The 57,498-nt window shown below is 70.8% G+C and carries 46 protein-coding genes, 1 tRNA gene, 1 rRNA gene, 1 other RNA gene and 2 pseudogenes (2 of these 51 cut by a window edge); 27 read left to right on the top strand and 24 right to left on the bottom strand.

Annotation, left to right across the window (positions count from 1 at the left end; genetic code table 11):
- Positions 1-298: the 3' portion of a DUF3145 domain-containing protein gene (locus BQ9890_RS00265; protein ID WP_075888439.1), read on the top strand. 203 nt of this gene lie to the left of the window's left edge; 298 of the gene's 501 nt are visible here — the last part of the coding sequence; its start codon lies beyond the left edge, outside the window; it ends in the stop codon at positions 296-298.
- A gap of 34 nt (positions 299-332) precedes the next feature.
- Here the strand turns inward: BQ9890_RS00265 and BQ9890_RS00260 are convergent, their stop codons facing one another.
- Positions 333-854, bottom strand: coding sequence for a GNAT family N-acetyltransferase (locus BQ9890_RS00260; RefSeq protein WP_075888438.1), 522 nt, complete (start codon positions 852-854; stop codon positions 333-335).
- Between the two features lie 75 nt (positions 855-929).
- On the opposite strand from BQ9890_RS00260, the gene BQ9890_RS00255 reads away from it, so the two are divergent.
- From BQ9890_RS00255 to BQ9890_RS00240, 4 genes are all read left to right on the top strand, one after another.
- A complete protein-coding gene (locus BQ9890_RS00255) occupies positions 930-1,325 on the top strand; it encodes a hypothetical protein (RefSeq protein WP_075888437.1) in 396 nt (131 codons plus the stop codon).
- A gap of 196 nt (positions 1,326-1,521) precedes the next feature.
- Complete coding sequence (locus tag BQ9890_RS00250) at positions 1,522-2,229, top strand: succinate dehydrogenase/fumarate reductase transmembrane subunit (RefSeq protein ID WP_075888436.1); 708 nt, start codon at positions 1,522-1,524, stop codon at positions 2,227-2,229.
- Entirely contained in the window at positions 2,211-4,316 is a 2,106-nt protein-coding gene (locus tag BQ9890_RS00245) for a fumarate reductase/succinate dehydrogenase flavoprotein subunit (protein WP_268258634.1), read from the top strand. The genes BQ9890_RS00250 and BQ9890_RS00245 overlap by 19 nt, the downstream gene beginning before the upstream one ends.
- Positions 4,313-5,062, top strand: a complete 750-nt coding sequence (locus tag BQ9890_RS00240; RefSeq protein WP_075888435.1) for a succinate dehydrogenase/fumarate reductase iron-sulfur subunit — start codon at positions 4,313-4,315, stop codon at positions 5,060-5,062. The genes BQ9890_RS00245 and BQ9890_RS00240 overlap by 4 nt, the downstream gene beginning before the upstream one ends.
- A gap of 208 nt (positions 5,063-5,270) precedes the next feature.
- On the opposite strand, the gene aceE is transcribed toward BQ9890_RS00240, so the two are convergent.
- Positions 5,271-8,015, bottom strand: coding sequence for a pyruvate dehydrogenase (acetyl-transferring), homodimeric type (gene aceE / locus BQ9890_RS00235; RefSeq protein ID WP_075888434.1), 2,745 nt, complete (start codon positions 8,013-8,015; stop codon positions 5,271-5,273).
- Positions 8,016-8,304: 289 nt separating this feature from the next.
- On the opposite strand from aceE, the gene BQ9890_RS00230 reads away from it, so the two are divergent.
- Positions 8,305-8,703 carry a DUF3052 domain-containing protein gene (locus tag BQ9890_RS00230; protein ID WP_075892455.1) on the top strand — a complete coding sequence of 133 codons (399 nt, stop codon included), beginning with the start codon at positions 8,305-8,307 and terminating at the stop codon, positions 8,701-8,703.
- A gap of 161 nt (positions 8,704-8,864) precedes the next feature.
- Positions 8,865-8,941: transfer RNA gene (locus tag BQ9890_RS00225), tRNA-Val, on the top strand.
- Positions 8,942-8,956: 15 nt separating this feature from the next.
- On the opposite strand, the gene BQ9890_RS00220 is transcribed toward BQ9890_RS00225, so the two are convergent.
- The 5 genes and pseudogenes from BQ9890_RS00220 to BQ9890_RS00195 form a co-directional block, all read right to left on the bottom strand.
- Entirely contained in the window at positions 8,957-9,457 is a 501-nt protein-coding gene (locus BQ9890_RS00220) for a GyrI-like domain-containing protein (RefSeq protein WP_075888433.1), read from the bottom strand.
- Positions 9,432-10,085 (bottom strand): GyrI-like domain-containing protein, encoded by a 654-nt coding sequence (locus BQ9890_RS00215; protein ID WP_075888432.1) that lies wholly within the window; start codon positions 10,083-10,085, stop codon positions 9,432-9,434. Before BQ9890_RS00215 ends, BQ9890_RS00220 begins: the two co-directional genes overlap by 26 nt.
- A gap of 363 nt (positions 10,086-10,448) precedes the next feature.
- Positions 10,449-11,372, bottom strand: a complete 924-nt coding sequence (locus BQ9890_RS00205; protein ID WP_075888430.1) for a DMT family transporter — start codon at positions 11,370-11,372, stop codon at positions 10,449-10,451.
- A 100-nt stretch (positions 11,373-11,472) separates the two neighbouring features.
- A pseudogene (locus tag BQ9890_RS00200) lies at positions 11,473-12,402 on the bottom strand (aldo/keto reductase).
- Between the two features lie 122 nt (positions 12,403-12,524).
- Entirely contained in the window at positions 12,525-12,809 is a 285-nt protein-coding gene (locus BQ9890_RS00195) for a hypothetical protein (protein ID WP_075888429.1), read from the bottom strand.
- A gap of 328 nt (positions 12,810-13,137) precedes the next feature.
- On the opposite strand from BQ9890_RS00195, the gene BQ9890_RS00190 reads away from it, so the two are divergent.
- The 4 genes from BQ9890_RS00190 (at position 13,138) to BQ9890_RS00175 (ending at position 18,031) form a co-directional block, all read left to right on the top strand.
- Entirely contained in the window at positions 13,138-14,784 is a 1,647-nt protein-coding gene (locus tag BQ9890_RS00190) for a phosphatase PAP2 family protein (RefSeq protein ID WP_075888428.1), read from the top strand.
- A 262-nt stretch (positions 14,785-15,046) separates the two neighbouring features.
- On the top strand, positions 15,047-15,856 hold the full coding sequence (locus tag BQ9890_RS00185; RefSeq protein ID WP_078062112.1) for an NADPH-dependent oxidoreductase: 810 nt from the start codon (positions 15,047-15,049) through the stop codon (positions 15,854-15,856).
- A gap of 151 nt (positions 15,857-16,007) precedes the next feature.
- Positions 16,008-17,486 carry an AlkA N-terminal domain-containing protein gene (locus BQ9890_RS00180; RefSeq protein WP_075888427.1) on the top strand — a complete coding sequence of 493 codons (1,479 nt, stop codon included), beginning with the start codon at positions 16,008-16,010 and terminating at the stop codon, positions 17,484-17,486.
- Entirely contained in the window at positions 17,483-18,031 is a 549-nt protein-coding gene (locus tag BQ9890_RS00175) for a methylated-DNA--[protein]-cysteine S-methyltransferase (protein ID WP_075888426.1), read from the top strand. Before BQ9890_RS00180 ends, BQ9890_RS00175 begins: the two co-directional genes overlap by 4 nt.
- A gap of 95 nt (positions 18,032-18,126) precedes the next feature.
- Here BQ9890_RS00175 and BQ9890_RS00170 read toward each other — a convergent pair whose 3' ends face one another.
- The 6 genes from BQ9890_RS00170 to BQ9890_RS00145 form a co-directional block, all read right to left on the bottom strand.
- The gene (locus BQ9890_RS00170) at positions 18,127-18,978 is read right to left on the bottom strand and encodes a family 1 encapsulin nanocompartment shell protein (protein WP_075888425.1); all 852 of its coding nucleotides are present in this window, start codon (positions 18,976-18,978) and stop codon (positions 18,127-18,129) included.
- Positions 18,975-20,069, bottom strand: coding sequence for a Dyp-type peroxidase (locus BQ9890_RS00165; RefSeq protein WP_075888424.1), 1,095 nt, complete (start codon positions 20,067-20,069; stop codon positions 18,975-18,977). The genes BQ9890_RS00170 and BQ9890_RS00165 overlap by 4 nt, the downstream gene beginning before the upstream one ends.
- A gap of 41 nt (positions 20,070-20,110) precedes the next feature.
- Entirely contained in the window at positions 20,111-21,451 is a 1,341-nt protein-coding gene (locus tag BQ9890_RS00160) for an NAD(P)/FAD-dependent oxidoreductase (protein ID WP_075888423.1), read from the bottom strand.
- A gap of 408 nt (positions 21,452-21,859) precedes the next feature.
- The gene (locus tag BQ9890_RS00155) at positions 21,860-22,618 is read right to left on the bottom strand and encodes a hypothetical protein (RefSeq protein WP_075888422.1); all 759 of its coding nucleotides are present in this window, start codon (positions 22,616-22,618) and stop codon (positions 21,860-21,862) included.
- Complete coding sequence (locus BQ9890_RS00150) at positions 22,615-23,286, bottom strand: SatD family protein (protein WP_075888421.1); 672 nt, start codon at positions 23,284-23,286, stop codon at positions 22,615-22,617. The genes BQ9890_RS00155 and BQ9890_RS00150 overlap by 4 nt, the downstream gene beginning before the upstream one ends.
- Positions 23,287-23,343: 57 nt before the next feature.
- On the bottom strand, positions 23,344-24,462 hold the full coding sequence (locus BQ9890_RS00145; RefSeq protein WP_075888420.1) for a lactonase family protein: 1,119 nt from the start codon (positions 24,460-24,462) through the stop codon (positions 23,344-23,346).
- 34 nt (positions 24,463-24,496) lie between these two features.
- On the opposite strand from BQ9890_RS00145, the gene BQ9890_RS00140 reads away from it, so the two are divergent.
- Together BQ9890_RS00140 and BQ9890_RS00135 are read left to right on the top strand one after the other, a co-directional pair.
- Entirely contained in the window at positions 24,497-25,345 is an 849-nt protein-coding gene (locus BQ9890_RS00140; protein ID WP_075892451.1) for a Nif3-like dinuclear metal center hexameric protein, read from the top strand.
- Positions 25,342-26,076 (top strand): zinc ribbon domain-containing protein, encoded by a 735-nt coding sequence (locus BQ9890_RS00135; protein ID WP_075888419.1) that lies wholly within the window; start codon positions 25,342-25,344, stop codon positions 26,074-26,076. Before BQ9890_RS00140 ends, BQ9890_RS00135 begins: the two co-directional genes overlap by 4 nt.
- A 110-nt stretch (positions 26,077-26,186) precedes the next feature.
- Here the strand turns inward: BQ9890_RS00135 and yaaA are convergent, their stop codons facing one another.
- Positions 26,187-26,696 carry a peroxide stress protein YaaA gene (gene yaaA / locus BQ9890_RS14590; protein WP_268258633.1) on the bottom strand — a complete coding sequence of 170 codons (510 nt, stop codon included), beginning with the start codon at positions 26,694-26,696 and terminating at the stop codon, positions 26,187-26,189.
- A 461-nt stretch (positions 26,697-27,157) separates the two neighbouring features.
- Between yaaA and rnpB the strand changes: the two genes are divergently transcribed.
- Positions 27,158-27,533, top strand: an RNA gene (gene rnpB / locus BQ9890_RS00125) — RNase P RNA component class A.
- 73 nt (positions 27,534-27,606) lie between these two features.
- Here rnpB and BQ9890_RS00120 read toward each other — a convergent pair.
- From BQ9890_RS00120 to panB, 8 genes are all read right to left on the bottom strand, one after another.
- Positions 27,607-30,840, bottom strand: a complete 3,234-nt coding sequence (locus tag BQ9890_RS00120) for a glucodextranase DOMON-like domain-containing protein (RefSeq protein ID WP_075888418.1) — start codon at positions 30,838-30,840, stop codon at positions 27,607-27,609.
- Positions 30,841-31,030: 190 nt separating this feature from the next.
- Positions 31,031-31,999, bottom strand: a complete 969-nt coding sequence (locus tag BQ9890_RS00115; RefSeq protein WP_075888417.1) for a hypothetical protein — start codon at positions 31,997-31,999, stop codon at positions 31,031-31,033.
- On the bottom strand, positions 31,996-32,748 hold the full coding sequence (ppgK, locus tag BQ9890_RS00110) for a polyphosphate--glucose phosphotransferase (protein WP_075888416.1): 753 nt from the start codon (positions 32,746-32,748) through the stop codon (positions 31,996-31,998). The genes BQ9890_RS00115 and ppgK overlap by 4 nt, the downstream gene beginning before the upstream one ends.
- 110 nt (positions 32,749-32,858) lie before the next feature.
- A complete protein-coding gene (gene map, locus BQ9890_RS00105) occupies positions 32,859-33,746 on the bottom strand; it encodes a type I methionyl aminopeptidase (RefSeq protein WP_075888415.1) in 888 nt (295 codons plus the stop codon).
- A 70-nt stretch (positions 33,747-33,816) separates the two neighbouring features.
- The gene (locus BQ9890_RS00100) at positions 33,817-35,421 is read right to left on the bottom strand and encodes a class I adenylate-forming enzyme family protein (RefSeq protein ID WP_230297738.1); all 1,605 of its coding nucleotides are present in this window, start codon (positions 35,419-35,421) and stop codon (positions 33,817-33,819) included.
- Between the two features lie 14 nt (positions 35,422-35,435).
- A complete protein-coding gene (gene lipA, locus BQ9890_RS00095; RefSeq protein ID WP_075888413.1) occupies positions 35,436-36,476 on the bottom strand; it encodes a lipoyl synthase in 1,041 nt (346 codons plus the stop codon).
- An 11-nt stretch (positions 36,477-36,487) separates the two neighbouring features.
- Positions 36,488-37,150, bottom strand: a complete 663-nt coding sequence (lipB, locus tag BQ9890_RS00090; protein WP_075888412.1) for a lipoyl(octanoyl) transferase LipB — start codon at positions 37,148-37,150, stop codon at positions 36,488-36,490.
- Between the two features lie 22 nt (positions 37,151-37,172).
- Positions 37,173-38,054 carry a 3-methyl-2-oxobutanoate hydroxymethyltransferase gene (panB, locus tag BQ9890_RS00085; RefSeq protein ID WP_078062110.1) on the bottom strand — a complete coding sequence of 294 codons (882 nt, stop codon included), beginning with the start codon at positions 38,052-38,054 and terminating at the stop codon, positions 37,173-37,175.
- 254 nt (positions 38,055-38,308) lie between these two features.
- Between panB and BQ9890_RS16740 the strand changes: the two are divergent.
- The 11 genes and pseudogenes from BQ9890_RS16740 to BQ9890_RS00030 form a co-directional block, all read left to right on the top strand.
- Positions 38,309-38,593 (top strand): annotated as a pseudogene (locus BQ9890_RS16740) (phenylalanine--tRNA ligase subunit alpha); the annotation flags it as partial.
- A 49-nt stretch (positions 38,594-38,642) separates the two neighbouring features.
- A complete protein-coding gene (gene pheS / locus BQ9890_RS00075) occupies positions 38,643-39,716 on the top strand; it encodes a phenylalanine--tRNA ligase subunit alpha (RefSeq protein ID WP_075888410.1) in 1,074 nt (357 codons plus the stop codon).
- Position 39,717: 1 nt separating this feature from the next.
- Positions 39,718-42,372 carry a phenylalanine--tRNA ligase subunit beta gene (pheT, locus tag BQ9890_RS00070; protein ID WP_075888409.1) on the top strand — a complete coding sequence of 885 codons (2,655 nt, stop codon included), beginning with the start codon at positions 39,718-39,720 and terminating at the stop codon, positions 42,370-42,372.
- Between the two features lie 111 nt (positions 42,373-42,483).
- Entirely contained in the window at positions 42,484-42,981 is a 498-nt protein-coding gene (locus tag BQ9890_RS00065) for a flavodoxin domain-containing protein (protein WP_075892447.1), read from the top strand.
- A gap of 305 nt (positions 42,982-43,286) precedes the next feature.
- A complete protein-coding gene (argC, locus tag BQ9890_RS00060; protein WP_195907589.1) occupies positions 43,287-44,348 on the top strand; it encodes an N-acetyl-gamma-glutamyl-phosphate reductase in 1,062 nt (353 codons plus the stop codon).
- Positions 44,345-45,526, top strand: coding sequence for a bifunctional glutamate N-acetyltransferase/amino-acid acetyltransferase ArgJ (argJ, locus tag BQ9890_RS00055; RefSeq protein ID WP_075888407.1), 1,182 nt, complete (start codon positions 44,345-44,347; stop codon positions 45,524-45,526). Before argC ends, argJ begins: the two co-directional genes overlap by 4 nt.
- Positions 45,523-46,422 carry an acetylglutamate kinase gene (gene argB / locus BQ9890_RS00050; protein ID WP_075888406.1) on the top strand — a complete coding sequence of 300 codons (900 nt, stop codon included), beginning with the start codon at positions 45,523-45,525 and terminating at the stop codon, positions 46,420-46,422. Before argJ ends, argB begins: the two co-directional genes overlap by 4 nt.
- Complete coding sequence (locus BQ9890_RS00045; protein ID WP_075888405.1) at positions 46,419-47,663, top strand: acetylornithine transaminase; 1,245 nt, start codon at positions 46,419-46,421, stop codon at positions 47,661-47,663. The genes argB and BQ9890_RS00045 overlap by 4 nt, the downstream gene beginning before the upstream one ends.
- Positions 47,660-48,178: an arginine repressor gene (gene argR / locus BQ9890_RS00040; RefSeq protein ID WP_075888404.1), complete on the top strand. Its 519-nt coding sequence runs from the start codon at positions 47,660-47,662 to the stop codon at positions 48,176-48,178. The genes BQ9890_RS00045 and argR overlap by 4 nt, the downstream gene beginning before the upstream one ends.
- Before the next feature lie 77 nt (positions 48,179-48,255).
- Positions 48,256-49,494: an argininosuccinate synthase gene (locus BQ9890_RS00035; RefSeq protein WP_075888403.1), complete on the top strand. Its 1,239-nt coding sequence runs from the start codon at positions 48,256-48,258 to the stop codon at positions 49,492-49,494.
- A 460-nt stretch (positions 49,495-49,954) separates the two neighbouring features.
- Entirely contained in the window at positions 49,955-51,472 is a 1,518-nt protein-coding gene (locus BQ9890_RS00030; protein WP_078062109.1) for an O-antigen ligase family protein, read from the top strand.
- Positions 51,473-51,506: 34 nt separating this feature from the next.
- On the opposite strand, the gene BQ9890_RS00025 is transcribed toward BQ9890_RS00030, so the two are convergent.
- A complete protein-coding gene (locus tag BQ9890_RS00025; RefSeq protein WP_075888402.1) occupies positions 51,507-52,721 on the bottom strand; it encodes an arginine deiminase in 1,215 nt (404 codons plus the stop codon).
- Between the two features lie 178 nt (positions 52,722-52,899).
- On the opposite strand from BQ9890_RS00025, the gene argH reads away from it, so the two are divergent.
- Positions 52,900-54,336: an argininosuccinate lyase gene (gene argH / locus BQ9890_RS00020; RefSeq protein ID WP_075888401.1), complete on the top strand. Its 1,437-nt coding sequence runs from the start codon at positions 52,900-52,902 to the stop codon at positions 54,334-54,336.
- 148 nt (positions 54,337-54,484) lie between these two features.
- The gene (gene tyrS, locus BQ9890_RS00015; RefSeq protein ID WP_075888400.1) at positions 54,485-55,747 is read left to right on the top strand and encodes a tyrosine--tRNA ligase; all 1,263 of its coding nucleotides are present in this window, start codon (positions 54,485-54,487) and stop codon (positions 55,745-55,747) included.
- Positions 55,748-56,294: 547 nt separating this feature from the next.
- Here the strand turns inward: tyrS and BQ9890_RS00010 are convergent.
- Positions 56,295-57,498 (bottom strand): 23S ribosomal RNA (locus BQ9890_RS00010) (it continues 1,654 nt past the right edge of the window).

Raw genomic sequence — 57,498 nt, 5'->3', positions numbered from 1 at the left:
CCTGCGCGGGTGGGAGCACCTGCGCTACGAGGTGACCGAGGAGGCCACCGCACAGTCCGACGGTGGACGCTGGTCCCACACCCCAGCGCTCGGGATCTTCCACTCGCAGATGGACACCGCCGGGAACACCGTCGTCCCCGAGGACCGGGTGCGCGCTGCCCTGGAGAACGCCACGGACGAGACCTCCCTGCGTGAGATGCTCGACCTCGCGCTCGGTCAGGCCTGGGACGAGGAGCTGGAGCCCTTCCGCTACGCCGGTGCGGGCGCCCCCGTGCGCTGGCTGCACCGGGTCGGCTGAGCGGCGACGTCCCCCGGACGGGGGCGACGTCGTGTCATCGGGCCGTCCGTGTGGCGGGCGGAGCGGACACCCACAGCTCCATGTGGTCCTCGGTGACGCCCGGGACCTCCCCGTGGTTGACGAAGCCTGCGGCGGCGAACGCCCGCTGCGAGGCGATGTTGCGGACGTGGACCTCGGCGACCAACTCGCGGTGCCCCTCGTCGGAGGCCAGGTGCACGAGCAGTGCTCGCGCCAGGCCCTGTCGTCGGTGTCCGGGAGAGGTCTGGAGCGCTTCGATGAAGTCCTCCAGGGGGTGCCGCTCGTCCTGGTGGGCGAGGCGGGCCGCGCTGACCGGGACGCCCGCGACCGAAGCGACGACCACCTCTGCCGAGGCGTCCGTGAGGTAACCGTCGAGCCACCGGCCGTACCCGTCCAGGAAGGCCTGCTCGTCATCGGGATCCCCGATCGTCCCGCCGGTGATGTCTGGCATGTCCTGCAGGTACAGTGCCAGGACCTGCTGCCTGTCCCGGACGGGCAGGGCAGCCCACTCCGACGCCCCGAAGTGCTGGATCTCCACCGGACCAACCTACCGCCGATGTCCCGCCGCCGACTGCCCGGGTCCGCCCGGCACCGGGCCCGCTACCCTTGCCCCATGGGCACCATCGCGGAACTCCTCGGCTTCGACCTCTCCGATCCCACCCCTCCCGGGAACGGGGAGGGGAACGCTGCCCCCGTCGACGAGGGCGGGGCTGCCGCACTCCCGGAAGCGGGCGCGGAGGAGGGCGCGTCGGGACCGGACGCGTCCGCGACACCCACCTGCGACGAGGTCGTCCTGGAGGCCGTGCTCGCGGAGACCTCCCTGGAGCCCGCCGACGCCCGCGAGGACCTGACACTCACCGGTGACCTCGACCTGGACACCATCGGGCGTTACGCCGTCACCACCTCCGTCGAACGTGGACTGGGCGTCCAGTTCAAGGATGCGGACATCGACGCCCTGGAGACCCTCGGGGACCTGCTCGCCCTGTCCCGGAGCGCCGCCGCGTCCTGAGCACTCCCACCCGGGCACCGCTTCCCGGGTGCTGCCCCGGACGCCGCCCCCGCCCACTCTGGAGTCACCGTCCCGGGACGTTGATCCCACGATCACGCGGTGGGCCGGGGGAGAGCGAGGTGTCCGGGCTGGTGACAGCCTGTCCGGCGGGTCCACGCGGATCCCTCCCGCTACGGTGGGAGGGAAGGAGGCAACCATGGAGATCCACGGACGTCGTGAGGTCGCACGGCGCAGAGTCCTCGTGCCGACATGGGTCGCCAAGACCGTCATGTCGCTCACCGGTCTGGTCATGGCGGCCTTCGTCGTGGTCCACATGCTCGGCAACCTCAAGGTCCTCGTCGACCCCGAGGGGATGGACGCCTACGCGGCCTGGCTGCGTGAGGCCTTCGAGCCCGTCCTTCCCCGTGAGGGGCTGCTGTGGATCTTCCGCATCGCCCTCGCCGTCTGCCTCGTCCTGCACGTGGCCTTCGCACTGGTCCTGTGGCGGCGGGGACGGGCGACGCGCACCCGTGGGGCGAGCAGGCTCGCCCCACGGGGCGTGTCGGCCCGGTGGATGCTCCCCACGGGCGTGCTGCTCCTCCTCTTCGTGGTGGTGCACATCCTCGACCTCACCGTGGGCCGCTGGGTCGAGGCCCCGGGCTTCCGGCACCCCGATCCCTCCTTCCACGCCGCCGCGAACGTGGCCGCCTCCCTCGGGCGGCCCCTCATGGCGGCCTTCTACCTGCTCGTGCTCCTGGCGCTCACGCTCCACCTCGCCCACGGCATCCAGTTGGCGTGGCAGGACCTCGGCGGGAGCGGTCCGCGAGGACGGGCCGTGGCGAAGGTCGTGGCCCACGCGGTGGCGATCGTGGTGCTGGTCGGGGACGGCGCGGTCGTCATCGCCGCGTGGACGGGAGTGCTGTGATGGACCTGCGCGACATCTGGGACCGCCTGGGCATCCGCCAGGGCGAGGACACCGACCCCACCTCCGGTGGACGCGGGAGGAGCGGGAACCGCGGGGGCGGACAGGCCCTGAGCTCACCCCCGGGCGTGGTCCTGTCCGAGGGGAACCCGCTGGACGCCCACCAGCCCGATGCCGCACCCCAGGAGATGTGGGAGCGCTTCGTCGCCGATGCGCGCCTGGTCAGCCCCTCCAACCGGCGCAGACTCACCGTGGTCGTGGTCGGCACCGGCTTGGCGGGGGCCGGGGCGGCCGCCTCCCTGGCGGAGCTCGGGTTCCACGTGGAGGCGATCACCGCCCACGACACCCCCCGGCGCGCCCACTCAGTGGCCGCCCAGGGCGGGATCAACGCCGCCCGCGCCCGGCGCGTCGACGGCGACCAGCTGGCCCGCTTCGTGCGAGACACCGTCAAGGGTGGGGACTTCCGGGCGCGGGAGTCCGAGGCCTGGCGTCTCGGCGAGGAGTCCACCCGCGTCATCGACCACCTCAACGCACTGGGGGTCCCCTTCGCCCGTGAGTACGGCGGCTCCCTGTCCACCCGCTCCTTCGGGGGAGTGCAGGTCTCGCGCACCTACTACTCGCGCGGCCAGACCGGCCAGCAACTCCAGGTGGCGGCCTCCTCCGCCCTCATGCGCCAGGTCGCCGCCGGGCACGTCGCCCTGTGGGTGCGCCACGAGGTCCTCGACGTCCTGGTCAGGGACGGACGCGCCTGCGGGGTCGTCACCCGTGACCTCACCACCGGGGAGATCCGGGTCCACCGGGCCCATGCGGTCGTGTTGGCGACGGGCGGCTACGGCAACGTCTACTTCCACTCCACACTGGCCAAGAACTCCAACGCCACGGCGATCTGGCGTGCCCACCGGGCGGGGGCCGCCTTCGCCTCGCCCTCGTTCATCCAGTTCCACCCGACCGCCCTGCCGGTCTCCACACCCTGGCAGTCCAAGACGACCCTGATGTCGGAGTCCCTGCGCAACGACGGGCGCATCTGGGTGCCCCGCGAACCCGGCGACGACCGGCCGCCCTCGCAGATCCCCGAGGACGAGCGCGACTACTACCTGGAGCGGAAGTACCCCGCCTTCGGGAACCTCACCCCGCGCGACATCGCCTCACGGGCGGCGCGTGCGGAGATCGACTCCGGCCACGGCGTCGGGCCCCTGCACAACTCCGTCTACCTCGACTTCCGCGACGCCCTGGCGCGGCTCGGGCGCGACACGATCGCGGAGCGCTACGGGAACCTCTTCACCATGTACCGCGACGCCACCGGTGAGGACCCCTACACGCGCCCCATGCGCATCGCCCCGGGCGCGCACTTCACCATGGGTGGCCTGTGGGTCGACTACCGCCTGATGTCCACCCTCCCCGGCCTCTTCGTGGCGGGGGAGGCCAACGCCGCCTACCACGGTGCCAACCGGCTCGGCGCGAACTCGCTGCTCGCCGCCTGCGTGGACGGGTCCTTCACCGTCCCGCGCACCGTGCCCGACTACCTGGCGGGGCTGCTCGGGCAGGACCTCGTCGACGAGGGCGACCCCGTGGTGACCTCCGCGCTGGAGCGCGTGGCGGCGCGGGAGGCCGCACTGCTCGCGGTGCACGGGGGGACACCCGCCAAGGAGTTCCACCGGCGGCTGGGGGAGATCATGTACCGCGACTGCGGGGTGGTGCGGGACCGGGCGGGCGTGGAGCGCGGGATCTCGGAGATCGCGGACCTGCGCCGGGAGTTCCACTGCGACGTGCGCGTGAGCGGCGTCGAGGGGGAGTACAACCAGGACCTGGTGGAGGCCGGGAGGGTCGCCGACTACCTCGAGCTGGCGGAGCTCATGTGCGTGGACGCCTGGCACCGCGAGGAGTCCTGCGGGGCGCACTTCCGCGCCGAGCACCAGGACGACGGGGAGGCACGCCGTGACGACGCGCACTGGATGCTGACCTCGGCCTGGACGACCTCGGGCTGGGAGGACGGTGCCGGACCGGGGGAGAGCACCCTCCCGCACTGCACCCACCACGCGGAGTTCCTCACCTTCCGCAGCGTGGGGATCGCCACGAGGAGCTACGCATGAGACTCGAGCTGGAGGTGTGGCGCCAGGCCGGTCCGGACACGGCCGGTGCCTTCGTCACCTACGACGTCCCCGACTGTGATCCGCGCATGTCTGTGCTCGAGCTGCTCGACCACCTCAACGAGCAGCTCACCGGCCGCGGCGAGGCGCCGGTCGCCTTCGAGTCCGACTGCCGGGAGGGCATCTGCGGGGCCTGCGGGCTGACCGTGGACGGTCGTCCCCACGGATGGGCCGACAACCTCCCTGCCTGCCACCAGCGGGTGGGGGACCGCGGTGAGGGCACGCGGGTCCGCCTGGAACCGCTGCGCAGCGGTGTCTTCCCCGTCCTGCGGGACCTGGTGGTGGACCGCGGTGTCCTCGACGACGTGACCCTGCGAGGGGGCTTCGCCTCCGTGGACACCGGACTCGCGCCGGACGCGGACGCGGTGCCCGTCGCGCACACCACCGCGGAGGAGGCACTCGACCTGGCGGCCTGCATCGGGTGCGGGGCCTGCGTGGCCGCGTGCCCCAACGGGTCGGCGGCGCTCTACGCGGGCGCCCGCATCGCGCACCTGGCGGCACTGCCGATCCCCGCCCTGGAGCGCGCCGACCGTGCCCGGGCCATCTCGCGCGTCCTGGACGAGGAGTTCGGACCCTGCTCGGGGTACGGGGAGTGCGCGCGGGTGTGTCCCGCCGACATCCCCCTGGGGGCGGTCGCCGCCGTGGGCAGGGAGCGCTGGGGCGCAGCCCTGCACCCCAAGCGCACCTGACCCCCCTCGGCGAAGTCCGCTCTGTTCGGGCACCGAGGTCCGCTCTGTTCTGGGCTCGAAGTCCGCTCTGTTCGGGCACTGAGGTCCGTCCTGTCCGCAGTGTCCACTGGTGGTCCGCCCTCGTCAAAGCGGCGACCCCGCGTACCGGGGAGGGTGCGCGGGGTCGGCGGAGGTGGGGCTGGGCAAGCAACCGGAGGGGGAGTGCTGGTCACTCCTCCCCGGCGTGGTCCTCCTCGGCGATGGAGTAGTTGAACAGCTCGTAGCGGTCGATGGCCTGCTTGACCAGCGAGCGGTCCACGGCGCCCTGGTCGGCCAGCGCCTGCAGGGTGCGCACCACCATCGACTCCGCGTCGATGTGGAAGTAGCGTCGGGCGGCCCGCCTCGTGTCGGAGACGCCGAAGCCGTCCGCACCCAGCGTGTAGTAGTAGCCGGGGACCCACTGGCGGATCTGGTCCTGGACGAGGGCGTCGTAGTCGGAGGTCGACACGAAGGGCCCCTCCGAGCCCGCCAGCTTGCGCGTCAGGTAGGCGATGTGCGGCTCCTCCTCCGGGTGGAGGAAGTTGTGCTCGTCAGCCGCCTGACCGTCGCGACGCAACTCGTTCCACGAGGTCACTGACCACACGGCCGCGTCGACACCCCAGTCCTCGGCGAGCAGGCGCCGTGCCTCACGCGCCCACGGCACCCCCACGCCCGAGGCGAGCAACTGCGCCTTGGGGCCGCCCTCGCCGGCGTGGTCGTCCACCTTGTAGATCCCCTTGAGCAGGCCCTCCACGTCCAGCCCCTCCGGCTCGGCGGGCTGGTGGATCGGCTCGTTGTAGACCGTCAGGTAGTACAGGACGTTCGGGTCGCGCGGGTCGTCCTCCCCGTACATGCGCTGGATGCCGTCCCAGACGATGTGGCGGACCTCGTAGGCGTAGGCCGGGTCGTAGATGACGAAGCCGTGGTTCGGTGCCGCCAGGATCGGGGACTGACCGTCCAGGTGCTGGAGACCCTCACCCGTCAGGGTCGTGCGCCCCGCGGTCGCACCGATGACGAAGCCACGGGCCAGCTGGTCCGCCGCTGCCCAGAACTGGTCACCGGTGCGCTGGAACCCGAACATCGAGTAGAAGATGTAGAAGGGGATCATCGGCAGGTCGTGGGTGGCGTACGCCGTGCCCACCACCTGCATGGCTGCTGCGGACCCGGCCTCGGTGATGCCCGTGTGCAGGATCTGGCCCTGCTCGGACTCCTTGTAGGAGAGCATCATGTCGGCGTCGACCGCGGTGTAGTTCTGGCCGTGGGTGTTGAAGATCTTCGCGGTGGGGAAGATCGCGTCCAGACCGAAGGTGCGTGCCTCGTCGGGGATGATCGGCACGATGTACTTGCCGATGTTCTTGTCCTTGATGAGGTCCTTCATCAGGCGGACCAGCGCCATGGTGGTGGCGACCTCCAGTGGCCCCGACCCCTTGGAGAGGTGCTCGAAGGGCTTGAGGGCAGGCGCGGGCAGGCGCGGATCACGTGCGTCGCGGCGCTCGGGGACCCATCCACCGAGCTTCTCGCGGCGCTCCTTCATGTAGACCAGGGCCGGGTGGTCGGCGGGGGGCATGTAGTAGGGGGGCATGTAGGGGTCGCGCTCCAGCTCCTCGTCGGAGATCGGGATGCGCAACCGGTCGCGCAGCTGCTTGGCGTCCTCCAGGGTCAGCTTCTTCATCTGGTGGGTCGAGTTGCGGCCCGCGAAGTGCGTGCCCAGGGCGTAGCCCTTGATCGTGTGTGCGAGGACCACGGTCGGCTGCCCGGTGTGCTCCATGGCTGCCTTGTAGGCCGCGTAGACCTTGCGGTAGTCGTGGCCGCCGCGCTGGAGGGCCCAGATCTGGTCATCCGTCCAGTTCTCCACCAGGGCCTTCGTGCGGGGGTCCCGGGCGAAGAAGTGCTCGCGGATGTAGCCGCCGTCATTGGCGCGGAAGGTCTGGTAGTCGCCGTCGAGGGTCTCGTTCATCAGGTTGACGAGCGAGTTGTCCTTGTCCGAGGCCAGCAGCTGGTCCCAGCCGCGTCCCCAGATCACCTTGATGACGTTCCAGCCGGCGCCCTTGAAGAAGGCCTCCAGCTCCTGGATGATCTTGCCGTTGCCGCGCACCGGGCCGTCGAGGCGCTGCAGGTTGCAGTTGACGACGAAGGTCAGGTTGTCCAGTCCCTGCTGGGAGGCCAGCTGGAGCATGCCGCGCGCCTCGGGCTCGTCCATCTCGCCGTCGCCCAGGAAGGCCCAGGTGTGCTGCTGGGAGGTGTCCTCCAGACCGCGCAGCATCAGGTACCGGTCGAACCAGGCCTGGTAGATCGCCTCCGCGGGACCCAGACCCAGGGACACCGTCGGGTACTCCCAGAAGTCGCGCATCTGGCGCGGGTGGGGGTAGGAGGGCAGCCCGTGCTCGACGGAGACCTGCTGGCGGAACCCGTCCATCTCCTCCGCGGTCAGACGGCCCTCGAGGAAGGCACGCGCGTAGGGGCCGGGGGAGGCGTGACCCTGGAAGAAGACGTGGTCGCCGCCTCCGGGGTGGTCCTTGCCGCGGAAGAAGTGGTTGAGTCCGACCTCGTAGAGGGTGGCCACCGATGCGTAGGAGGAGATGTGTCCGCCGACCTTCACACCGGGGCGCTGGGCACGTGTCACCTGCACGGCGGCGTTCCAGCGGATCCAGCGACGGTACTCACGCTCGATGGCCTCGTCGCCGGGGAAGTAGGGCTCCTGGTCGACGGGGATCGTGTTGACGTAGGGAGTCGTGTACTCCTGGGGCAGCTGGACGTGGCGCCTGCGGGCCTCGGCGAGCATGTGCAGCAGGATGTAGCGGGCTCTCGGCCCGCCCTTCTCGTCGATGAGCCCCGACAGGGATTCGACCCATTCCGCCGTCTCCTCCGGGTCGTTGTCCGGGACCTGGCTCAGCAGTCCGTTGACGACCGGGTGGTTCTCACTCGACTGACTCACTGATTCCCTCTTCCTCGTGGTGGACGCTCGTCGCACGCCCTCGTGCCTGACGTCACCATTGTCGCCTCTCCCATGCGCCCGTGCGAGTGCATCCGGGACTTCAGGCCCATGAGAAACGCCTCAATTGGGCGGGCCGGACGGGTGGGTCGGTCACAGGTGCCGGCCGGCACCGGGCCGTGGGGCCCCGGCGTGTCGGCACATGTGGTCAGGGACGCGTGGTGCTCTACGATGGACGGGTGAGTTCTGTCAGCGCGCGGTTGACGCGCATCGTGGAAGGTGGTCGTTGGTCGTGGCGCTGAGCCTCGGTTTCACTCAGGGGCAGGTGATCCAGGAGTTCTGCCCCGACGACGACATTGACGAGTCGCTGCGTGCACTCGTCGCCTCCGAGACCGGTCACCCCGTGGTCGACGAGGACTATGGCGACGTCGTGGACGGGACGGTCGTGTGGTGGAGGGCCGAGGACGCGGAGGAGGAGGATCTCGCCGATCTCCTCGTCGACGCGTTGTCCAACCTCGATGACGGCGGCCTGATCTGGGTCTTCATCCCCAAGCCCTCCCGTCCGGGCGCCATTCCCGTGGCTGACGTGGAGGATGCGGCGAAGGTCGCGGGCCTGCACTCGACGTCGGCGGCCTCGGTGGGGCAGGACTGGGCGGGCATCCGCCTCATGGCCCGTCCCCGCACGCGCTGAGGACGCACCGGCGCTCTTCTCCCGCGGAGTTCCCCCAGTGACGAGGGCGGCGCCGCCCTCGTACGCGGAGGGGAGTGCGTGCGGCTGGCACGGACGGGCCTGTGGCCTGCGGACCCTGTCGGCCTCTATGCTGTGGGGGTTGTGTCCTGCGCGGGCACGCAGGGCCTGTAGCTCAGTTGGTCAGAGCGCTGCGCTTACACCGCAGAGGTCGTCGGTTCGAGGCCGGCCGGGCCCACCACACGGTGCAGTGGTCTCAGCGGTCCGCCAGCCTGATGGCCACCTCGGTCCTCCACGTCGTGGGGTCAGGATCGTCCTCCGGTCCGTCGAGCAGGTGCTCGACACGTCCACCGAAGGCCTCCCCTCTCCCGTCGTCGTGGACATCCATCCGGAGTCCCCGGTCGGCGATCCACCCGATCAGCGTCGCATTGCCCCGGATGCCGTTCCCGGCACCCGTGAAGACCAGTGCCGCGTACCGGCCCGCTGGCAGGGTGTCGACGAGGACGCGCCCGTCGCCCCTCGTAGCGGCGGACACGGGGAGACCGACGGTGATGTCGAGTTCGCGGGCCATGTCGATGACGTGGTACCGGACGAGGGGGACGCCCGCGGGTTCGATCCCACGCACCGCCAGCCACGCCGCCACTTCGTCGACCAGCACGGGGATCACGTCCTCGAGGTCGTCCATGGTGACGCGGAGGCGGATACCTGCGTGGCTCTGCTCGCGGCGCCGCTCAGTCCTGGGTTCCGGGAACTCCATGGTGCACCTCCTGCGGGCGGACGGGTTGGCGGAGGATGGTCCGCATCCTCTCCGGGGCGACCCTCCGCGCGTCGCTGAGGTAGATCTCGTGGTGGCTGCCGACCATGCGCAGTCCGTTGTCGGGGATGAACCCGTGGTGCATCCGTTCCAGGGTGGGCCCTTCGTCGTCGAAGGGGCCGATGTGGAGGCTTTGGACGCAGCGTCCCTCCGAGAGCTCCCGGACACGGAGTTCGTCGAGGCGGGGAAGGTCCTTCCTGTCCCGGGTCCGGGTGATGGCGGAATCGACCATGGCGTGGTCGATCCATTCCGGGACCATCAGCATCATCGTCCAGTCCCACAGGGACTTGTCGCGGGCGACGGTGAAGGAGTCCGTGTCCTCCGCCCACCACAGTCCCTCCAACGGAGGGACGACGTAGTCGCGGCCGAGCTCCTGCTTGCTGGCGAACTTGAGTGCGTACGCCACGGGGTAGAGGGCAGCGAGGGCGTCGGCGTAGGCCGGTGAGGTGTTGGGGTCGCCGTGACCGTCCACCATGAGGTAGCGCATGTCCGGGACGTCGATGATGCGGAGGACGCCGCGCTGTGCCCGGTAGCCGTCGAGCGTCCTCCTGAAGTCGGTCTTCTCAGTCATGGTCACCCGGGTCCCGCGTCGATCCTGCGAGGTCGGGGGCGGGTCGACCTCTTCGCCGTGGTCTCGGTGCCCTCCGCGCGGGGGCGCCCGATGAGCCCTGCCTCCGTCTCCACCAGGTCCCGGCGACGACGGCGAGCAGGAGGACGAGCAGGTTCACGAACATGACGGGGAACCCGTTCCTGAGCACTCCGGAGTGGTCCAGGAGCAAGGCGAACGTCGCGGAGACAACCACAGCTCCGGCCACCTGGCATGTGATCCGCACCCGCTCCGTCACGGTTGCCCTCCCTCGGTGAGCCGCATCCCCTGGCATTGTGGCATGCCTCACGACAGCCTGCCAGCCGCAGCATGTGGCGCTCCGCCGACTCAGGAGGCCGCAGGGACAGTGGCGGTGGTACGTGCGGGACGGGTCAGGAGGACGAGGCCGACCACGATGACGGCGATGCCAGTGACGGCGGTCGGCGTCAGCTGCTCGTGGAGCACCAGGACCCCCAGGAGGGTCGCGCCGAGCGGTTCGGCGAGGGAGAGGGTCGCGACCGTCGTGGGTGCCAGTCTCCGCAGACCCCATCCGAACAGGAGATAGGCGGTGGCCGTGGTGACCAGCCCGAGCCACAGGGCCAGTGCGATGCCCGCAGGCGTGGTCAACCACCGGGTCCCGGTCGCCAGGAGCACGGGGAGGCTGAGGAGCCCGGCCACACCGAAGAGGGTGCCCATGGCAAGGGTCGGGGCCCAGGAGCGGTCCAGCAGGAGCTTGCTGGCGACGGTGAGCAGCGCGTAGGCGGCACCCGCACCGACCGAAGCCAGGACTCCCACGGGAGTGAGGGGAGTGTCCTCCCGTCCCTGTCCGATCAGGCCCGAGACGAGCAGGACCCCGACCAGTGCGATCGCCGTCGCGAGCAGCCACCGTCGACTCGGGAGATGACGCCGGACGAGTGCATCGAGGACGCCCGTGGTCACGGGTGAGGATCCGAGCGTGATGACGGTGCCGACGGCCACTCCGTTCATCCGTGTGCCCGCGAAGAAGAAGGGCTGGTAGGCCAGGGCGCCGAGGACCCCGAGGGCCACCACGACCCCTGTGGGCAGGCCCTGCGGGCGAGGAGGGGTGTCGCCTCCGCGGTGTGCTGCACTGCGTGCGTCGTGCAGTGCCACGAGGCCGAGCACGGTGCCACCGACCAGCAGGCGCGACGCGCCCACGGAGAGGGCGGACGCGTCCACGCCGGAGAGGGCCTGGGCCGTGCCGGTGGTGGAGAAGCACAGCGCAGCCAGGAGGACGGCCACGATCGGGAGCACGGAGTGATCGTCGCACGCCCCCCTCCCTCGGCGGCGACGCGCCCTCCTGGTGGACGGGGTGGGTGTCAGCCGGGTGGCCGCGGTGCCCCGGGCGCAGGAGTCAGAAGAGGGCCACCCGCTGCGCCGGTGGGAAGATCTCGTCGAGCCGGGCGAGGACGTCGTCGGACAGGGAGACCACCGATGCGGCGTTCTGACGGACCTGGTCGGGGCGGGTGGCACCGGCGATGACGCTGGGGATCGTGGGGTGCGACGCCAGCCAGGAGAAGGCGAGTCGGAGGGGTGTCATCCCGGCCTGCTGCGCGAGGTCACGGAACCCGTCGAGTGCGTCCCAGGGTGCCGTCTCCAGCAGGTTCCTCTTGGACACGTCGAGGCGGGATCCGCTGGGTGGTTCGGTGTCGCGGGAGTACTTGCCCGTCAGGAGACCGTTGGCGAGGGGGAAGTAGGGCAGGACCCCGAGGCCGAACTCGTGGGCGGCAGTGAGGACCTCGAGCTCGGCACGGCGGTCGATCAGGTTGTAGTGGTTCTGGGCGGAGACGAACCGGTGCGTGCCGAGTTCTCGGGCCACGTACTCGGCCTGGGCGATCTGCCACCCGGAGCGGTTGGAGTGTCCGATGTGGCGGACCTTCCCTGCGCGCACGACGTCGTCGAGGGCGGCCAGTGTCTCCTCGATGGGAGTGGAGGGGTCCGGGGTGTGGAACTGGTAGAGGTCGATGTGGTCAGTTCACAGGCGCCGCAGGGAGGCCTCCACCGCACGCACGACGTACGAGCGCGATCCACGTGCCCCGAAGTCCGGGCCGTCGGCACCGTGGAGGTCCATGCCGAACTTGGTCGCGATGACGGCCTCGTCACGGTGGCCTGACAGCGCGCGTCCCAGCAACTCCTCCGACAGGCCCGGACGTGCGCCGTAGCAGTCCGCGGTGTCGAAGAAGGTGATGCCGCAGTCCAGTGCGGCACCCACGACCGCCGCCGCGCCCTCAGGGGTGCTGGTCGCGGTGCCGGTGCGCCCGAGGTTGTTGCACCCCAGACCCACGACGGAGACGACCAGACCGGAGCGGCCGACATGGCGGAGATCAGGGGCAGGGGAGTTGGTGTCCACGCTTCCAGCGTACAAGTCGGGGCCCGTCCGGGCGGGCCAGGGGTGCCGCCGGGGCATCAGCGGTGAGGTCCGGCCCCGGTGCCCCGGGCCAGGATCTCGACGTGGGGGAGGAGGAACCAGGCATCGGGTTCCTCCTCCCACCGGCGCCATGCCCGGGCGATGTCGGCGACGTCCTCGTGGGAGGCGCCGACCCCGAGTGCCTGCTCGGTGAATGCACGCCCCGAGATGCGGTCCGCCTGGCTGCGGCCCCACCACCTGCAGGCCGCGGCGTCCGCGTACGTCCAGGAGGAACTCGTGATCCGGACCTTGCTGAGGCCCGCGGCCCGGGCCCAGGCCCGCATGTGACGCCCGGCGTCCGGTTCCCCGCCGTTTCCGTCGGGTCCGTCCGTGGACCCCGTCCACAGGGACGCGGTGCCGCAGGAGGTCGGTCAGTCGCTCGTCGGGGACCGTGGACGGCGGACGGGAACGGCACCGGACGTTCACCCGGTGTTCGCCGCAGCCGCACCGCGGCGACAACATCGGGGCGTAGCTTCACCGCTGGGTCCCGCGGACGGTCGACATCCCCGATCCGACGGGGACCACTGGCGAGGGCGGGAACAGGCCACCACGGCCGACAGCCCCACCGGCGAGCCCACGGCACGCGCGGAGTCCTGAGGAAGGACACAACTCATGCCAACGCAGGTGCGCACCCGTGTGCGCAGATCCCTCACCATCGGCGCGGTCACCTCGGTGCTCGCCCTGGGCGCCCTCCCCGCGCTCGCGGCGGACGGGGGCACCACTGCTCCCGATCCCGTGGACCTCATGGGTGAGTTCAACAACTACTGGACGCCACTCACCTACGACGCCACCTCCGACGAGACCAAGGCGGCGACCGCCTTCCGTGGGACCGTGCTCCCCGCCGGGGAGGAGATCCTCGAGCAGAACGACTCGACCCTGGTGGCCGTCAACCACGCCGGTGCAGCGGACCAGACCCAGGCCCACCGCGCCCTCGTCGACGCCGACTACGACTGGAAGCAGACGCTCCCGGACGCCCTCGGGCCCGTGCTGGGCACCTACTTCGCCGAGGGGGTCGCCGACGGCGAACTCCCGTTGACCACGGACGCGATCACCACGGCGGGCGCAGGGGCCAACACCGGCACCGCCAAGCCATTCTTCAACTTCCCGCGGCCCTTCCTGGACGACCGCACCTCCGGGGGCGAGTCCGATCTGCGCAGCCTCAGGGCCAACCTCGGGATCGCCGAGATCCCGGACTGGAAGGATCCGGCCACCGGCCGCACCCACACGGCTGGCTACGCGTCCCTGCTGGCCGGGTTCTCGCAGGCCTTCCCCTCGGGCCACACCACCTACGCCTACACCGTGGGCCTCGAGCTCGCGACCCTCCTGCCGCAGCTGGGCACCGAGATCGTCACCCGCTCCTCGGAGGCCGGCAACAACCGCATCGTGCTGGGTGTGCACTACCCGCTCGACGTCATGGGCGGACGCATCGTGGGCCACTCGCAGGTGGCGGCGAAGCTCTCCGACCCCTCCTACGTCTCCGGCACGGTCCTTCCCGCCCAGAGCGAGCTCGCCGACTACCTCGCCTCGCGCTGCGCCGCCGACGGCCACGGCGAGACCCTCGAGGAGTGCATCGACGAGGTCGGGGCCGCGGACGAGGGCGGCTACACGAACGCCTTCACGGACGCCGTCTCCCAGGCTCCCGTCACCGACCGGGCCTCCGCCCTCACCGCCTACCGGGCACGGATGACCTACGGCTTCTCCCAGGTCGGCTCCGTCGGCCGGGCGGCAGTGGTGCCCGAGGACGCCGAGAGCCTGCTGGTGACCGCCTTCCCGACCCTGTCCGCCGACCAGCGCCGCGCGGTGCTCGCCGCGACCGAGATCGACTCCGGGTACCCGCTGGACTCCTCCTCCCTGGGCTGGCAGCGCATCGACCTTCCTGCCGCCCTGAGCGCGAAGGTCACCCTGGACGCGGACGGCACGGTCGTCTCGGTGGAGACCGGGCAGGCCACCGCCTCGGTCGTCACCGATGAGCCCACGACCGATCCCACGGGTGAACCCACCACCGATCCCAGCACGGATCCCGTCCCCGACCCCTCCGACCAGGGAACAGTCCCCACGGACGACCCCACCACCGATCCGGTGGACAACGCCACCTCGCCTGCCGCCGCGGACACCGCGACCGCGTCCGTGAGTGCGGCGGGTCCTGCGGGTCTGGCCCACACGGGCTCCGACGCCGCAGGTGTCGGTGTCCTTGCGACGCTGCTGGCCGTGTGCGGCATCGCGGCGGCCGCCGTCGCCAGACGCCGCATGCGCGACTGAGGGCCGGTCAGCGGACGGGGCCGGGCCCCTGCCGACAGGCGCCGCTGGGCCCCTGCCGGCGGGCGCCGCTGGGTTCCGGTCGGCAAGCACCGGGGGCCCCGGTCAGCACGTGCCGCTGACAACCGGCCAGGAGAGGGGGGTCCGGGCGCCGTGCCCGGACCCCTCCCTCGACTCCTGCGCTCCACGTGCGGCTTCTCACACAGGGCCGGTCCTCGTGGGACGAACAGCGTGGACGGACAATGGCAGGAACGGAAGGACACACATGGACGCCCAGCAGCAGAGCGACCGGGGACCGGGGCGCGTGGCACCGACCACGTTCGCCGAGAACGAGACGATCCGCACCCAACTCGCCCACCGCACGATCCGTGCGTTCACCCCCGACCCCGTGGGGGAGGAGGTCGTCCGCAGCCTGTTGGACGTCGCCCGGCACGCCCCCACAAGCAGCTTCTACCAGCAGACGACCGTCCTGTGGGTCAGGGATCCCGGCCTGCGGCACGAGGTGTACCGGTCCTCCGGACAGCCCTACGTGGACGGGACCCGGGGCGAGCTGCTGGTGTTCGTCGTGGACCTGCACCGCAACGCCTGCATCCGGGAGGAGGCGGGTGAGGACCTCGAACCACTCGGACGCACGACCCTGTTCCTCGAGGGCGTCGAGGACACGGTCATCGCGGCCCAGAACACCGTCGTGGCCGCCGAGAGCCTCGGCCTGGGCACCGTCTACCTGGGGAGCATCGGCGGCGACCCGCGGCGTGTCATCCGCGCGCTGCGGCTCCCACGGCACACCTTCCCCCTCCTCGGTCTCCTGGTCGGGCACCCCGACCAGGAGCCCCAGTTCAAGCCCCGTCTCCCCGCCGACCTGACCACGGCGGTCGACACCTATCCTGAGGTCGAGGACTGGGGTGCCGCCCTGGCCGCGTACGACGCGACCGTGCAGACCTACTACGACCTCCGCGACGCGAACCGCAGGGTGGACTCCTTCACCCGCCAGATCCGCACCAAGCCCGGGACCGGACGCGCAGAACAGGCCCCCGTCGTCGAGGTGCTGCACGAGCAGGGACTGGCGCTGGGCTGAGGACGGGTCCCGGAGCCACACGTCCAGGACCCGGGGCCGATGAAACGCTGATATCGCTCGGATATCAGGAGAAGTGTGCGGCCCCCGCGCCCCCACCGTCGCGTCCGATTCCCGCCAGCCGAACGGGCGGCACCATGGCAGGCTGTGGCCCATGGACTTCGACTCCCGCTACGCCGCAGTCGCGTCCCGTGACCGACGGTTCGACGGACGCTTCGTCACCGCGGTGCGCTCGACGGGGATCTACTGCCGCCCGAGCTGCCCGGCCCGCACGCCGAAGCCCGGCAACGTCGAGTTCTTCGCCACCAGCGCGGCAACCCAGGCCGCAGGGTACCGGGCCTGCCGGAGATGCCTGCCCGAGGCCCTGCCCGGCAGCCCCGAGTGGGACCTGCGCGAGGACCTGGCGGCCCGCGCGATGCGACTGATCAGCCAGGGAGTCGTCGACCGCGAAGGCGTCGGCGGTCTCGCGTCCCGGCTCGGGCACTCCACCCGTCACCTGACGCGCGTGCTCACCGACGAGCTCGGTGCAGGTCCGCTCGCCCTGGCGCGCTCACAGCGCGCCCACACCGCCCGGCAGCTCCTGTGCACCACGACACTGCCGGTCTCCGAGGTGGCCTTCTCCGCGGGGTTCTCCAGCATCCGCCAGTTCAATGACACCGTCCGCGAGGTCTTCGGCCTCACCCCCACCCAGCTGCGCGGGCGCGCCCGACGCGCGGAGGCGGTCGCCCAGGTACCCGGGGCGATCACGCTGCGCCTGGCACACCGTGAGCCGCTGGACCTGCGTGGTCTGTTCGACTGGTATGCCGCGCGCGCCGTCCGGGGCATCGAGGACGCAGGAGTCGGACACCTCTCACGGACGCTGAGGACGTCGCGCGGCGCCGCCCTCGTCGAACTGTGGGGGGAGGGCAGGGAGGTCCTGGCACGACTCCACCTGCAGGATCCCTCCGAGCTCCCCGAAGTGCTCGGACGGGTTCGGCGAGCACTCGACCTCGATGCGGACCCCGTCTCCGTCGACACCGCCCTGTCCCGTGACGACCGGCTCGCCCCACACGTCGACGAAGTGCCGGGGATCCGCATCCCCGGTGAGTTCGACCTCGCAGAGGCTCTGGCGCGTGCCGTGATCGGACAGCAGGTGGGGGTGGAACCCGCCCGCAGGGACTTCGCCCGGGTGGCGCGTCTGCTGGCGGATCCCCTCCCCCCGGGGTTCGCACCCGCGGGGCGGAAGGACGCCACGCCCCATCTCCTGTTCCCCACCGCATCCGTCCTGGCCGAGCGCGCCGTCGCGGCTGTACCCGGGCCGCGACGCCGGGGGGCCACGATCGCGGCGGCCTGTGCGGCGGTCGCGGAGGGGCGCCTCGCCATCGACCCCTCCTGGAGACGTGAGGACGCGGTGGCGGCCCTGTGTGCGGTGCCGGGGATCGGCCCGTGGACCGCGGACCACGTGACGATGCGCGTGACGGGGAACCCGGACGTCCTGGTCCGTGGCGACGCCGCGCAGCGGAGGGGTGCGAGCAGGCTCGGGTTGGGCACCACAGCTGCGGAACTGGAAGGGGAGGGGCGTGCATTCGCGCCCTGGAGGAGCTACCTCGGCATGCACCTGTGGCGTGCCTCGATCGGAAGGGACACACCATGACGGACGTCGGACGCCCTGCTGCGGAGGCGGGACACCTCGCCGGGCTGCTGCTCGTGACGACTCTCGGGACACCCGACGGGCCCTTCACCGTGGTGGAGGAGACGGACGGAACCGTGTGGGCCTCCGGATGGAGCGCGGATGTCGGGGACCTCCTTCACCGCGCACACATCGCCCCCGGGACACCGCTGGCGCCCTCCCGGGGAACCTCGGCTGCGGTACGCGCGGTCCTCTCCCTCTACGAGGGCGACGCCGCACCCCTGGCCGGTGTCCCGGTCCGCCGGTCCGGCACCGCGTTCCAACAGGAGGTGTGGAGGGGACTGCGGGACATCCCGGTGGGGACGACACTCTCCTACGGCCGGCTCGGGGAGTGCATCGGCCGCCCTAGTGCGGTTCGCGCCGTCGGCCTGGCCTGCGGGCGCAACGCCGTGGCCCCCTTCGTGCCCTGCCACCGCGTGGTGGGGGCCGACGGTTCACTGACCGGTTACGCGTGGGGGCTCGAGATCAAGCGCCACCTCCTGACCCTCGAGGGCGCGCTGCGTCCCTGAGGGAGCGGCACCCTGCCGGTACGGAACCGTCCGTCCCGGCAGGGGTCACGCCCTGGAGGGGTTGACGGGCGTTCCCCGACGACGGGGGAGCGGTCTCAGGGACGGACGAGGACGACCGAGGCCTCGTCGGTGTGGGTGAGGAAGGTCAGGGACTCCTGGAGGTAGAGCTCGACGTCCTCACCCGTGTGGGCGGTGTAGCCGATCGAGACATCCTGTCCCAGGACCATCTCGTAGTCGCCGCCGCGGGTGCTCAACAGGCAGCCACCCGACAGGGCCGGCGCCCAGACGACCTGTTCGACGAGCTGCTCCAGCTGCGTGCGGATGGGGTAGCCGTGGTCGCGGGTCTCCGAGGCCTCGGTGTGGACGTCGGCGTCGAGGACGAGGGCGTAGGGGCCCTCCACCCCAGCCAACCGCAGCTCGGTGAGGGCATGGGCGACCACCTCGGGGAGCTCCCGCGCATCGGCGGGCAGGGTGATCGGCTCATTGCTCGAGGCCGGGGCGATGCCCCGGACCTGCGCGGCGGCGTACCCCTGGAAGACGGCGGCGTCCTCGGCCCTGGCCAGTGCGGTGGCGGCGTCCTTGACGGGCTGCCAGTCGGAGTCCTGCGCGCCCCGGAGGACGTCGTCGACGGCGGCACGCGAGACCGAGAAGGGGACGCGCAGCTCGACCAGTGGGGCGACCTCCCGCAGACGCGAGCGGATGCCCGGCCGGGGCGGGTCGATGGTGCTCAGGTGGCCGGTGTTGGCGGCGGCCGCCTCCAGGCCGAGAGGGCCCGTGACGTCGACGACGCGACGTGCGGCGGAGTTGCGACGGAAGGTGCGCCGCGCCTCCTCGGCGATCTCGCCCCAGGCGGCGTCACTGACGGGCGCGAGCCAACGGTGCAGGTTGGAGGTCCCGACCGTGGTCGCCGTCGCGGCGACTGTGGGCCCTTCGTTCGGTGAGCTCATGATGTGGTTCCTCTCAGGCTGCCGATCGACAGCGATTCCGTGGTGCTGGTGTCGGGTTCGGTGTCCGGTCGTCCTGCTGCGGGTCGTCCCTGTGCGGGCACGTCGTCCGGGAGCGACTCCAGCAGGTCCAGTGAGGGCACGAAGAACAGGGAGCCGGTCAGGGCCGTGGACACGTCGAGGATGTGGTCGTAGTTGCCCGGTGGGTTGCCGATGAACATGTTGTCGAGCATCTGCTCGGTGACGGAGGGATCCGCGGCGTAGGCGATGTAGTACGTGCCGAACTCCCCACGACCCGGGTCGCCGAAGGCCATGTTGTCACGCAGGATGTCGTGCTCGGTGCCGTCCTCGTCGACGATGGTGTTGAGGGAGACGTGGGAGTTGGTCGGCATGACCTCCTCGTCGAGCTCGACGTCGTCGAGCTTCGTGCGACCGATGACGTGCTCCTGCTCCTCGGTGCTCAGTGCGTGCCAGGCGGCCATGTCGTGCACGTACTTCTGCACGATGACGTAGCTGCCACCGGCGAACTCCGGTTCACCGGAGGTGTCGATCAGGGCGGCACCCACTGCCCCACGCCCGGTCGGGTTCTCGGTGCCGTCGACGAACCCGAGGAGGTCCCGGGAGTCGAAGTAACGGAAGCCGGTGACGTGGTCCTCGACGTGCACGTCCGCACCGATGGCGTCCATCAGAAGCCGGGTCAGCTCGAAGACGAGGTCGGGCCGGTTCGCGCGGATGTGGAAGAGGATGTCCCCGGGGGTGGAGGGTGCGTGGTGACGGGCCCCCGTCACGGGGTGGAAGGCGTGGAGCTGGGCGGGTCGGGGGGTCCCGGCGGGTCGGATCCTGTCCCAGAAGTCCGCCCCGAACCCCACCACGCAGGACAGGGAGGCGGTGGGTTCGCGGAAGCCGACGGCCCGGACGAGCGAACCGATGTCGGCTGCCACCGCGAGGACGCGTCCCGCTGCGGAGGAGTCCCCGGGGACGGTGACGACGAGGAAGGCCGCCGAGGAGGTCAGCGAGGTGAGGATCGCCTGGGGCTCCGGGTCCTGGGCCGGGGTCTGGGGCGACTGGGCACTCTGGAAGGCATCGAGGGGCACACCCCGAGCCTACCGCCCCGGGTGGCCGGGCGGGGATGGCCTCACTCCTCTCCGGTCACCAGCCTGCCCGAGGAGTGCTCCCCGAGGCGCTCCAGTGCCAGACGTGCCACCATCTGCTGGTTCGTGGTGGTGCGTTCCGAGCGTGCCCGGGAGAGGAAGCTGATGAACCAGTGCAGCAGGGTCATGACCTGCTGTTTGAAACCGACGATGTAGAGCAGGTGCAGGAAGCACCACGCCAGCCAGGCCGTGAACCCACTCATCTTGACCCGACCGACGCTGACCACCGCCTTGAAACGTGCGATCGTGGCCATCGACCCCTTGTCCCGGTAGCTGAAGGTGGTCCTGCGGGGTGGTCGTCCACGCAGGCGCGAGTCGATGAGGTCCGCGACGAAACGTGCTGACTGGATGGCACCCTGGGCGACCCCGGGGACACCGTCGACGGACATGAGGTCTCCGATGACGAAGACCTCGGGATGGCCGGGCACCGACAGGTCCGGGCCGACCCTCACCCGGCCCGCCCGGTCCAGCTCGGCTCCGGTGCGCTCGGCGAGCACGCGGCCCAGGGGGGAGCCCTGGACACCGGCCGCCCACACCTTGCACACCGAGGGGATGCGTTCGCTCTTCCCCTCGGCGTCGCGCACGGTGACCGACTCGGCGTCCATGCCGGTGACCAGGGTGCGGGTACGGACCTCGACACCGAGCTCCTCCAGGGCCTTCTGGGCGCGGGTGCCCAGCTTCTCGCCGAACACCGGCAGGGGCAGGGGCGCTCCGTCGAGGAGGACCACGCGGGCGCTGGAGGGATCGATGGAGCGGAACTCACCGCGCAGTGTGTTGGAGGAGAGCTCCCGGATCTGTCCCGCCATCTCCACACCGGTCGGACCCGCCCCCACGACCACGAAGGTGAGGAGTTCCGCGATCCGGGTGGGGTCGGTCTCGATCTCGGCGAGTTCGAAGGCTCCGAAGATCCTCGCACGCAGTTCGAGGGCGTCGTCGATGGTCTTCATCCCGGGGGCGAAGGTCGCGAAATGGTCATTGCCGAAGTAGGACTGTCCGGCTCCCGCGGCGACGACCAGGGTGTCGTAGGGGGTCTCCTCGGCCCGGTTGTGGTTCCTCCAGTGCACGACCCGCGCCTGTGTGTCGATGTCCTCCACGAGGCCCAGGAGGACCCGCGCGTTGCGCTGCCTGCGCAGGACCTCGCGGGTCGCGGGTGCGATCTCCCCCTCGGAGAGGATTCCCGTGGCGACCTGGTAGAGGAGTGGTTGGAACAGGTGGTGGCCCGTCCGCGCGATGACGGTGATGTCGACGTCGCTGCGCCGCAGCGCCCGCGTGGCGAACAGTCCTCCGAAGCCGGAGCCGATGATGACGACGCGATGCCTGGCCATGGTTCCTCCCGAAATAGGTCAGGTGAATGTTACCTAATTCGTGGGGCGGATCCCAGCTGGGGAGGGGTGCCTGCACCTGACGGGGGTCGCGGTGGTGGAGGATCCGCCGACGGGTGCGGGATCTGGGGGGTGGTGGGGACGTGCGGAGGAATGTGGGACGTGTGGACGGTGCGGGGCGTGCGGAGGAATGTGGGAGGTGGTGAGGTCAGGAGCGCTGGGCGGGCGTGGCCCCGCACCCGGAGAACCCTCTGCGCGAGAGCCGCGTTCCGTGACCGCCCCGTGTACGGCTCCAGGGCGCCCTTCACGCGTCACCGGTCGACGTGGACAGCCCCGCGGCCCGGCCCGACGTGTCCGGCTCCGCGTGTCCGACCGGTGGGACGCCCGTGGAGGACTCCCACGGGGAGGCAGTCACGCACCCCTGAGCAGGGCGAGGAACAGGGTGGCCGCGCAGGCGAGCGACCAGCTCGTCATCGATCCGATGAGGAACTCCTCGGCCTTCGCCCCGAGTCCCGAGTCCCGTGAGATCTCCGGGAAACGCACGATGCCCTTGGCGGCCAGGAGTGCGGCGATCACCGGGAGCGCACCGGCGAGCCCGAGCACCACGATGAGGAGGCGTTCGAGGGGGCCGATGACACGACCTCCCCGCAGTACCGGGTGGTCGGGAGGGGTTGCCCCCTCCGTGCCTCGCACCGCTGCGAGGGTCGATGCCGTGAGGAGGTTGGAGGCGGGGCCCATGAGGGCGATCACCCCGACCGTGGCGACCAGGAGTGCCAGGGGGACCCCCGCCAGGGCGGGTGAGCGCACCTCCGTCCACCCTCGGGTGAGAGCGGTGGGGCCCGTCGTCAGGACGGTGTCCAGGCCGAGCGCCACGGCGATGGTGACGACCAGACAGGCGGTCGCGACGATGGTCCGGTGCGGGGCCCGACCGACGCCCGCGGGCATGCCACGACGTGGTGCGCCCGGAGCTGCTGCCCCGATGGACAGGCACCACCCCTGCGCGACGCCCACCAGGGCGAGGCAGGCCCACCACTGCACGCCGAGGCCGGCCACTCCCAGGACCAGGCACAGTGCGGTCCACGCCCAGGACAGGGGGGCGCGGCGCTGCCGGGGGATCGTGACGAGGAGGGAACCGATGCCCGAGGCGAGGACGACGAGTGAGGCGCTCATCGGCGCACCTCCCCGGAGGCGAGGAGTCGGTGGACCTCGACCAATGTCGCGGCGCCCGATCGGTGCGCATTCTGGGAGACGGCCGACTGGGTGATCCCTTCGGAGCGTGCGATCTCGACCTGGGTCGACCCGGCCAGGAGCCCGGTGGCGATGCGGCGCTCCCGGGACTTCATGCGGGCGATCACGTGGTCGCGCAGCAGCAGGAGGGCGTTCACCGTCTCCTCTTCGGGCCACGCCGCCTGTCCCGGGCTGGAGGGGGCACCGCTGCGGAACCAGGTGAGGGCGGCGTCCTGGCCCCCCTCGCGGAGCCGGTGGACGGTCTGGATCGCCTCCCGCGCCGCCCACCAGGCGGAGCCGTCCTGGATGGGCGGGGCCGACCCGGTGGTGCTGCCACCCACCTCCACCACGGTGCCGGTGCCGATCCCGAACCGGAGCGAGAGCGTCGCCGGGAGCAGGAGGTGCGCGAGACCCGTCACCCGTACGGCGGTGGGCGGATCGGCGACGACCAATTGGAACTCGTCGCCGACCGTCGGCCAGACCGGACGCAGCACCTCGGCGCCCTCGCAGGCCCGCGCCAGGGAGTCGAGGATGGCTTGCTGGGCAGCGGCACGGTCGGGCAGGTCGCGGGAGCCGATGATGTCCGCGATGATGCCGGTGGCGATGGTCATGCCTGACGATAACACTGATATGTGCCCAATATCAGTGTTTTTGCGGACCCAGCCCGGTCACACACCACTGTCCTCGAGCACGAAGGCGGGGGAGGGCACCTGCGCCGACCCCTCCAGGAGCCGGGGACGGGGGTCCTGCGGGGTCCGTTCCAGGACACGGACCAGCGAGTCCGTCTCCCCGGCGACGACGAGGAGACTCCGGCCGTCGCCCGCGTCCACCACGGCGAAGTGGCGGGGCCAGGACGCCCCCGTCCAGGTCCGCCCCAGCAGCCCCAGGCCACTGCCGTCGGAGGAGACGCGGAACGTCGCGAGACTCCCGGGTCCACGCACGGCCACGTCGAGCAGGAGCGTCCCGTCCGGCTGCGGTGAGAGCACCAGGTGCGAGGGCAGGGGTGCGACGTCCGAGCGGTCGGCCACGGGCACCCGCGTCACCTCGTGGGCCTCCTTCCCGTCCCACTCCAGGAGCACCACCTCGGCGCTGAGCTCGGTGACGACGAGGAGGTGACGCCCGTCCGGCAGGAATGCTGCGTGGCGTGGTCCGGATCCGGGGGTGAAACGGAATGCCACTCCGTCCTCGACCAGCTGAGGTGACCCGCCCCCCTCGACGACGCGCAGCCGCCTCAGCTCATCGGTGCCCAGGTCGCACACGAGGACGGTCCCCGCGCCCGGGGCGACCGTCGCGGAGTGTGCATGAGATCCCTCCTGCCGGTCCGTGCGGGGGCCGTGGCCCGTGTGCCGCAGGGCGGAGGTCGCGCCGACGGGGCGCCCGTGCGGGTCCAGGTGTGCGACCCCGACCGTGCCGTCGCCGTAGTTGGAGGTCACGAGGAGTCCGCCCGGGAGGCCAGGCAGCAGGGCCAGGTGCGTCGGGGCCGCACCCGCGGACCCCGGTTCGTCCAGGGGGGTCAGGGTGGCACCCTCACCCACACCCAGGACCGTGAGGGCCCCCTCCGGTTCCGCCTCCGCAGTGGCGTAGAGCAACGGGAGGTGGGGGTGGCGCAAGAGGAAGGAGGGTGCGGGGACCTCGCAGACCTGGACGGCGGGGGAGAGGTGGCCCGAGTCGGTGTCCAGCTCCGTCCTCCAGATCCCCTCACCCAGCCCCGCGGGGGTGCCGATTCCGGCGACGGGGAAGGTGCCGATCCACAGTGTGCGGGAGTGGTCCGGGTGCGCAGGTGTCATGGGGACACGGTAGCCACGGCGCTACTGTGTGTGGATGGACAGCACCTGGAGCGTCGCCGATGTCGTCGCGCGGATGGACGAGTGGTACCCACCGCACACTGCGGAGTCCTGGGACCGTGTCGGTCTGGTCCTGGGCGACCCGACGCGTCGCGTGCACCGGCTCCTCCTGGCGGTCGATCCGGTCGCCGCAACGGTCGGCGAGGCGCTCGACCACGGGGCGGACATGGTCATCACGCACCACCCGCTGTACCTGCGCGGGACCTCCTTCCTGCCGGAGGACGACCCCAAGGGTGCGCTGGTCGCCCGTCTCATCAGGTCGGGCACGGCGCTCCTCAACGCCCACACCAACGCCGACATCGCCTGGGGTGGGGTGTCCGCAGCCCTCGCGGACCTCGTGGGACTGCGGGACTCCCGACCCCTCGAACCGACCGGCGAGGACGCCGGGGGACACGCAGTCGGTTTCGGACGCATCGGTGGTGTCACGCCCCAGTCGCTGGGCGCCTTCGCCGACCACGTGGCCTCCGTCCTGCCCGCGGGGCCGCACGGGCTGCTCGTTGGCGGGGACGAGGGCGCGACCGTGCGTGTCGTGGCCGTGTCCGGCGGCGCGGGCGACCACTTCCTCCACGCGGCGCGTCGCGCGGGGGCGGACGTGTTCCTCACCGCGGACCTGCGGCACCATCCGGCCTCCGAGCACCTGGAGGGTGGGGCCCCGGCGCTCCTCTGCGCCAGTCACTGGGCCACGGAGTGGCCCTGGCTGCCGGTGCTCGCGCGACGGCTGCGTGGCGCGGCGCGTGCGGATGGTGTCGAGCTCGACGTGGAAGTCTCTACGATGGTCACAGAACCGTGGAACACCCACCGACCGACCACTGGAGGACACCGGTGAACGCACCGCACGAGGACCAACTGCTGCTGCTCGACCTGCAGAAGCTCGACCAGCGCGCCTCGAAGCTGCGTCACCAGCGCAACTCCCACCCCGCCCACGCCACGTTGCAGGAACTCTCGGGCCGCGCCGAGGACCTCCGGCGTGCGGCGATCACGCAGGGCGCCGTCATCTCGGACATCCGTCGTGAGGTCACCCGCATCGAGGACGACATCGAGAAGGTCCGCGCCCGCCGCGAGCTCCAGCAGGGGAGGCTCGATCGCAACGAGGTGCCCCTGAGGGACATGAACCCGATGGAGCACGAGATCAGGCGGATGGACCAGCGGCTGTCCGACCTCGAGGACACCCAGCTCGAGGCGATGGAGAGGCTGGAGACGGCGGAGACCGCCGAGCAGGCCATGAAGGACGAGGCCGCCGCGATCGCCTCCGACGTGGAGGCCACCCGTGCCGGCTTCACCCGTGACATGGCGGGGGTCGACGAGGAACTGCGCGGCGTGCTCGCCGAGCGCGAGGCACTCGCCGCCCGAGTCCCCGCGGAACTCATGGACGAGTACGAGCGCTCCCGGTCGCGCAACGGCGCCCTGGCGGTCGTCGAGGTGCGTGACGGCCAGGTGCTCGGCGCGGCCACGGAACTCTCACCCGCCGAACTCGAGGACGTGCGCCGGACCCCGGAGGACCAGCTGTGCTGGGCCGAGGAGACCGGTCAGATCATCGTGCGGACCACCGCGTCCTGACCGACTGCACCCCGGCCGGGACCCGGTCGCCGGACCGGTTGCTCCACGGGCCCGGGCCCGGGCGTGGGGTGCGCCCGACGTCAGGTCGGATGCTCGTCGCGGGCGCCGCTTCAGTCGACCACGAGGGTCAGCACGGTGACGGACCCGCCCTCGCGCGTGGGCGTGGTCGGTCCGACCTCGACGTCGACCACCTGCTGACGCGCGCCGGTGGCGTCGTGGGCCACCATCGTGGGAGCCGTCGAGCGGATGGCACTGACGCACCCCTCCACCTTCACCGTCGGGGGCAGGGAGTCCGGTGAGGCGTCGAGCAGGCCCGCGCACACCATTCCACGCCAGTGCTTGGCCTGGTGGGAGACGACACCGCGTCGGCCGTCCCTGCTGCGCACGACGTCGATGCGGAGCACGTCGGCCCATCCGCCGGTGCAGGCCGAGCGGTAGGGGCCAGAACGCAGGTCCACCACCGTCGCCCCACGGGTGCGGTCCTCGAGGGCATCGTGCAGACGTGGCCTCCAGAAACCCGCCAGGGCACCCGTCCCGGGCAGTCGGGCGCCCATCGGGAGCCGGTGGTCGGGGATCGGTCCTCGGGTCGCAGGGCTCCGAACAGGCCCGAGAAGATCCACACCTCCGGCCCCCGTGGACCGCGCCGGCAGCGACCCAGCCCGGCGGCCTCGAAGAGGACTCCCGAGAACACCTCCCGTGCGGGGGCGCAGGGGGCGTCGCCGAGGTGCGCGTTGGTCTCGAGGTCCCCGCGCGAACGTGGCCCCAGGTGCAGGACCTCCGCGCCGGACGGGGAGGCGGAGACCGCGACGAGGGTCCGGGCGACCTCCTCGCGTGCCTCGGTCAGTGCGGGAAGGGACAGTGCCGCGAGGTCGAGGGCGGGGCCGTGGGCAGGCGCGGTCTTGCCCTCGGAGGGCGGGAGCCAGATCATCACCTGAGCAGGGTAGGCCCCTGCGCGGGCATCCCGGCCGACCGGCACGCACGGTGTGCGCCGCTCCGCCGGCACGCACGGGCTGCCCCGGTCCGCCGGCATGCACGGGGTGCCGGGGCGGGGTGGCGGGTGGACTACCATGGGGGACGCGGATGAGTCGGTCGGGCGGCCGCGGGGGACCTCCGGGTCCCGCGAGGAACGTCCGGGCTCCATCGGGCAGGGTGGTGGCCAACAGCCACCCGGGGTGACCCGCGGGACAGTGCCACAGAGAACAGACCGCCACGGACCCAGGTCCGGGGCAAGGGTGAAACGGTGGGGCAAGAGCCCACCAGCGATGCGGGTGACCGCATCGGCTCGGCAAACCCCACCCGGAGCAAGACCGAGCAGCAGGCGACACGGACGGCCCGTCCAATGTCTGCGGGTAGGTCGCTGGAGGCCTGCGGCAACGCAGGTCCTAGATGGATGGTCGCCCCCGTGCACCCGGTGACGGGGCACGGGACAGAACCCGGCGTACAGACCGACTCATCCGCACCCCTCCTGCGGTCCGGGCCCCACGCGACACCTCGGTGCCACGTGGGCCCGGACCGACCCACCGTGCCGGACTAGCGCCGGGACCGTGCCGATCGGCGCAGTGCCGCACCTGCACCGGCCAGCGCGAGTGCCGTGACCAGGAAGGCGCCGCCCAGCGTCGCGCCGCTCACGGGGAGACCGCCCTCGGGCGCGGAGGCCGAAGCGCTGTTCCCGTCGGCCGCGTCGTCGCCTGCAGCGCTGCCGCCGTTTCCGTCGTCACCGGTCGTGTCGTCACCGGATGCGCCGTCGGACGTCCCGTCGTCATCCGTCCCGTCCTCGCCGGTCCCGGGGTCCTTGTCGTCCCCGTCGTCGGTCCCGGGGGTGTCCTGTCCGTCCGCCGTGAGCGTCACGTAGGGGACGACGACGGCTCCACTTGTCCAGTCCATGGCCTCCGCCTGGGAGACGTCCCCGGAGATGATGTCGAGGGCGTTGGAGTCGCGTGTGTCCGTGTCCCGCGACTCCTCGTCATCGGTGTACTCACCGGCGCCGCCTCCCACGCGGTAGGGACCGACGAAGGAGGGGCACCCCTCGCCGGCTGCGCACTCCGCGCTGTAGACGGGGCGCACATTGCCCACGCCCTCCCCGTCCTCGGCGTCGGAGTACATCGAGACCTGGTAGCCGGCCGTGCCCAGGTCGACACCCTCCAGCAGGCTGGCGGGGACGGACGCGATGATCACCCCTGAGGGGTCGACGTCGAGGGCGACGTCACCGACCCGCTCCAGGTCGGCGCCGTAGACACCGCCACCGAAGCGGGCACCGGCGTAGCGACCGTCGGCGACGACGGCGTGCGTCCAGGCGCCTTGGGCAGAGGTGTTGGTCCCGGGGAGGAGTTCCGTCGTCGTGGTGGACCCACCGTCGCGCACGTAGATGTTGAGGCGTTGGGTGCTCATGCCGTTGCCTCCCCAGGGATTGGTGATCGGACCGTGCGTGGTGGTCACGAAGCGGACCGCGTCACCGTCGTCGTACACGGACATCCCCGTGAGGTCGAAGCTGCCGGGGGTGAAGGCGGAGTCGGTGGGGTAGGTGTAGCTGCCGGGCCCGTTGTCGTCCCCGGCAGGGTCGGTCATCGAACCGATCTGGGTGCCCAGGGCGGTCACGGTGTGGCGCAGGACCGTCTGGACGCCGTTGTCGGCGGTGGCGGTGACGGTGATGCGGTTGCTGATCGCCGGCAGGTCGATCTCGGTGGAGAAGGTGCCTGCGGTGACCGGGACCTCGGTGCGCGTGCCGTTCACGGTGACCGCCACGGACGGGGCGTCCGTGGTGCCGCTGAGGGTGATGTGCCGCGAAGGGGCGGTCGAACCGTCCTCGATTCCCTCCACGGTCAACCGGGGTGCGGCCCCGGTCGGTTGGTCGTCGCTGGTGGCGTTCCAGCTCTCCCAGGTGTCGGCATCGAAGTCGAGGCGCCCGAGCTCGTCGGAGGCCCAGTTGTCGCCGGCCTTGAGGACCGGGATCCCCCCGACCGTGTAGTCGTGCAGCGAGAGCCCCTGGCCGTCGGAGACCTCGTTGCCGATGGTGACCTGGTTGCCGTCGCGGTCGTGGTACCGCTTGAGCAGGCTCACCTGGGAGGTCGCGTCCAGCCCGTTCCACCCGTCCACGGAGAACCCGTCGATCTCGACGTCCTCGGTGTTCGACAGGGCGAACACACGCAGTGCGCAGTTCACCGTGCCCTCGACGCGGGTGTCGGTGAAGCGCATGTCGCGCACGGTGGAGGTGGTGTCGGCGCGGTCGGTGGCACCCATGTCCTCCCAGTGGCTGGAGGAGTTGAAGACGCAGGTGTTGTACTTGACGTCCTTCCAGTACATGCGGTTGTGGATGACGTCGGTGGCATTGACGGTCACGTCGTGGACGTTGCGCGGTGTCCACCCCCACTGGACGACGGGACCGTTCTCGTTCTTCCAGATGACGGTGTCGTCAATGGTGACGTTCGAGTGGTAGAGCTTGAGCACGTCGTCATTGGCGTGGAAGAACGTGTTGCGCATCGTGGAGTCGGGGTAGAGCTCGATGCCGTCCGTCTGCCAGTACCAGCTGCCCACCTGCTTGTAGTTGCGCACGTCCATCGTGAAGTGCGTGACGTCGACCTCAGTGCCGTCCTCGTGGGCGTAGACCACGAAGGAGTGGTACGGGGGCTGGTTGATCGTCACACCGTGGAGGTCCAGGGTCTGGTCCGTGTTGGAGGACTCGAACTGCAGCATCTTCACGCAGGTGGAGTGGCAGTTGTCCTCGGTGGTGTGCTGGTAGCCGTTGGTGGTGTCGGGCTCGTAGACGTACTGCTCGCCCGAGAGGACGCCCAGGCCGGTGACCTTGAAGTCGCTCTGCGTCTCGTGGAGGAAGCGGAAGGCGCCCTTCACGTAGGCCCCCGGGGCGATGTACACCCACCTGACGTTCTCCGGGAGCCGGGCGTGGTAGGTGGAGCCCATGTAGTAGGTTCCGGGACGGAAGTAGACGATGTCCTCCGTGATCCCGTCGAGGTCCGTGACCGATCCCGGTTCGACGTAGTGGATGGACCCGTCCTCCTCGCTGGGCACGTCGGCGGCGGCATCTCCCGCACCGTCGATGGGGTTGGCGAAGACGAGCATGGAGTTCTGGGGCTCGGTGTGCACGGCGCGGTTGCCCTCGGCGACGGTGGTGAGCTCACCGCTGGCGCCGGACATGTCGTTGTAGGCGGTGTAGAGCTGGGGATCGAACTCCACCGAGAACCGGTACCCCTCCGGGTCGTAGGGGACCTTCACCCGGATGGTGGAGGAGTCGACCAGCTCCTTCTCGAAGCCCAGGTCGGTCGGACGGATGGTCACCTGGTCCGCGGAGGAGATCGTCTGCCCGGTCCTCAGGTGGACGTCGACCCAGACGTCCTCGGCGTACTCGAAACTCGACCAGCTCATCGTCAGGTCGGCCGCTGAGGAGAACTCGGCGCCGTCCTGCTCGTCGTAGCCGATCTTCCCCTCGCCGCTGCGGGGCACGCTCATGTACACGAAGGACGTGTGCGCGGCGTCCGGGTCGGAGGCGGTGGAGACCGACGCGTCGTAGAACTCCGAGCGGCGCACCTGGCCGTCCGCGATCGGAGCGGAGGTGGCCACCGAGTCGGCGTGGTCCCAGGTGTGCAGCGTGGGCGTGTCGGCGGGTCCGGTGGGCGTCGTCCGGACGGAACCCGGAGTGGTCGGGGACGGGACAGCCAGCGCGGGCCCTCCGGCGGCGGCCACGAGGGTGGTCACCAGGAGGGCCGTGGCCGCGCAGAGCATGCCTCCGCGGGCCCGGGGAGTGCGGATCATGGTCGGGAGTGTCCTCTCAAGACGTCGTCGTCTGGTGGTGCAGCGCGAGCTGTCACCTTCGGTCCCGTTTTTTCTATCGCGAAATTACATGCTGAGTCAAACGGTTCTCATGCTGCTGAGAGGCGCAGATGGTTATTTGTGCGACGGAATCATCACGGGGGCGCAGGGCGACCACCCGAGGGGGCATCCCTCAGCTGACGTCGACGTAGACGGGGAAGCTGAAGCGCTGGTACGGGTCCCCGTTGATCTCCACCACCGGGCGCGTGGGGAGGTCCCACCTGGGCACGGAGAAGGCGAAGGTGCGTGTGGTGGGCACCCAGTCATCGAACCCGAACTCGAAGCAGTCGCCCTCGTACCAGCGCCCCGACTCCCCCTGGAGGCGCAGGACCGGCTCCTGTGCGTAGTCGTCCTCCCCGTAGCCCTCGGGCGCGACGTGCACCTTGACGGTGCGCCAGACCTCGTCGGGGTAGAAGTCGTCCCTGTAGTAGGAGGGGACGGTGGAGTCGTCGGTGGAGAGGGTGGAGAGGGTGAAGACCTGGGACCTGCCCTCGTAGCGGTCCTGGAACCGCACACTGACCTCACGGCCGGGGGCCGGGGCGAGCGGGGAGTAGCCTGCGCCTTCGGGCAGGTCGGACTGGGAGATGAGCTCAGGGGCGGGCACCCCGGACAGGGGGCTGCCCCGCAGTGCCGAGACCGAGGGGGCTGGTGTCGGGTCGACGGTGCGCACGGCCGGGGCGGCGCTCGAACCCGCGCCGCGGCTCCCGGTCGAGCCGTTGTTGCCGACGATCCCGGCGCACCCCTTGGCGACGGCGAGGAGGACGACGACTCCCACGACCATCCACACCCAGAAGGCAGGGGTGGCGATGCGCGGAGGAACGGAACGGGACGGGCCCGCGGTACGGGGCTTCCTCGTGCGGGTGGTCCTGCTGCGGCGCTTCCCCGCACCGGCACGCTTCCCCTCGGCGGCGTTCCCGCCGGCACCCGGTGCGTAGGGCGAGGGGGGACCGTCCCCCGCAGTGGGGGTGCTCGACGGGGGCGGACGGGAGGCGGCCAGTGCACCCGCGGCGTCACCCCGGGCAGGGGTGACGCCGTCGGACCGGGCCCCGCCGGTCCAGTCGGGGTCGTCCTCGGGGGCGCCGGGGGCGAACTGGTCGCTCACTCGGCCTTGCGCGACGCCTGGTAGGCAGCTCCGACGATGCCGGCCGTGTTGAACAGCTCGGCGGGCACCATGCGCGTGCGCAGGTGGAGCAGCGGCATGAACTTCGCGTGGTTCTTGGACACGCCACCTCCCACGACGAAGAGATCGGGGGAGAAGAGCATCTCGAGGTGGGAGTAGTAGCGCTGGAGGCGACCGGCCCACTCCTCCCAGGAGAGGCCCTGAAGGGTCTTCTGACCCGCCGAGGCCTGCTTCTCGGCGTCGTGGCCGTCGATCTCGAGGTGCCCGAGCTCGGTGTTGGGCACCAGGTTCCCGTCCACGATCATCGCCGAGCCGATGCCGGTGCCCAGGGTGGTGACGATGACCGTGCCGGGCACGCCCTTGGCGGCGCCGAAGGCCACCTCTGCCAGACCCGCGGCGTCCGCGTCGTTCAGCGGGGTGACGGGACGCCCGAGGTGGCGTTGCATGAGTTCGTTGACGTCGACGCCGACCCAGGACTGGTCGAGGTTCGCCATGAACGGCACGACGCCGTGGATGATGGGGGCGGGGAAGGCGATGCCGACGGGGGTGTCGGGGCCCACGCCCAGCTGCTCCAGGACCGACTTGCAGGTCTCCGCGACCGCGTCGGGGGTGGCGGGCTTCGGGGTCTCGATGCGGACACGGTCCCCGACGAAGTCGCCGGTGACCAGGTCGACCACCGCGCCCTTCACCCCTGATCCGCCGATGTCGATGCCGCAGGCGACTGACGCCATGGTTCCTCCCTGAATCGCAGCAGATTGATGGGACTCAGGGTAGCGCAGGTGCACCCGCGTCGTGTCCAGGTCAGGCACGCATGGAACGGTGTGACTTGCGGCTGCGTCGGTCAGGGCAGGGTGAGGATGTCGGCCCCGTCCTCGGTGACGACCAGGGTGTGCTCGAACTGGGCGGTGCGCGAGCGGTCGGCGGTCACGACGGTCCACCCGTCGTCCCACTGCTCCCACTCGACGGTGCCCAGCGTCAGCATGGGTTCGATCGTGAAGACCATGCCGACCTCCATGACGGTGTCGTGCAGGGGCGCGGAGTCGTAGTGGGGGACGATGAGGCCGGAGTGGAACGCCTCGCCCACACCGTGGCCGGTGTAGTCGCGAACGACCCCGTAGTCGAAACGCTTCGCGTAGGCCTCGATGACGCGGCCGATGACATTGATCTGGCGACCCGGTCGCACGGCGCGGATGCCTCGCATCATCGCCTCGCGGGTGCGCTCGACGAGCAGGTGGGACTCGGGGTCCACGGTGCCGACCTCGAAGGTCGCGTTCGTGTCGCCGTGGACGCCCTCCTTGTAGGCGGTGATGTCGACGTTGACGATGTCCCCGTCCTCCAGGACCGTGTCGTCCGGGATCCCGTGGCAGATCACCTCGTTGACCGAGGTGCACAGGGACTTCGCGTAGCCCATGTAGCCGAGGGTCGAGGGGTAGGCGTCGTGGGCGATCATGTACTCGTGCCCGATGCGGTCCAGTTCGTCCGTGGTCACGCCGGGGCGGACCGCCTCCCCGACGAGCTCCAGGGCGTCGGCCGCGATGCGCCCCGCACGCCGGATGCGCTCGACGGTGTCGGCGTCCTTGACGTCGGAGGCGGTGATCACCTCGGGCCCGTCGTGGAACATGTACTCGGGGCGTTCGATGTGTTCGGGAACCGTGCGGCGGGCGGAGACGTGACCCGCGGTGAGCTTGCCCAGGGGCGCGCGGCGGGCGAGTGTGGAGGCATGGATCATGGCGCCAACTCTAGTGCGGCGGCGGTGGGGGCCCCGGGACGGGTGCTGTGAGAGTGGCGACGCAGCGCCTTCACGCCGGCAGGGTGTCGACCCCGTCGACCCCGGGGTCCCGCAGGAACAGTTGACGCGCGGCCGCGACGTCCGGTTTCCCGGCTGGAGTGAGGGGGATGCGCCGGACCCACTCGAGGGTGCGGGGCAGTTCCCACGGGGCCAGGACCTCCCCGAGGTGTGCCTCCAGGGCCGCGGGTGTCGGACGTGCGGAAGGGGTGGCGACGACGAGGGCGGCCACACGTTGTCCCCAGTACTCGTCAGGGAGGCCCACCACCAGTGCCCCGTGGACCCCCGGCACCCCGAGGAGGGCGTGCTCCACCCGGACCGGGGAGACGCTCTCCCCACCGGTGGAGATCATGCGGGAGCCGCGTCCCAGGACGTGGAGGTGTCCCCGGGTGTCCCGCTGTGCCAGGTCACCCGTGCGCAGCCACTCCCCGTCCCGGGCGGCAGCGGTCTCCAGCGGACGGCGGAAGTACCCGCGGGTGACCCCGGGTCCACGGACCTCGATCTCGCCGGGGTGCCCGGCCTCGCGGACCTCGGTGCCGCCCTCGTCCACGAGGCGCAGCCCGACGTGGTCGAAGGGCAGACCGATGGAGGAGGAGGGGACGTCGGGCGTGTCGGGGTGGAGGAAGGCCCCCGCTCCCGCCGTCTCCGTCATACCCCACACGTGCAGGGGAGGCAACCCGACTGCGCGCATGGATCGCGCCAGGGGCTCGTCCAGGGAATCCCCTCCCACCAGCGGCAGCCGCCAGGAGGACAGGTCCGCGTGGCGCCGGGACTGCGCCCGCAGCAGCGCCCGGCACATGGTGGGCACCACGAACATGGTGGTCACCCGGAAGCGCTCCACGCAGTCCAGGACGTGGCCGGGGTCGAAGGGGTCCCCCGTGACGACGACGGTACCGCCGTGGGAGAACATGTCCAGGGCCGTGCCGTTGAGCCCCCCGATGTGGGACAGGGGAGCGCACACACCCACCACGTCCGTCGCGGGGGAGTACTCGAAACCCTCCCGGAAGCACAGGGACCCCCACCACAGGTTCGCGTGGGTGAGTTCCACGGCCTTCGGCCTGCCGGAGGAACCGGAGGTGTGGACCAGGGTGGCCAGCTCTCCGGAGCACGCGGGCGGGGTGCCGACGACCGGTGGCGCGGCGGCGACCTCCTCGGCGAGGGCGTCGAGGCCCAGGGTCTCCCACGCGGTCCCCGGGGCCGGTGCGGGCGCGTCGGGCACCCCGTGACCCCGCAGGACCAGGAGCGGGTCGCAGTCCCCCAGCAGATCGGCCAGGTCGGCCGTGGGGCGACGTGGGGACAGGGGGACCGTGGCCGCGTGGAGCCAGGCGCAGGCCGTGTGCACCAGGAAGTGCCACGGGGAGTTCGCGGCGACCAGGGCGACCCGGGTGCCGTCCGAGACCCCGTGCCGGCGCAGCACGGTGACGAGACGGCGGACCGTGTCGGCGCTGCCCTCGACGTCGAGCAGGTGCGCCGTGGGCACGTGGGGTGTCGACCCGCCCTCGTCCGTGGACGGCCCGGGTCCGCCCCCGCCGAACCACACCAGCGAGGTGCGCCCGGGGTGCCGGGCGGCGGCCCGCACGAGGGCAGTGGCGGGGGAGAGGTCGGTGGGGGCACCCACCGGCGCGCTCCCCCTCATCGCAGGGAGGCGCCCGCGTGGCGCGCGTGCAGGCGCTCCAGGACGGAGCCCGCCTCCTGGCGTGTCGAGCCCGCGGAGTCCAGGTGGGCGAGGTTCTCGGGGATCCCGAAGCCGCGGGCCCGCATGCCCTTGGCCCACAGGGCGCCCGAGCGGTAGGAGGAGCGGACCAGGGGCCCGGCCATGACCCCGGCGAAGCCGATCCGTTCCGCCTCCGCGCTCAGCTCCACGAACTCCTCGGGATGCACCCAGCGCTCCACAGGGTGGTGCAGGGGGGAGGGGCGCAGGTACTGGGTGAGGGTGAGCAGGTCGCAGCCCGCCTCGTGGAGGTCCCCCATCGTGGCGACGACCTCCTCGGTGGTCTCGCCCATGCCGAGGATGAGGTTCGACTTCGTGATGGTCCCCGCGTCGTGCGCACGACGCAGGAAGGCCAGGGAGCGCTCGTAGCGGAAGGCGGGGCGGATCGTCGACATGAGGCGGGGCACCGTCTCGATGTTGTGGGCCAGGACCTCCGGGCGCGAGGCGATGACCGCGTCGACGGCAGCGGTGTCGCCGCGGAAGTCGTCGGTGAGCAGCTCGACGCCCGTGGTGGGGGAGTCCTCGTGGATGAGGCGGCAGGTCTCGGCGTAGAGCCAGGAGGCACCGTCGGGCAGGTCGTCGCGGGCGACGCCCGTGACGGTGACGTAGCGCAGGCCGAGCTCACGCACGGATTCCGCCACGCGTCGCGGCTCGCCCCGGTCGTAACCCTCGGGGCGTCCCGTCGCGATGTCACAGAAGTCGCAGCGGCGCGTGCACAGGGCGCCCCCCAGGAGGAAGGAGGCCTCGCGGTCCTCCCAGCACTCGTAGATGTTCGGGCACCCCGCCTCCGCGCACACCGTGTGCAGGCCCCTGTCACGGGAGAGGCGGCGCATGTCCTCGTAGTTTTCCGAGGTCCGTGCGGTGGTGCGGATCCACTCGGGCTTGGAGGAGACGGGGGTGCGGGAGTTGCGCTCCTCGACACGCAGCAGACGGCGGCCCTCGGGCTTGGGCAGGGTGCTCATGCGGTGCCTCCTCAGGCGGCGTGGACGGTGGTGGGCGCTGCTGCCAGCTCCGGTGCGATGGACTCCAGGAGGTGGGGGAGCAAGCGGTCGGCCGCGTCGCGGACCGTGGTGTCGACACCCTCCAGTGCGAGGGTCGTGACATCGGCGTCGGCCAGCCCGCAGGGGATGATCCCGGTGAAGGCACTGTCCAGGTCGGGGGCGACGTTGAGTGCCAGGCCGTGCAGCGTCGCGCCTCCCGCCACCTTGAGGCCGATTGCGCAGATCTTGCGGTCGCGACGTCCGGGCTCCACGAGCCAGACCCCGGCGCGGCCCTCGATCCGACGCACCGGCAGGTCCCACTCCTCCCGCAGCGCGTGCAGGACCCCGGCCTCGACGGAGCGGATCCAGGCGAGGACGTCGACCGGCTCGTGCAGGCGCACGACGGGGTAGACGACCAGCTGGCCCGGCCCGTGCCAAGTGACGGACCCGGCTCGGTCGACGTGGATGACGGGCAGGGTCGCGTCGGGGACGTCCTCGGGGTGGGTGTGGCGCCCGGCGGTGTAGGTGGGCGTGAACTCCGCGAGGATCAGTGCGTCCTCCCCGCCCTCGCGCACCTCGCGGTGCAGGTCCCTCTGGAGCCTGTCGGCGTCGAGGTAGTCGGTCTGGCCGTGGGGGAGGAGGTCGACGATGCGCACGGGCCCATGCTAGGCCCCCCTGTCAGTGCTCGTGGTAGTGGCCGCGGGCCGGGAAGGAACCCTCCGTGACGGCGTGCACGTACTCCCCGGCCGCGTCGCGCAGCGCCTCGCCGAGTTCCGCGAAACGGCGCACGAAGGAGGGCGTCCACGTCCCCATGCCGGCCATGTCCGACCACACGAGGACCTGGCCGTCGGTGTCCGGGCCCGCGCCGATGCCGATCGTGGGGACACGCACGGCGGTGGTGACCTCCCCGGCGAGGTCCGCCGGGACCATCTCCAGCACCAGGGCAACGGCCCCGGCCTCCTCCAGCGCAGCGGCGTCGGCGAGCATCGTCCCGTGTTGGTCACCGCGTCCACGCATGCGGGGGCCCCCGATCATGTGCTCGGACTGGGGGGTGTAGCCGAGGTGGCCGACCACCGGGATCCCGCCCTCGGACAGCAGGCGGACCGCTGCGGCCCGCGGGGCGCCTCCCTCGAGCTTGACGGCGTGGGCGCCGGCGCGCATGAGGCGCGCGGCGGATTCGAAGGCCTGCTGGGGGGAGGCCTCGTAGGTCCCGAAGGGCAGGTCGGCGACTACCAGGGCGCGCGAGGTCGAGCGCGCCACGGCCGCAGTCGCGCGTTCCATGTCCTCCAGGGTGACGGGCAGTGTCGAGGAGTGCCCGAGCACCACATTGCCCAGGGAGTCCCCGACCAGGAGCATGTCCACCCCTGCGGACTCCAGGATGGGGGCGACGAGTGCGTCGTAGGCGGTGAGCATAGTGAGGCGGCGGGACCCGGCCTTGGCGCGGGCGAGGTCCTGGACACGGACCCTCCGCGGAGGTCGGGTCGTGTCCGCGGTGTGCGGGTCGGGTCCGGTGCCCCGTCCTGCGTCGGGCGTCAGGTATCCGCTGGTGGTCGCGCTCATCGCAGTTCCTCCTGTGGTCGCGTGCCCCACAAGGCTAGTCCCCGCGGCGGGACGGGGCGTGCCCCGTGGCCCCGGTGGGAAGTGCCCCGGTGGGGTCGGTCCGGAGGGGCGGGGCACGGGTCTGGACGGGGGCGTTGGCCGGGGCGTGGGCCGGGGCGTGGGCGTCCGGGCGGGGGGCACGCCGCGCGCACTATCATGGGGGGCCGTGCGCCCCCTGCGCACCCACGACCCACCCCCGACCGAGGAAGCAGGACATGGCTGCAGACGCCCCTGACCTCAATCCCCTCGACACCAGTGCCGTGGAGGCACTGGTCGACCAGGCACTGGCCGGCTTCGAGGCCGCCTCCACCCTGGAGGAGCTGCGCGAGGTCCGGCAGTCCGTCCTGGGCGACGCGGCGCCCCTCGTGGCCGCCAACCGGACCATCGGGTCGTTGGACCCCTCGGACCGGGGAGCTGCCGGCCGCAACCTCGGTGGCGCCCGCCAGCGCATCCAGGCTGCCCTGGCCGCGCGTGAGGAGGTCCTCGCGGCCGCCCACGAGGCCCAGGTCCTCGTCGAGGAGGCCCTCGACGTCACCGTGCCGACCCGCCGTGCTCCCGCAGGCGCCCGCCACCCGCTNTGCCGTGGAGGCACTGGTCGACCAGGCACTGGCCGGCTTCGAGGCCGCCTCCACCCTGGAGGAGCTGCGCGAGGTCCGGCAGTCCGTCCTGGGCGACGCGGCGCCCCTCGTGGCCGCCAACCGGACCATCGGGTCGTTGGACCCCTCGGACCGGGGAGCTGCCGGCCGCAACCTCGGTGGCGCCCGCCAGCGCATCCAGGCTGCCCTGGCCGCGCGTGAGGAGGTCCTCGCGGCCGCCCACGAGGCCCAGGTCCTCGTCGAGGAGGCCCTCGACGTCACCGTGCCGACCCGCCGTGCTCCCGCAGGCGCCCGCCACCCGCTCGAGACCCTCATGGAGGAGGTCGGTGACTTCTTCGTCGCCATGGGCTGGGAGATCGCCGAGGGGCCCGAGATCGAGCACGAGTGGTTCAACTTCGACTCCCTGAACTTCGACATCGACCACCCGGCCCGCCAGATGCAGGACACGATCTACGTCGACGGCCGCTCCGTCGGGGGTCAGTCCGAGGCCGAGGGACACCTGGTCATGCGCACCCACACCTCCCCGGTGCAGTCCCGCGCGATGCTCTCCCGTGGCGTCCCCCTCTACGTGGCCTGCCCCGGCAAGGTCGTGCGCTCGGATGCCCTGGACGCCACCCACACCCCGGTCTTCCACCAGGTCGAGGGACTCGCGGTGGACCGCCACCTGACGATGGCCCACCTCAAGGGCACCCTCGACCACTTCGCCCGCGCCATGTTCGGACCCGAGGCACGCACACGCCTGCGGCCCTCGTTCTTCCCCTTCACGGAGCCCAGTGCCGAGATGGACCTGTGGTTCCCCCAGAAGAAGGGCGGTGCCGGCTGGATCGAATGGGGCGGCTGCGGGATGGTCAACCCCAACGTGCTGCGCGCCAACGGCATCGACCCCGAGGAGTTCTCCGGGTTCGCCTTCGGCATGGGCATCGAGCGCACGCTCATGCTCCGCCACGGCATCGCCGACATGCACGACATCGTCGAGGGCGACGTCCGCTTCTCCCAGCAGTTCGGTCTCACCGGAAGGGGACACTGACATGCCCATGGTTCCGATCTCCTGGCTCTCCGACCACGTCGAGGTCGAGCCCGGCACCGATGCGGCCACGCTCGCGGCCGCCCTCGTGCGCGTCGGTCTTGAGGAAGAGGCGATCCACCCGGCCAGGGTCACCGGCCCGCTGGTGGTCGGTCGTGTCCTCACCCGTGTCGAGGAGCCCCAGCACAACGGCAAGGTCATCAACTACTGCCGCGTGGACGTCGGGGAGCACAACGACGCGCCCGGGACCGGCAAGGAGCCCTCCGACCTGCCCAGTCGCGGCATCGTGTGCGGTGCGCACAACTTCGACGAGGGCGACCTCGTGGTCGTCTCGCTGCCCGGCGCGGTCCTGCCCGGCCCCTTCCCGATCACCCCGCGCAAGACCTACGGCCACCTCTCGGACGGCATGATCTGCTCCGCCCGTGAGCTCGGCCTGGGGGAGGACCACAGCGGCATCATCGTGCTGCCCCGGATGTTCCCCGACCGTGAGATCCCGGCCCCCGGCAGCGACCTCATCCCCTTCCTCGGCCTGGGGGAGGAGGTCCTCGAGATCAACGTGACCCCGGACCGCGGGTACTGCTTCTCCATGCGCGGCATCGCGCGGGAGTACTCCCACTCGACCGGGGCCCGCTTCACGGACCACGGCCTCGCCTCCGACCTGCCCGAGCCGCTGCCGGCCCCGACCCCCGACGGCTTCCCCGTCGAGGTGGACGACGCCGCGCCCATCCGCGGGCACGAGGGCTGTGACAGGTTCGTCACGCGCATCGTGCGGGGCGTCGACCCCACCGCGCCCTCGCCGAAGTGGCTGGTGGACCGCCTGGAGATGGCGGGGATGCGCTCGATCTCCCTGGCCGTGGACGTCACCAACTACGTGATGCTCAACCTCGGGCAGCCCATGCACGCCTACGACCTGGCAGCCCTGCAGGCCCCGGTCGTGGTGCGCAGGGCCCACGAGGGCGAGACCCTCGTGACCCTGGACGAGATCGAACGCGCCCTCGACCCCGAGGACCTGCTCATCACCGACTCGCCCCAGGGGGACACCGGCTCGCGCATCATCGGCCTGGCCGGGGTCATGGGCGGGCGCTACTCCGAGGTGGAGGAGTCCACCTCCGACATCCTCCTTGAGGCCGCCCACTTCGACGCCGTGTCGATCGCCCGCACCGCGCGGCGTCACCGTCTCCCCTCCGAGGCGTCCAAGCGTTTCGAGCGCGGCACGGATCCGCAGTTGCCCGCCGTGGCGGCCCAGCGCGCGGTCGACCTGCTCGTCGAGTACGGCGGTGGGACGGCCGACCCGGCGGTCTCCGACCTCGACCGCACGGCCCCTGCCACCCACGTGAGGATGCGGGTCACCGAACCGGCCCGTCTGACCGGGGTCGACTACGGGGAGGGCCGCGTGCGGGAGCTCCTCGAGCGCATCGGCTGCACCGTGGACCCCTCGGACTCCGGGGCCACGTGGGACGTGACGGTCCCCTCGTGGAGGCCGGACCTGCGCGAGCCCGCCGATCTCGTGGAGGAGGTCGCGCGTCTGGACGGCTACGACAACATCCCCGTCGAGATGCCCCCCGCGCCCGCGGGACGGGGGCTGACACCCGCCCAGCGGGCACGCCGGGCGGTGGCCGACACCCTGGCCCAGTCGGGTCTGGTGGAGGTCGAGTCCTACCCCTTCATCTCCGACACCTTCGACCGTCAGCGTCTCGCCGCCGGTGACCCGCGCCGCCGCGCCGTGCGGCTGCGCAACCCGTTGGCCGATGACGCCGCGGAACTCCGCACCTCGGTGCTGGACACTCTGCTGGACGTGGCCGGACGCAACGTCTCGCGCGGGGCGACCTCCCTGGGCGTCTTCGAGGTCTCGACCGTCGCGCGTCCGGCGGGCACCGTGCCCGCCCCGCTGCCCTCGGCCGAACACCGGCCCTCCGAGGAGGTTCTCGACTCGCTGCGTGCGGGTGTTCCCGCCCAGCCCTGGCACATCGGGGGCGTGCTCTGCGGGTCCGCGACGGTGCCCGGCGTCCTCTCCCCGGCGCGCCCCGTGGACTGGGCCGATGCCGTGGAGGCCGTGCGGCGTGCGGCGTCCGTGCTCGGGGTGCGCGTCGAGGTGACGCGCGCCTGGGACCCCGACCAGCCCGAGCACCGCGGTGCTCCCATGCCCACACCTGCCGCGGATCCCACGGAGGTGGCGCCCTGGCACCCCGGGCGGGTGGCGCGGGTGTTCGCCCGTCACGGCCGGAAGCTCGTGGACATCGCCTTGGCCGGTGAGTTGCATCCCGGGGTGGCCGCGGACTTCGGCCTGCCGGGACGGTCAGTGGCCTTCGAGGTGGACCTCGACGCCCTGGTGTCCGTCATGGACCCCGAGCCGATCCAGGTCAGGCCCGTGTCGACGTTCCCCCTGGCCAAGGAGGACATCGCCCTCGTGGTCGCCGAGGACATCCCCGCCGCACGCGTCGAGCAGGTCGTGCGACAGGCAGCGGGCGCGCTGGCCGAGGAGGTCACCCTCTTCGACGTCTACGAGGGGGACCAGGTGCCCGAGGGGCACCGTTCCCTGGCCTTCGCCCTGCGTCTGCGCGCCGTGGACCACACGTTGACCGCGGAGGAGTCGGCCCAGGTGCGGCACTCCGTGGTCAAGCGCGCCCACAAGCTCCTGGGGGCGGAATTGCGTTCCTGAGGGACTGAGGTCTCCGGTGGACGGTCGGGCCCGGGAGATGGAATGTGCACCGAGACTCATGAGGGACTTTCGATGCCCATCCGGGCCCGGCCGTCTGCCACACTGGAGGACATGAAGATCCTCGTCACCGCATCATCGAAGCACGGAACCACCACCGAGATCGCCGATGCCATCGCCGAGCGACTGCGGGGGGCCGGTTTCGAGGTCGTGCGCCAGGCACCCCAGGACGTCGTGAGCCTGGACGGCATCGACGCCGTCGTCATCGGTTCGGCGGTCTACATGACCCAGTGGATGGAGTCCGCCACCTCCTTCCTGGAGCGCTTCGAGACCCAGCTCAACCGCATCCCCGTGTGGGCGTACTCCGTCGGTCTCTCCGGCGTGCCCAAGCACACGCCCCAGGATCCCTCCCGCATCGGTCCGGTGCTGATGAAGGTGCACGTCGTCCACCACCGCACATTCCCCGGGCGCTACATCCCCTCCAAGCTGTCCCTGCGTGAGCGTTCCATCGCCCGACTCGCCGGAGCCGTGGAGGGTGATTTCCGCGACTGGGAGGCCGTCGACGAGTGGACCGACAGCATCATCAAGGAGCTCTCGAAGCCCTCCCGCTGACCCCATCCCCGCGAAGTCCGCTCTGTTCTGGGCTCGAAGTCCGCTCAGTTCGGGGCGTGAAGTCCGCTCTGTTCTTGGTACGAAGTCCGCTCTGTTCGGGGCTTGAAGTCCGCTCTCCCGGCCTCGGTCCCGCTGGGCCGCCCCCGTCGGAGCTGCAGGTGGGGACACCGACGGTCGAACTGAGCGGACCTCGAGGAAAAAGCTGAGCGGACTTCGAGGGGCAAACTGAGCGGACTTCGGCGGGGTGGGTGTCCACATCGGGGACACGTCCGATTGAGTATGCATGCCGCTGTATGATTATGCGCATGACACTGACAGCGGCCGTCGCCGGGGCCTCGGGCTACGCGGGCGGGGAGGTCCTGCGCCTCCTCGCGGCCCACCCCGACATCGAGGTGACGACGGTGACGGCGGCGGCGTCGGCCGGTTCCCGCCTGGGTGACGTCCAGCCGCAGATCCCCTCCCTCGCGGAGCTCGTCGTCACCGGGACCACGCCGGAGGCACTGGCGGGGCACGACCTGGTCGTCCTCGCACTCCCGCACGGGCACTCCGCCGAGGTCGGGGACGCGTTGGCCGCCGCCGGGGACGGCGCCGTCATCGCCGACTGCGCGGCCGACCACCGACTCGTCCGCGAGCAGGACTGGGAGGACTACTACGGCGGCGCCTTCACGCCTCCCTGGACCTACGGCATGCCGGAACTGCTGCACGCCGGGGAGGGGGCCGCCCGCGCACAGCGTGCGGAACTCGCCGCGACCGGGCGCATCGCCGTCCCGGGGTGCAATGTCACCGCCGTGACTCTCGCGCTCCAGCCCGCTGTCGCAGCCGGCCTGGTCGACACCACCCACATCTGCGCCACGCTGGCCGTGGGCTACTCCGGTGCCGGACGCGCGGCCAAGCCCCACCTGCTCGCCTCCCAGGCCCTGGGCAACATCGCCCCCTACGCGGTGGGCGGCTCGCACCGTCACATCCCCGAGGTCGTCCAGAACCTGCAGGTCGCCGGCGCCGGCGAGGTCGGGCTGACCTTCATCCCGGTGCTCGTCCCCACCTCGCGGGGCATCCTGGCCACTGTCGTCGCTCCGCTCACGGAGGGCGTGGACCAGGAGGCGGTGGACGCCGCCTACGGCGTGTACGAGGGCGAGTCCCTCGTCGACGTCACGGGGCCCGGTGCCTGGCCCACCACTGCTCCCGTCACAGGGACGGGGCGCGCGCTGGTGCGTGCCACCGTCGACGACCGCGCCGGGACCCTGGTCGCACTGTGCGCCATCGACAACCTCGGCAAGGGCACTGCGGCAGCCGCGGTGCAGAGCGCCAACCTCGCACTCGGCCTGCCCGAGTGCACCGCAGTCCCCATGATCGGAGTTGCACCGTGAGCACAGCAGGAACCGGGGTCACCGCCCCGGCAGGGTTCAGGGCGGCCGGCGTGAGCGCCGGCCTCAAGGTCCACGGTGGTCGCGACCTCGCCCTCGTCGTCAATGACGGCCCCCGGCCCGCCTCGGCCGGGGTGTTCACGTCCAACCGCGTCGTCGCCGCACCCGTCACGCTCACACGTGCCCACCTCGCCACAGCGACCCTGCGTGCCGTCGTGCTCAACTCCGGTGGCGCCAATGCCTGCACGGGACCCGGAGGGATGGAGGACGCCGTCCTCACCGCGGACACCACGGGTGCGGCGCTCGACCTGCTGGGCGAGCAGGTCGGGGTGTGCTCCACGGGTCTCATCGGTGAGCGCCTCCCCATGGACGCGCTGCTCGGAGGGGTCCGGGAGGCCGCGCAGGCCCTCGCCGACGGTCACGATGCGGGAGCTGCCGCTGCCGACGCCATCCGCACCACCGACACCGTGGCCAAGACGGTCACCGTCACCCGCGAGGGCTGGTGCATCGCTGGCATGGCGAAGGGTGCCGGCATGCTGGCACCGGGTCTGGCCACCATGCTGTGCGTGCTCACCACCGACGCGGTGCTCGAGGACGCCTCCGCGGACGTCGCCCTGCGCGAGGCCGTGCGCACCACCTTCAACCGCACCGACTCCGACGGGTGCATGTCCACCAACGACTCCGTCATCCTCCTGGCCTCGGGAGTCTCGGGGATCCGCCCCGACGCGGAGGACTTCACCGAGGCACTGCGCTCCGCCTGCGCCGACCTGGCCCGCCAGCTGATCGCCGACGCGGAGGGTGCCAGCCACGACATCGAGATCAGTGTCGTGGGTGCCTCCGACGAGGCGGCCGGGGAGGCCGTCGCCCGTGCGGTCTCCCGGTCGAACCTGTTCAAGTCCGCAGTCTTCGGCAACGACCCGAACTGGGGCCGCGTGGTCTCCGAGGTCGGCACCGTGCCGGAGTCCGTGGCCCCCTTCGATCCCGGCCTTCTCGACGTCACCATCAACGGGGTCACGGTGTGCCGCGCCGGGGGAGTGGGGGATCCACGCGATTCCGTCGACATGACCCCACGTGAGGTCCACGTGGTCATCGATCTGCACGCGGGTGACACCACCGTGGTGCTGTGGACCAATGACCTCACCCACGACTACGTCCACGAGAACAGCGCCTACTCCTCATGAATGACGTGCCCGTCCAGGAGAAGGCGCAGATCCTGCTGGAGACGATGCCCTGGTTGCGTCGCTACTCCGGTCAGATGGTGGTCATCAAGTACGGCGGCAACGCCATGGTCGACGACCAGCTCAAGCGCGCCTTCGCCGAGGACGTCCTCTTCCTCCACCAGTGGGGCGTGCGACCCGTCGTCGTGCACGGGGGTGGCCCCCAGATCAACGCCATGCTGGCGCGGCTGGGACTGGACGCGCCCTTCGAGCACGGGCTGCGGGTGACGACTCCCGAGGTCATGGAGGTCGTCCGCATGGTGCTCGTGGGCAAGGTCCAGCGTGAGCTGGTCTCCCTGCTCAACGAACACGACTACAAGGCCGTCGGCCTGGCAGGTGAGGACGCCAACCTGTTCCGTGCGCGCCGGACCCCGGCGTGGGTGGACGGCGAGCCCGTCGACATCGGACTGGTCGGGGAGGTCACCCACGTCAATGCCACGCCCCTGCTCTCCATGGTGGAGGCGGGCAGGATCCCCGTGGTCTCCTCCGTGGCGCCGGACGTGGACGACCCCGGTGGCGTCCTCAACGTGAATGCCGACTTCGCCGCGGGCGCGCTGGCCGCAGCGATCGGGGCCGAGAAGCTCATCATTCTCACAGACGTCGAGGGCCTGTACGCCAACTGGCCGGACCGTTCCTCCCTGATCTCGCGCCTCTCGGACACGGAACTGCGCGAGATGCTCCCCACGATGCACTCCGGCATGGTCCCGAAGATGCAGGCCGCCCTGTCGGCCCTCGACGGTGGCGTCCCGATGGTCCACGTCATCGACGGGCGTCGGCCCCACTCCATGCTGCTGGAGATCTTCACGGATGACGGCGTGGGGACCATGATCACTGCCGGACACTCGGAGGTCTTCGAATGAGCAGGACGACGGGCGGGGCGAGCGTGGCGTGGGACGCGCGCTACGAGGGCGCCGTGATGGACACCTTCGGCACTCCGCAGCTGGTCCTGGTCTCCGGCCGGGGATCCCACGTGGTCGACGCCGACGGGCGCGAGTACCTGGACCTCCTGGGTGGGATCGCGGTCAACATCCTCGGGCAGGCGCACCCGGCGGTCGTCCGGGCGGTCTCCGAGCAGATCGCGACGCTGGGCCACGTCTCGAACTTCTTCGCCACGCCGCCCCAGGTGACGCTCGCGGAGCACCTCCTGCGCATCGTGGAGCCGGGAGGGGCGCCGGAGGGCTCGCGGGTGTTCCTGGCGAACTCGGGGACCGAGGCCAATGAGTGCGCCCTCAAGATCGTGCGTGCCCACGCCAACGCCCAGGACACGCCGCGTCCACGCGTCCTCGCCCTCGAACACGCCTTCCACGGGCGCAGCACCGGGGCCCTGGCACTGACCTGGAAGGCGAAGTACCGCGAGCCCTTCGAGCCGCTGGTCCCCGGGGTCGAGTTCCTCCCGGCCAACGACATCCCCGCCCTGGAGGCCGCGATGGACGAGGGCGTCGCCGGGATGTTCGTCGAGCCCGTCCAGGGCGAGGCCGGCGTCCTCGACCTCGACGACGACTACCTGCACGCCGCACGGGAGCTCACCCGCAGCGTCGGGGCGCTCCTGGTGGCCGACGAGGTCCAGTCGGGGTTGGTACGCACGGGGGAGTGGATGGCCCACCACCGCAGTGGCATCGTCCCCGACCTCGTCACGCTGGCCAAGGGACTCGGTGGGGGGATGCCGATCGCGGCCTGCATCGGGCTGGCCGGCGCTGGTTCCGTCCTGGGGCCGGGCATGCACGGGACGACCTTCGGCGGCAACCCGGTGTGCGCGGCAGCAGCCAACGCCGTGCTCGACACGGTCGAGTCCGACGCCCTCCTCACCCACGCCGCCCTCCTCGGGGCGTCGTGGCGTGACGACCTCAAGGCCCTGGGCGTCCCGGGGTTGCGCGAGGTGCGAGGACGGGGCCTGCTCATCGGCCTGGAGTTCGAGGACGCAATCGCCCCGGACATCGTGTCCGCCGGACGCGGGGCGGGATTCGTGCTCAATGCGACCTCCCCGACGACCCTCCGGCTGGCGCCACCCCTGGTGCTGAGTGCGGCAGAGGCCGCGACGTTCACCGACGCGCTGCCCGCCCTCGTCCGCACGGCGCGCGGGGAGGAGGCGGATCCGTCATGACCCACACGACGATCCCCGCCACGAAGACCGCCCGGCGCGGGGCCATCATCGAGGTGCTGGCCTCCCAGGCCATCACCTCCCAGGAACAGCTGCGTCGCGAGCTGGCGGCCATGGGCGTCGACACCACCCAGGCGACGCTCTCCCGCGACCTCCTGGAGATGCGCGCGACCAAGGTCCGCAATGCAGCCGGCGTGCAGGTCTACTCCGTCCCCGATGCGGACGGGAGCCACACCCATGAGGCGGAGGCCTCCCAGGCGCGTCTGGTGCGCTGGTGCCAGGACCTCCTGGTGGCCACCGACCTGGCCGGCAATCTCCTGGTCCTGCGCACGCCGGTGGGGGCGGCGAACCTGCTGGGTTCCGCCATCGATGCGGTGCGCATGGACGGAATTGCCGGGACCATCGCCGGCGACGACACCGTCCTGGTCATCTGCCGCACGCCCGCGGACGCGGACAGGGTCCAGGCAGCCCTGCTGGAACTCGCCGACCCCGGGTCGACACCGCCCGGCCCCACCTGAGGGCGGGCAGCGCCCCACACACGGACCACCACCACAACGACGATCCTCCACAGCGGAGGGACACAGAAGGAGACACCATGGCACAGGGCAAGGACCGCGTGGTCCTGGCATACTCGGGCGGACTCGACACGTCCGTCGCGATCGGCTGGATCGGGGAGCAGACGGGGATGGAGGTCGTCGCCGTCGCCGTCGACGTGGGTCAGGGCGGGGAGGACATGCAGGTCGTGCGCCAGCGGGCCCTCGACTGCGGGGCCGTGGAGGCCTACGTGGCGGACGCCCGTGACGAGTTCGCCACGGAGTACTGCATGCCCGCCCTCAAGGCGAATGCGCTCTACCAGGACTCCTACCCGCTGGTCTCGGCCATCTCCCGACCCGTCATCTCCAAGCACCTGGTGCGTGCGGCGCGCCAGTTCGGGGCGACCACGGTGGCCCACGGATGCACGGGCAAGGGCAATGACCAGGTCCGCTTCGAGGTGTCCATCACCTCGATGGCGCCCGACCTGAAGACGATCGCGCCCGTGCGCGACCTCGCGCTCACCCGTGACGTGGCCATCGACTACGCGAACAAGCACCACCTGCCCATCGAGACGACGAGGAACAACCCGTTCTCCATCGACCAGAACGTCTGGGGGCGCGCCATCGAGACGGGCTTCCTCGAGGACATCTGGAACGCCCCGACCAAGGACGTCTACAACTACACCGACGACCCGACCTACCCCCCGCTGCCCGATGAGGTCGTCATCCACTTCGAGAAGGGCATCCCCACGGCGATCGACGGACGCCCCGTCACTCCGCTGGAGGCCATCCAGGAGATGAACCGCAGGGCGGGCGCCCAGGGCATCGGCCGCATCGACGTGGTCGAGGACCGTCTGGTCGGCATCAAGTCCCGTGAGATCTACGAGGCCCCCGGCGCGATCGCCCTGATCGCCGCCCACAAGGAGCTCGAGAACGTCACCGTCGAGCGGGAACTGGCACGCTACAAGAAGCGCGTCGACGAGCGCTGGGGCGAGTTGGTCTACGACGCCCAGTGGTTCTCCCCGTTGAAGAAGGCGCTGGACGCGTTCATCGAGGACACCCAGGAGTACGTCACCGGTGACATCCGCATGACCCTGCACGGGGGCCGCGCGACCGTCACGGGGCGTCGCTCCGAGTCCTCTCTCTACGACTTCAACCTGGCCACGTACGAGACCGGCGACAGCTTCGACCAGTCCTACTCGCGCGGCTTCATCGAGATCTACGGACTCTCGGCGCGTCTGGCGGCAGCCCGTGACGTGCGCTTCGGCAAGGGTCTGCAGGTGGGTGAGGGCAGCCTCTGACCTGCGCGACGTGGTGGTGGGGGCGGGTCCGCGTGTGCGGGCCCGCCCCGGCGCATGTGTGGGGTCCCGCCCGTGGTGTGGCGGTGGAGGCCCGGCGCCTCCGGCGCCGGGCCGGCCGGGTCCACAGATGGTCAATGAGCGGTCACACACCGGTCTGGTGGGATCCCGGCAAGGGTCTCCTCCAGGTGACGCCGAAGCCGCATTTCGGTAACGCCGTTCGTGGTCCAGGGGGTGGGTGTCCGCCATGTCCACGCAGGTCACCCCCGGTTGTCGGGTTGAAAGCGGACCACGCGTCCCGCCGGCCTGTGCCGGAGATCGCCGCACCACCCATGGGGATTGGTGCGCGGGGTCGGTACGCTTCAATTGGCACGGCAGTGACGCCCAGGCTCAGGGGCGCCCCGTGCACCCCTCCGCCCGCACCCCGTGCCCCGTGGCAGACGGCAACCGGAAGGGGTGGAGGATGACACAGGCAGTGTCCGCAGGCTATGAGGCCACGCGCGTGCGGCGTCCCGTCCCGACGTTGCGCCACCGCTTCCTCCGCGCCGCCGCACGGGTCTCCGAGACCGTCGAGGTGGGGGCCCTCCCCGTGACGCTCCTGTGGGAGCGCACGCGCGACGCGCTCACCGCCAGACTCGGTTCCCGGGCCGAGGCGTTGCTGCCGCCCCTGGGTGCGTGGGTCTTCTTCGTCGCCTTCGCCGGACAGGGCCTGCGCGACCTCATCGGGTGGGGTCCCTTCGCAGTCCTCACCTTCCTCTCCGCCCTCGTCTTCGCCATGGTGTTCGTCGCGGCAGGTCGTCGTGTCGGGGTGCGCCGCCTTCCCGGACCGGTCATCGCCTACCCCTTGGTGTGCTGCCTGAGCTTCGTCTGGTCCGCCTACCGACTCGAGACGGCAGCTGCGTCCCTGGTCATGGTGCTGAGCACGGCCATCGGCGTCATGCTCGCCGTTGCCTTCCCCCTGCGGACCATGCTCGATGCCCTCACCCGGTGCCTCCAGTGGACACTCGGTATCAGTCTGGGGCTCGAGGCCTTCGTGGCGGTGGTCATCGGCCACCGCATCCCTCCCCTGTACATGCTGGGGTGGGAGCACGTCCCGGACTCGTACTACTGGGTCAACGGGCTCCTGCTCCAGGGCGGCCCCATCCAGGGCTTCGTCGGGAACCGGAACCCGCTGGCGTTCATCGCCCTCCTCGCCCTGCTCTGTGTGGTCGTCACGCACCTGGACGGGCGGATGTCCCTGGCGCGGACGACCCTGTGGGTGGGGCTGTCGGTGATCACCCTGGGCCTGACCCGGTCCGCGACCGTGACGGTCGCGGCGGTCGGCTGTCTCGCAGTGCTGGTCGTGGCGCTGGTGCTGCGGTCCCTGCCACCGGAGCGCCGGCGTTCGGCCCTGCACATCGCCCTCGGGGTCGCCCTCCTGCTCTGCCTGAGTGCCCTGGCCATGCACACGCAGGTCTCGGACCTGCTCGGCCGGGACTCCGACATGACGGGGCGTGCCGAGATCTGGGAACGCGTCCTGCGCCTGTGGAGCCTGCACCCACTCACAGGGTGGGGGTGGATCATGTACTGGGCGCCCTGGTTGCCGATGTTCCGCTACCTGGTCGTGCGCCCCGACGGCACACCGACGATGCAGGCACACAATGCGTACGTGGAGGCCCTCTTCCAGACGGGTCTGATCGGCGCGGTCGTCCTCGTCGTCGCGGTCGTGTGGGTCACCCGCAATGTCCTGAGGACCGCCCTGCGGGACCTGGACTCCGACATCACGTCCCTCCTCCCCGCACTGCTGATGACCGCGATGCTCATCCAGTCCTTCACGGAGTCGAGACTGCTCTCGGAGGGCAACTGGGTCCTCTTCGTCGCCCTCGGGACGTGGCTGACGGTGCGTGCCGACACTGCCGAGGTGCACCTGCCCGCATTCCGTGCACGCACGGTGGGGACACGGGTGTCCCCGCTCGAGGTGCCCGCCACCACGGGGCGCTGACGCCCTGCCCGTCCCTCGGCGGGGACGGTCCCGATCAGGCCACCGGGTCCCGCAGCACCGGGCACGTCATGCACCGCGGGCCACCGCGTCCCCGTCCCAGCTCCGCGCCGTGCACCTCGATGACCTCGATCCCGGCGTCCCTCATGGCGGCATTGGACAAGGGGGAGCGGTCGTAGACGACCACGGTCCCGCGGGCCAGTGCCAGGGCGTTGCACCCGTCGTTCCACTGCTCGCGGTCGACATCGGCGAAGGCCCCCTCCGGTGAGATGATCCGCAGCGACCTCCCCATCACACCCTCCAGGGCGCGCACGAGGTCTGACCCCGAGTCCTCCACCACCAGGCGCTCACCGTCATGCGTGATCGTCATCGTGCGCACGGGTCCCAGCCGCGGGTAGAGCAGGAAGGCGTCGGCATCGACCTGGGTGAGCACGGTGTCCAGGTGCATGAAGGTCCGTCGGTGCGGCAGGACCACCGCCAGGACGGTGTGGGCCTGCCCCGCCCGGAAGAGCTTGAGGGCCAGCCGTTCCACGCCCTGTGCCGTGGTCCGCTCCGAGACGCCCAGTGCGGCGACGCCGTCCCCGAGGACGAGGGCGTCCCCTCCCTCGGCGCTGCGCACGGCCCCGGACGTGCCCGTCGACCACGTCTGGAAGTCGGAGTCACGGAATCGGGGGTGCCAGCGGTAGATGGCGGAGTAGTGCAGCGACTCGCGTTCGCGTGCGAGCCGACTCATCGAGTTCACCGCCACGCCGGAGAAGATCCACGCGGAGGCGTCGCGGGCGAAGAGGTGGTTCGGCAGGGGCCTGATGAGGAAGTCCTCGTCCTCCAGGGTGCGGGTGACCAGTGACCGCACGGGCGAGACCTGCTTCCACTCCTCCACGGTGAGTCCCTCGATGCAGAGGGCGGCCAGCCGGCCCCCGTGCATGGTCGAGGTCCACTCGCGCAGTGCGGGTGTCAGCACCGGGCCCAGGCGGCGTTCGTTGAGGGTGCGGGTGAGGACTGCCCCGCGCGCGTCCGGATCCTCCAGCGTCGTCTCCAGGAGCTCGCCGAGCTGGAGGACCTCGACGCCGCGGTCCTCCATGACCGTGACGAACTCGTCGTGCTCGGCGCGGGCCCGCCCCGGGTCGACGAGGTCGTCGAAGAGGAGCTCGTCGTGGTTGGCCGGCGTCAGCATCCCGATCTCGCGACCGGGCCGGTGGACGATGACCTCCCGCAACCGTCCGACCTCTGAATCGACGTGGGGATCCACCATTTCCAGCCTCCTCGTTCCGGTGGCCCGAGTATAGGTGGGGCAGCAGCTGGGTCGCCCTCGTCGATCTCCTCCACGACCCGCCCCGCGCCCGTGAGCGCACGTGGGCCACGGGCGGGGGGCGGGGGCCGTCAGGCGGCCGAACTGGCGGTGGACGGCCGGGAGACGGCATCATCGGACCATGGCCGAATCCGAGCAGAGCACATCTCCCGAGTCCCACCTGAGCCTGTGGGGGGGACGCTTCAGTGGCGGACCGTCGCAGGCGCTGGCCGCCCTGTCGGTGTCCACGCAGTTCGACTGGCGTCTCGCGCACGTCGACATCCGGGGCTCCCACGCCCATGCCAACGCCCTCCATGCCGCGGGTCTCCTCGACGACGAGGAACTGCGGGACATGCACGCCGCCCTGGACCGCCTCGACGCCGACGTGACGTCCGGGGCGTTCAGGCCCTCTCCCGATGACGAGGACGTCCACACCGCCCTCGAGCGCGGGCTCCTCGAACGGGCGGGAGCACACCTGGGGGGCAAGCTCCGGGCGGGGCGCTCACGCAACGACCAGATCGCGACGCTGATCCGCATGTACCTGCGCGAGGAGGCACGTCACCTCGGTGGCCTCCTCCTCGACGTGGCCGACTCGGTGCTGGCCCAGGCCACGGCGGCAGGGGACGCCGTGATGCCGGGACGCACACACATGCAGCACGCCCAACCTGTCCTCGTCGCCCACCACCTCGCGGCCCACGCCTGGCCCCTCCTGCGCGACGTGGAGCGTCTGAGGGACTGGGACCGGCGCGCCGCGGTCTCCCCCTACGGTTCGGGGGCGTTGGCCGGCAACACGCTCGGCATGGACCCCCGCGCGGTGGCCCGCGAGCTCGGCTTCGAGGACTCGGTGGCCAACTCCATCGACGGGACGGCCTCACGCGACGTCGTCGCGGAGTTCAGCTTCGTGTGTGCCATGGCGGGTGTGGACGTCTCCCGCCTGTGCGAGGAGATCGTCATCTGGAACACGAAGGAGTTCGGCTACGTCACCCTGGACGACTCCTACTCCACGGGCTCCTCGATCATGCCCCAGAAGAAGAACCCTGACGTGGCGGAGCTGGGGCGCGGCAAGGCCGGCCGCCTCATCGGCGACCTCACCGCACTGCTGACGGTGCTCAAGGGCATCCCACTTGCCTACGACCGTGACCTCCAGGAGGACAAGGAGCCCGTCTTCGACCAGGTCGACACCCTGGACGTGCTCCTTCCCGCCGTCGCCGGCATGGTGGCCACCATGAGGCTGCACCTGGAGCGCATGGCGGAGCTCGCACCCCAGGGGTTCTCCCTGGCGACCGACATCGCGGAGTGGCTGGTGCGCCGGGGCGTCCCCTTCCGGGAGGCCCACGAGATCTCGGGTGCCTGCGTGCGCACGGCGGAGGAACGCGGTGTGGAGCTGTGGGACCTCAGCGACGACGAGCTGCGTGCTGCTTCCCCCGTGCTGTCACCCGAGGTGCGTGAGGTGCTCAGTGCGGCCGGGTCCGTGGCCGCACGCTCGGGGCGCGGGGGCACAGCTCCCGTGCGGGTCGCCGAGCAGCTGGCGGAGGCAGGGACGGTCGCCGCGGGGCTGAGGGAGTGGACACGGGCCTGAGTCCCCGTGTTCGCCGGGACCGTCGCTCCCGGCAGCCGGGTCCCGGGCCGGGCGCTGCGCGGGACGTCGGGGCGTCGGAGGAGGCGCGCCGGTAAGCTGGGCGCTGGCCCCGACCGGGGCCGACAGCGACGAGACGAAGGAACTCCCCGTGACGGACATCCTCGATGAGCTTGAGTGGCGTGGCCTCCTGGCCCAGCACACCGACATCGACGCACTTCGCAGGCATCTCGCGGAGGGTCCGGTCACGTTCTATTGCGGCTTCGACCCGACGGGTCCCTCGTTGCACCACGGTCACCTGGTCCAGGTCCTCCTCATGAGGCATCTCCAGCTCGCCGGGCACAGGCCTCTCGCCCTCGTCGGAGGCGCGACCGGCCTGATCGGGGATCCCCGACAGTCGGGTGAGCGCCAGCTCCAGTCCGAGGAGGTCGTGGAGGGCTGGGCGCAGAACCTGCACGACCAGATCGCCCACTTCCTCGACTTCGACGGTCCGGCGGCGGCGCGCATGGTCAACAACCTGGACTGGACCGGGCAGATGTCCGCCATCGACCTCCTGCGCGGGGTCGGCAAGTACTTCCGTGTGGGCACGATGCTCTCCAAGGACATCGTGGCTCGACGGCTCTCCTCCGACGAGGGCATCTCCTACACGGAGTTCAGCTACCAGGTGCTGCAGGCCAACGACTTCCTGGAGCTCCACCGCCGTTACGGGTGCACCCTGGAGACGGGTGGCAATGACCAGTGGGGGAACCTGGTCGGGGGGATGGACCTGATCCGCAAGGTCGAGGGCCACGAGACGCACGTCCTCACCAGTCCCATCATCACGAAGGCGGACGGGACGAAGTTCGGCAAGTCCGAGGGCGGGGCGATCTGGCTGGACCCGAAGCTCATGAGTCCCTACGCCTTCCACCAGTTCTGGTTGCAGGTGGCGGACGAGGACGTGGTGCGCTTCCTGAAGATCTTCACCTTCCTGCCCCGACGCCGGATCGAGGAACTGGCCCAGGAGGTCGCCGAGAGGCCACAGGCGCGCGTGGCACAGAAGGAACTCGCGGCGCGTGTCACCGAACTGGTGCACGGCAAGGAGGAACTCGACCGCGTCCTGGCAGCGACGGCCGCACTGTGGGGGATGGGGGACCTGGGCGACCTGGACGCCCGGGCCCTGGAGTCCGCGACCACCGAACTGCCCAGCGGAGAGATCGTGGTGGGTGAGTCGACCATCGTCGACGCGCTGGTGGCGTCCGGACTGGAGAAGGGGCGCTCGGCGGCCCGTCGCACGGTCGCCTCGGGTGGCGCCTACCTCAACAACGTCAAGGTCATTGACGAGGACGCCCCCATCTCCGACAGGGACCTCCTGGCAGGGGGAGTGGCACTGGTACGCAAGGGGCGTAGGAACCTGGCTGTCGTGCGCGCGCAGTGACGCCAGCTGGCCCGACCCGGCGTCCCCCGTCCGGCGCGTTCCTGCGTGCCAGCAGGTGAGGCACGTAGGGAACGGGGGAGGTGGCACGTGGTTGTGGGTGGGGCCGATGTCCGGTCCTCCCCACGACCACGTCCGGGCCAGCGGGGTCCGGCCGGCGAGGGACCGGTGTGAACCCACAGACACTTCGGGGGTCGCGACATGCCCGAGTGCGGGTACCGGGAGAACCACTCCCTGAGGGCGGGCAGAGCCCCCCTGAGGGCAGGATCAGCATTCCTCGGAGGGATCATCGTCGCAGGTCAAAAGGAATTCTGGGCCCACCAGGGGCTCCGGGGCGCGTGGGCTCCCGGGAAGCGCCACGGAGTGGAGGGGGAACGGCCTGTTTGACACGGGAGGGCGACCCACCTAATGTTGTCTCTCGCCGCCGGAACGGGACGCAAGCCCCGGGAAGCGGCCGGAACACCGGTCTTGGTCGTGGGTTTCCTGCGGTTGGGGTTGTGTGGGTGTTGTTTGTGAACTCGATAGCGTGTTTGTTTGTTTTTGATGCCTGTTTTTTGTTTTGAGTGGTTTTTTGGTTGGGATTTGCTTGCTTGGCTGCTTTTGTGGCTGGGTGGGTTTTTCTGAATGTTTTTGTTCGGAGAGTTTGATCCTGGCTCAGGACGAACGCTGGCGGCGTGGGTGGGTCGGAAACCTCATCTTGGAGCAGGCTTCCCGCTTAGATGCTTTCAGCGGTTATCCCTCCCGAACGTAGCCAACCAGCCATGCACCTGGCGGTACAACTGGCACACCAGAGGTTCGTCCATCCCGGTCCTCTCGTACTGGGGACGGCCCTCCTTCAAGTTTCCTACGAGCGCAGCGGATAGGGACCGAACTGTCTCACGACGTTCTAAACCCAGCTCGCGTACCGCTTTAATGGGCGAACAGCCCAACCCTTGGGACCAACTCCAGCCCCAGGATGCGACGAGCCGACATCGAGGTGCCAAACCATGCCGTCGATATGGACTCTTGGGCAAGATCAGCCTGTTATCCCCGGGGTACCTTTTATCCGTTGAGCGACCACGCACCCACGTGCCATGGCCGGATCACTAGTTCCTGCTTTCGCACCTGCTCGACCTGTCGGTCTCACAGTCAAGCTCCCTTGTGCACTTGCACTCGCCACCTGATTGCCAACCAGGCTGAGGGAACCTTTGAGCGCCTCCGTTACATTTTAGGAGGCAACCGCCCCAGTTAAACTACCCACCAGGCACTGTCCCCAACCCGGATCACGGGCCAAGGTTCAGGTGCACACTTGAACCAGAGTGGTATTTCAACGATGACTCCACCACGGCTGGCGCCGCGACTTCCCAGTCTCCCACCTATCCTACACAAGCACAAGCGAACACCAATACCAAGCTATAGTAAAGGTCCCGGGGTCTTTCCGTCCTGCTGCGCTAAACGAGCATCTTTACTCGTACTGCAATTTCGCCGAGTTCATGGTCGAGACAGCGGAGAAGTCGTTACGCCATTCGTGCAGGTCGGAACTTACCCGACAAGGAATTTCGCTACCTTAGGATGGTTATAGTTACCACCGCCGTTTACTGGGGCTTAAATTCAAGCCTTCACCCACCGAAGCGGGTTGAGCCTTCCTCTTAACCTTCCAGCACCGGGCAGGCGTCAGTGCGTATACATCGTCTTGCGACTTCGCACGCACCTGTGTTTTTAGTAAACAGTCGCTTCTCCCTATTCTCTGCGACCCCCCACCGCCACACACCCGC

It is taken from the genome of Actinomyces provencensis, assembly GCF_900155435.1.
In the GTDB taxonomy this organism is placed as follows: Bacteria; Actinomycetota; Actinomycetes; order Actinomycetales; family Actinomycetaceae; genus Pauljensenia; species Pauljensenia provencensis.
The sequence above is the reverse complement of the archived record's forward strand: the minus strand, read 5'-3'. Positions and strand labels throughout refer to the sequence as shown.

What these genes read in the sequence shown, in the direction of transcription:
- BQ9890_RS00255 (WP_075888437.1), top strand. Translation starts at nt 930, where the DNA reads ATGGGCACCATCGCGGAACTCCTCGGCTTCGACCTCTCCGATCCCACC.
- BQ9890_RS00250 (WP_075888436.1), top strand. Translation starts at nt 1,522, where the DNA reads ATGGAGATCCACGGACGTCGTGAGGTCGCACGGCGCAGAGTCCTCGTG.
- BQ9890_RS00240 (WP_075888435.1), top strand. Translation starts at nt 4,313, where the DNA reads ATGAGACTCGAGCTGGAGGTGTGGCGCCAGGCCGGTCCGGACACGGCC.
- BQ9890_RS00220 (WP_075888433.1), bottom strand. Translation starts at nt 9,457, where the DNA reads ATGGAGTTCCCGGAACCCAGGACTGAGCGGCGCCGCGAGCAGAGCCAC.
- BQ9890_RS00215 (WP_075888432.1), bottom strand. Translation starts at nt 10,085, where the DNA reads ATGACTGAGAAGACCGACTTCAGGAGGACGCTCGACGGCTACCGGGCA.
- BQ9890_RS00195 (WP_075888429.1), bottom strand. Translation starts at nt 12,809, where the DNA reads ATGCGGGCCTGGGCCCGGGCCGCGGGCCTCAGCAAGGTCCGGATCACG.
- BQ9890_RS00190 (WP_075888428.1), top strand. Translation starts at nt 13,138, where the DNA reads ATGCCAACGCAGGTGCGCACCCGTGTGCGCAGATCCCTCACCATCGGC.
- BQ9890_RS00185 (WP_078062112.1), top strand. Translation starts at nt 15,047, where the DNA reads ATGGACGCCCAGCAGCAGAGCGACCGGGGACCGGGGCGCGTGGCACCG.
- BQ9890_RS00180 (WP_075888427.1), top strand. Translation starts at nt 16,008, where the DNA reads ATGGACTTCGACTCCCGCTACGCCGCAGTCGCGTCCCGTGACCGACGG.
- BQ9890_RS00175 (WP_075888426.1), top strand. Translation starts at nt 17,483, where the DNA reads ATGACGGACGTCGGACGCCCTGCTGCGGAGGCGGGACACCTCGCCGGG.
- BQ9890_RS00170 (WP_075888425.1), bottom strand. Translation starts at nt 18,978, where the DNA reads ATGAGCTCACCGAACGAAGGGCCCACAGTCGCCGCGACGGCGACCACG.
- BQ9890_RS00160 (WP_075888423.1), bottom strand. Translation starts at nt 21,451, where the DNA reads ATGGCCAGGCATCGCGTCGTCATCATCGGCTCCGGCTTCGGAGGACTG.
- BQ9890_RS00155 (WP_075888422.1), bottom strand. Translation starts at nt 22,618, where the DNA reads ATGAGCGCCTCACTCGTCGTCCTCGCCTCGGGCATCGGTTCCCTCCTC.
- BQ9890_RS00150 (WP_075888421.1), bottom strand. Translation starts at nt 23,286, where the DNA reads ATGACCATCGCCACCGGCATCATCGCGGACATCATCGGCTCCCGCGAC.
- BQ9890_RS00145 (WP_075888420.1), bottom strand. Translation starts at nt 24,462, where the DNA reads ATGACACCTGCGCACCCGGACCACTCCCGCACACTGTGGATCGGCACC.
- BQ9890_RS00140 (WP_075892451.1), top strand. Translation starts at nt 24,497, where the DNA reads ATGGACAGCACCTGGAGCGTCGCCGATGTCGTCGCGCGGATGGACGAG.
- BQ9890_RS00120 (WP_075888418.1), bottom strand. Translation starts at nt 30,840, where the DNA reads ATGATCCGCACTCCCCGGGCCCGCGGAGGCATGCTCTGCGCGGCCACG.
- ppgK (WP_075888416.1), bottom strand. Translation starts at nt 32,748, where the DNA reads ATGGCGTCAGTCGCCTGCGGCATCGACATCGGCGGATCAGGGGTGAAG.
- map (WP_075888415.1), bottom strand. Translation starts at nt 33,746, where the DNA reads ATGATCCATGCCTCCACACTCGCCCGCCGCGCGCCCCTGGGCAAGCTC.
- lipA (WP_075888413.1), bottom strand. Translation starts at nt 36,476, where the DNA reads ATGAGCACCCTGCCCAAGCCCGAGGGCCGCCGTCTGCTGCGTGTCGAG.
- panB (WP_078062110.1), bottom strand. Translation starts at nt 38,054, where the DNA reads ATGAGCGCGACCACCAGCGGATACCTGACGCCCGACGCAGGACGGGGC.
- pheT (WP_075888409.1), top strand. Translation starts at nt 39,718, where the DNA reads ATGCCCATGGTTCCGATCTCCTGGCTCTCCGACCACGTCGAGGTCGAG.
- BQ9890_RS00065 (WP_075892447.1), top strand. Translation starts at nt 42,484, where the DNA reads ATGAAGATCCTCGTCACCGCATCATCGAAGCACGGAACCACCACCGAG.
- argC (WP_195907589.1), top strand. Translation starts at nt 43,287, where the DNA reads ATGACACTGACAGCGGCCGTCGCCGGGGCCTCGGGCTACGCGGGCGGG.
- argB (WP_075888406.1), top strand. Translation starts at nt 45,523, where the DNA reads ATGAATGACGTGCCCGTCCAGGAGAAGGCGCAGATCCTGCTGGAGACG.
- BQ9890_RS00045 (WP_075888405.1), top strand. Translation starts at nt 46,419, where the DNA reads ATGAGCAGGACGACGGGCGGGGCGAGCGTGGCGTGGGACGCGCGCTAC.
- argR (WP_075888404.1), top strand. Translation starts at nt 47,660, where the DNA reads ATGACCCACACGACGATCCCCGCCACGAAGACCGCCCGGCGCGGGGCC.
- BQ9890_RS00035 (WP_075888403.1), top strand. Translation starts at nt 48,256, where the DNA reads ATGGCACAGGGCAAGGACCGCGTGGTCCTGGCATACTCGGGCGGACTC.
- BQ9890_RS00030 (WP_078062109.1), top strand. Translation starts at nt 49,955, where the DNA reads ATGACACAGGCAGTGTCCGCAGGCTATGAGGCCACGCGCGTGCGGCGT.
- BQ9890_RS00025 (WP_075888402.1), bottom strand. Translation starts at nt 52,721, where the DNA reads ATGGTGGATCCCCACGTCGATTCAGAGGTCGGACGGTTGCGGGAGGTC.
- argH (WP_075888401.1), top strand. Translation starts at nt 52,900, where the DNA reads ATGGCCGAATCCGAGCAGAGCACATCTCCCGAGTCCCACCTGAGCCTG.